We start from the raw sequence: 42,172 nt of genomic DNA, 5'->3' as shown, positions 1-42,172 counted from the left end.
AAGAGATAGGGGCTCCTCGTCTTACCGGTCGAATAGCTCAACAAGGACCCTTTCGCCAGGGCGGCGCGCGCCTTGTCCGAGAGGAGCGATTGATCGATCAGGATCTGAGGCTCCTCCCGCGGCATTGCGGAGGGCAACGGCGCCGCCTCCTTCGTCTTGGTGACGGCAATAGGCACGCGTTCCTGGGAAGAGGGCGCATGGGATGTATTGTCCTCGACAATGGGCGCTGCGGTCTCGGGCTCCACGCCAGTCGTGTCGACCTGGTTCTGACCGGGACAGGCCATCTGTGGTTCGGCCGGCGTGGTGGCCGCCGGCATGGTTGACACCGGCACGGAAATCGCGATTGGCGCGGCTGCGGGCGGGATGGCCGGGACCGGAGCTGGTGGTTGCGAGGCAAGTCGGGACATGGTGACCGTCGCGGAGGCCGACCGGCTTGCCGTGACGGACCGGAAGATCGGGGTCGCTTCCTCGTAGGTGCCGAGCTCGCGCCGTTCCCGTTCGCGCGACACGTCGAGCATGACACGCAGAGCCTCGAACGCCAGCGCGCGCCAGTCCGAGCTGGTCTCGTCGAGGGTCACGCCGAACTGCCTCGCCATCTCGCGCAAGGGGTCCGTGACCGGGGACCGATCACCGAGCGCCAGGGCCCGGCGCAGCATGTCCTGGGTTGCGCGCTCGGTCTGCGCCGCGAAATTCGCCGCCGCCTCGGAACGCGGTTCGGCCGACGCCCGCAGGGCTTCGTGGGCGGCGATCTGGCAGCGCGCCAATTCGGTCAGCAATGTCACGTGCTCGGGGCTCAGATGATCCACCGGTCTCTCCGTCGTCAGCGCGACGGCCAGGTCCGTGAGCGCCGTGAGGGCGCGGACGCGGCATGTCGCTTCGGAGAGGACGTCGGTCCGAAGGCTGAGACAGATGGCCGAACTTTGACCAGGGTTCGATATCTCCCGGAACGCGCGCGGAAGCCGGCGGCGGAAGAAGTAGCCCGAGGGGCGTCTTTCGAGATGGGGGGTGTGTGCGACTCCGGCCATGCGGGCAGCCTCCGAAACGGGTTCCAGGGCATCCGGGAGTCGCGGTGTGCACCGGTTCGGGCACGGATTTGTGCACCAATTTGTGCACGTGCACAGGTGGCTCCGACTCTGGTCGGAGGTCACCTCATGGGAAACCCAATGAAATAAGGCGTTTTGCCTATATCTGAGGGATTTTGGCTCCGGCGGTAGGGATCGAACCTACGACCAATTGATTAACAGTCAACTGCTCTACCGCTGAGCTACGCCGGACCAGTTCGGGCTTGCGCCCTGGATCCTCGCGGAGCATCTCCGCGGACCCGTTTCGGTGCTTTCGCACCCAGCATCCAAACCGAAGGTCGATTTGGCTCCGGCGGTAGGGATCGAACCTACGACCAATTGATTAACAGTCAACTGCTCTACCGCTGAGCTACGCCGGAACGCTGTGGAGCGGTGTCTACCCAAGCCCCCCGGGGGGCGCAAGGGGCGTTTTGCGGGCGGATCCGCTTTTTTCGGGCTGACGCAGCGAGAAGCGGGCCGTCGCGGAAAGCGCAGGTTCCGCAAGGACCAGCTCGCGCCGGACAAGCTCCACCAGATGCGCCAGAAGATTGCGCGCGGCGGCGGGCCAGAGTGCGGGCGGTGTCCCCTCGTAGACCCGCGCGGTCAGCCCGGACAGGTCGGCCGGCGCCCGGGCCAGCGCGTCGAGGATCTGCGCCTCGCGCGCATGGCGATGGGCAAGCAGCGTGTCGATGCGCGCCGCCGGGTCGGGTATCGCCGGGCCATGGCCGGGATGCAGGACGGTTTCGGGCCGCGCGCGCAGCCTCGCGCAGGAGCGCAGGAAATCGGCCAGGTCCCCGTCGGGCGGCGAAACCAGCGAGGAGGCCCAGCCCATCACCAGGTCGCCGGTGAAGATCGCGTCCCTCCAGGCGAAGGCCAGGTGGTTGCCCATGTGGCCGGGCGTATGCAGTGCCTCGATCCGGCCGTCGCCGAAAGGCAGGATCTCGCCATCCGCCAGGCAGCGATCGGGCGTGAATCCCGCATCGATCCCCTCGCCGCCGCCGATCGGCGCCGCCGCCGCCAGCCGGGTCATCACGGCGCTCCGCCCGGCCGTGGCGTTGCCGAAGGCGAGGACCGGGGCGCCGGTCGCGCGCGCAAGGGCAGGGGCAAGGGCGGAGTGATCGCGATGGGCATGGGTGACGAGGATCATGGTCAGCCCCTCTCTCTGCAGCGCGCCCAGCAGCGCCGCGAGATGGGCCGGATCGTCCGGGCCGGGATCGATCACCGCCCGGTCCGCGCCGCAGCTCAGCAGATAGCTGTTGGTGCCGCGGAAGGTCATGGGCGAGGGGTTGGGCGCCAGGATCCGGGCCAGCCCGGGGGCCAGGCGCTCGGGCTGGCCCGCTGCGGGACGTGTTTCTGCGGGGTCGGTCATCGGCGGCGCTCCGGCGTTTTGCCGCTTTGCGCGGCGGCTGGGTCTGCTAGAGCTAGGCCATGGCCGTGCCGAGTCTCAAACCCTATCTGCCCCAGAGCCTGACCGGGCGGGCGACGCTGATCCTGCTGCTGCCGGTCGTGATCCTCCAGCTGGTCGTGTCGGTGGTCTTCATCCAGCGCCATATCGACGATGTCACGGCGCAGATGTCCGAGGGCGTGCTGCTGGAACTGCATTACCTCCTGGACGAAATCGGCGATGCGCCGACCCTGGGCGAGGCGCGGCTGGTGGCGCGCGACCTGGGACCGAAACTGCAGATCCGGGTGACCATCCCCGCCCAGGACGAACTGAGCGACGGGTATCGCTGGTACGACCTCTCGGGCTGGCGGGTGATCTCGGCCCTGCGCGAGGGGCTGCCGGAGGCGGAGGTGATCGACCTGAAACGGTCGAAAAGCAGCGTCCACATGCGCGTGCCCACCCGCTATGGCAGCGTCGATCTGCGCTTTCCGCGGCAGAGGATCTCGGCCGCCAATCCGCATCAGCTGCTGGTGCTGATGATCACGACCGGGCTGCTGATGTCGGCCATCGCCTATCTTTTCCTGCGCAACCAGCTGCGGCCGATCACCCGGCTTGCGGCCGCTGCGCAGGCCTTCGGCAAGGGGCGGCACACCGCCTACAAGCCCTCGGGCGCGCGCGAGGTGCGCGCGGCGGGCCTGGCCTTCCTCGACATGCGCGACCGGATCGAGCGGCAGATCGAGAGCCGCACGCTGATGCTGTCGGGGATCAGCCACGACCTGCGCACGCCGCTGACCCGGATGCGGCTGGAACTGGGACTGATGGAGGAAAGCGAGGAGGTGGAGGCACTGACCCGCGACGTGGCGGACATGGAACGGCTGGTCAACGAGTTCCTCGCCTTCGCCCGCGGCGATGCCCTGGAGGCGCCCGAGCCGGTGGACGCGGCGGCGATGCTGCAGGATTTCGTCGGCCGCGCCTCCCGCGGCGGACAGCCGGTCAGCCTGGGGCGCTGCGACGAGACCGGCATCGTGCAGCTGCGCCCGATGGCGGTGGCGCGGGCGCTGGACAATCTGGTGGGCAATGCCGTGCGCTATGGCAGCCACGCCTGGGTCAGTCTCGAGGCCGGGCGGCAGGCGCTGATCCTGCGGGTGGAGGATGACGGGCCGGGCATTCCCGAGGCCGAGCGCGACCAGGCGGTCAAGGCCTTCGCCCGGCTGGACCCGGCACGCAACCAGAACCTGCCCGGGGTGGGGCTGGGCCTGTCCATCGCCGCCGATATCGCCCGCAGCCATGGCGGCCAATTGCGGCTGGGCAGCAGCGCATCCCATGGCGGGCTTCGCGCGGATCTGGTGCTGGCGCGCTAGCGGTCCCGCGCCTCACCGCGGGCGGGGGCCCGGGGCCGGGGCGGCACTGGCCAGATCGGCACGGAGCTGATCGCGCAGCGCCTCCGCCGCGGCGGATTGCAGCCGGCGGTGGCGCGCCGCGCGGCGCCGCAATTCGGGACTGCCGCCCAGCTCGGCCCCGGCCTGCCACAGGCCCAGTGCGCTGAGCTGGCGCAGGGAGAAAAGCGCGATCTTGAGGTAAATCATCGGTGTCTCCGTCAGAACCATGATCCCCCCGCCGTCCCATCTGATGCGATGCCGCGCCGACGCAAGAAACGGCGTGGTGAACACCCTTCCTTCCAGCAGATCGCCATCCGTCATGCCTGCGAAACAGGCGGCATTGCGCCGGGATGCCTTCAAGGCGGGCAGCCGCCGGTTGCGGTGGCTCGGGCCGGGGAGGCGCGCTATGCTGCGACCGTCCGCCATCCGAGGAGAGGCCCCATGCCCGCCGATGCCGCGCAGCATCCCCTGCAAAGCGACCAGATCGACCGCCTTGTCGCGGTCTTCTATGCCAGGCTGCGGCAGGATCCCCAGCTGGGCCCGGTTTTTGCCGCGGCGATCGGACCCGACGCGGCCTGCTGGCGGCGCCACGAGGCCTGGATCGCGGGGTTCTGGCGCAAGGCGACGGGGCTGGACCGCTCCGCGTATGAGGGCAATCCGCAGCAGGTCCATAGTGCCAATCCCGATATCGCCCCCGGGCATTTCGACATCTGGCTGTCCCATTTCCGGGCCGCGGCCGAAGAGGTGCTGGCGCCGGAGCAGGCGGCGGCAATCCATGCCATGGCGACGCGGATCGGCCGAGGGATGCGCATCGGCGTTCAGGCCGCCCGCCAGCCCCAGGGGGCGCCGCCGGTCCTGTCCTGAGCGCGGGGCCCGCGGTCGGCTCAGAACAGGCTGAGCTGGTCGCCGGGACGGGGAGGGACGCGGAACTGCGCCAGGTCCAGCGGGGGCAGCGGCCCGTCCAGCCCCAGCCTGCGGGCCGCCAGCTCGAAGCGGCGCGCCACGAGGTTGGCATGGACCCCCTCGCCGCGCATCCGCCGTCCCCAGTCGGGACGATAGTCGCGCCCGCCCTGGGTTTCGCGCAGGCGCGCCATCACCCGGGCGGCCCGGTCGGGATAGTGTTCCTGCAGCCAGTCGCGGAACAGGTCTGCCACCTCCAGCGGCAGGCGCAGCATGATCCAGCTGGCCCCGCGTGCCCCCGCGGCCTTGCCCGCCTCCAGCACGCGCTCGATCTCGTGATCCGTGAGGGCGGGGATGACCGGCGACATCATGATCCGCACGGGCACCCCCGCCCGCGACAGCCGCGCGATCGTGCCCAGGCGCCGCGCGGGGACGGGGACGCGCGGCTCCATCTTCCGCGACAGTGCCGGGTCCAGCGTGGTGACGGAGATGCCGACCTGCACCAGGCCGCGTTCGGCCAGGCGCGACACCAGGTCCAGATCGCGCTCGATCAGCGTCCCCTTGGTGGTGATCGTCACGGGATGGCGGAAATCCAGAAGCACCTCCAGGATGCGCCGCATCACCTCGTGCTGCTTTTCGATCGGCTGGTAGGCATCGGTATTGGTGCCGATGGCAATGGGCTGCGGGCTGTAGCCCGGCGCGGAGAGCTCGCGCGCCAGAAGATCGGGCGCATTCGGCTTGACCGTCAGCCTGGTTTCGAAATCCAGCCCCGGGGACAGGCCCAGATAGGCGTGGCTGGGACGGGCATAGCAGTAGATGCAGCCGTGTTCGCAACCGCGATAGGGATTGATCGACCGGTCGAAGCCGATATCGGGAGAGGTGTTGCGCGTCAGGATCCGCCGGGCCTGTTCATGCGCGACATGGGTGCGCAGGAAGGGCAGGTCTTCGGCGATGTCCCATCCGTCATTGAAGGGCACATGGGCAAGAGCGTCGAAGCGCGGCGTGTCATTGCTGGCCGCGCCGCGGGCACGGCGTCTTTCGGGGGCGATGGGGTGTCTGCGCATGTCGGGCTCCATGCCGGAACCATGGAACAGACACGGAACATTTGCAAGCCGCCATGCGCATGGCTGGACCTGGGCACGGCGCATCCCCATCTGCGGTGAAAGGAGGGCCCGATGCCGTTACGTCTTTTCCTGTTCCTCGCCGGAGGCGCGGCCCTGGCGGCGGCGCTGACCATCGCGCTGGGATGGGGCCTGTCCGGGGAACTGCCCGGACCGGTCCTTGCCGTGGCGGTTCCGCTGGCAGTGGCGCTGGCGCTGGCGGTGCCGCGGCGCTGAGCCTCAGCCCGCGGCCTCGGCGGCCTGTTCGCGGATGCGCTGCACCATCGCGCGCACCCCGTTCGACCGCTGCGCCGACAGGTGTTCGTCCAGGCCCAGCCGCGCCAGTTCGGCATGGGCATCGACCTTCAGCACCTCGGCGACGCTCAGTCCCGAATAGAGTGCATGCAGCACCGCGATCAGGCCGCGCACGATCATGGCATCGCTTTCGCCGCGGAAATCATATTGCGCCGCGGGCCCGGTTCCCTCGATTCGCGGATGCAGCCAGACCTGGCTGGCGCAGCCATCGACCTTGGTGGCGGGAACCTGCAGCGCGGGGTCGAGCCCCTCCATCGCGCGGCCCAATTCGATCACGTGACGGTAGCGGTCTTCCCAGTCGTCCAGGAATTCGAACGTGTCGGCTATCTCTTCAAAGGCGGCACTGGCCATCGCGGTCTCCTTCGCAATGGTCCGAGGGGTAAGGGTTTTCCGGGCAGGGGTCCAGCCCGTGCGGCAAAGGGAGCGGCTTCCCCCGGCGCCGGTTTTGGGCTATCGCACGGGCCATGACACGCATCCTGACGACCCGCCGCACCGTCCTTCTGTCGCTTTCCGCTCTGGGGCTGACCGGAGCTTGCGGGCGCGATTCGCCGAACAGCCTCGAACCGAAGGGCGGCTATCCGAACCCGACGGCCGACGGACGCGAGCTGATCCCGGTTGTCGAGGAGATGAGCATCGAGCCCACGCCCGGCGGGGTGATCGTCACGGCGACGGGCCGGACGCTGCCGGGATACTGGGATGTCGCATTGGTGGCCCCGGCGGGGCCGCGAGCCGTCGAGACCGAGATCCGCCTGGAATTCCGCGTCCGCCCGCCGGTCAATCCGGTTCCCGCAGGCGCGCAGCCCGTGCACAGGGTCAGTGTCGGGCGGTTCATCTCGAATGCCGAGCTTGCCGGCGTGAGCAGCATCGCCGTTTCCGGCGCCACCAACAGCCGCAGCAGCCGCCGCTGAGACAGGCGGGGCCGGGGGCGGCAGGCGGCCGCCCCCGGCCCCGGGATCACAGCTCGACGATGGCGATTTCACCGCCGCGGGCCGAAAGCGCGATGCGTCCCTCGCACAGGCGCAGCGCATCCTCGCCGAAGACCGACCGCCGCCATCCCTTCAGCGCCGGCAGATCGCGTTCCCCGGCGGCAATGGCATCCAGTTCCGAGGTCGTGGCAACGAGTTTCTGTGCCACCCCGGCCGATTCCGCCTTGGCCTTCAGCAGCACCCGCAGCAGTTCCGAAAGGGCCTGGCTGGCCGGCGAGCGGTCGGGTTCGGGCTTGCGCGGAATGGCGTCGGCCGGGGCATTCATCCCGGCTTCGACCGCCGCCAGGATCCCGTCGGCAATCTCGCCCTTGCGCGCCTCGCGCAGCAGCAGCCGCGAGCGGGACAGGTCGGCCGGGCTGCGCGGCTTGGTGGAGGCCAGTTCGACCAGGGCGTCATCCTTGAACACCCGGCTGCGCGGGATGTTGCGCTCCTGCGCGAAACGTTCGCGGAATTCGGCCAGCGCCGCGACCACGCCCAGGAACTTGCCGCTATTGGTGCGGGTCTTGACGCGCTTCCACGCCTCCTCGGGGCGGGAGATGTAGGTCTCGGGATCGGTGAGGACCTGGATCTCCTCCTCCACCCAGCCCTTGCGCCCGGCCTTCTCCAGCTCGGCCGAGAGATATTCGTAGATCACCCGCAGATGCGTGACATCGGCCAGCGCATAGGCTTTCTGGGCATCGGTCAGCGGGCGGCGGCTCCAGTCGGTGAAGCGCGATGACTTGTCGAGGCTGGCGCGTGCGATGCGCTTCACCAGCGTCTCGTAGCCCACCTGTTCGCCGAAGCCGCAGACCATCGCCGCCACCTGCGTGTCGAAAAGCGGCTCGGGGATGACCCCGCCGTCATGATAGAAGATCTCGACATCCTGGCGCGCGGCATGGAAGACCTTGACCACATCGGTATTGCGGCACAGGTCGTAGACCGGGGAAAGGTCGATCCCCTCCGCCAGCGGATCGATCAGGACCGCGCTGTCCTCCTCCTCGCCGGGATAGGCGATCTGCAGCAGGCACAGCTTGGAATAATAGGTCCGTTCGCGCAGGAATTCGGTATCCACCGTCACATAGGGATGGCGGGCAGCCCGGTCGCAGAAATCGCGCAGCTCTTCCGTCGTGGTCAGGGTCTTCATCGGTTTCTTCTTTGCGTTCCGTGGGCTAGGCCGGGTGGCCAAGGATGCGGCGGCGGCTCGCGGGATGTCAAGCCAGCGTGAAGCGGCGGCGGTCGCCCCCGGCGAAGCGGCGCAGCGCCTCCGGGTACAGCCGGTGTTCCAGCGGCAGGACCCGCGCGGCAAGGCTCTCGGGGGTATCCTCGGCGAGGATCGGCAGGCTGGCCTGGCCGAGGATCGGACCGCCATCCAGTTCCGGCGTGACCTCGTGGACGGTGCAGCCATGTTCGGCATCGCCCGCCTCGATCGCCCGCGCATGGGTGTGCAGGCCGCGATATTTCGGCAGAAGCGAGGGGTGGATGTTCAGCATCCGCCCCTGCCAGCGGGTCACGAAGCCTTCGGTCAGCACGCGCATGAACCCGGCCAGGCACAGGATGTCGGGCCGGGCCTCTTCCAGGACGCGGGTCAGTTCCGCCTCGAAGGCGGGGCGGTCCTTGCCGAAGGGCCGGTGATCCACCACGGCGGTGGGGATGCCGCGTTCCGCCGCCCGGGCCAGCCCGCCCGCCCCGGCGGTATTCGCCAGAACCAGGCAGGGCCGGGCGGGATGGTCGCCGGTCATGGAGTCGGCAAGGGCGACCATGTTGGAGCCCCCGCCGGAAATCAGGATGGCGACGCGCTTGGTCACGCCAGCGTCCCCGCATAGGTCACGCCCGCGCCCGCGGTCACATGGCCCAGGCGAATGACGGACTCGCCCTCGGCGGCCAGCAGCGCCTCGATCTGCGCGGCGCGCTCCGCCGCCACGACCGCGACCATGCCGATGCCGCTGTTGAAGGTCTTCAGCATCTCGGCCTGCGACAGGCCGCCCGCCTCGGCCAGCCAGGCAAAGACCGGCGGCAGCGTCCAGGAGGACAGGTCGATCGTCACGCCCAGCCCCTCGGGCAGCACGCGCGGCACGTTTTCGGTCAGCCCGCCGCCGGTGATATGGGCCAGGGCATGGACCCCGCCCGCGTCGATCGCCGCCTTCAGCGGCTTGACATAGAGCCGGGTGGGGGTCAGCAGGGCGGCGCCCAGCGGGCCGTCGGCGAAGGGGGCGGGATCGTCCCAACCCAGCCCGGCCGCATCGACGATCCGGCGCACCAGCGAATAGCCGTTGGAATGCACCCCGTCCGAGGTCAGCCCCAGAAGGACGTCGCCGGCGGCGACCTCCGCGGGCAGATGCGCGCCGCGCTCCATCGCGCCGACGGCAAAACCCGCCAGGTCGAAGTCACCGGCGGGATACATGCCCGGCATTTCCGCCGTCTCGCCGCCGATCAGCGCGCAGCCCGACAGCTCGCAGCCCTTGGCGATGCCTTCGATCACCTGCGTCGCGGCCTCCAGCTCCAGCTTGCCGGTGGCGAAATAGTCGAGGAAGAACAGCGGCTCCGCGCCCTGGCAGATCAGGTCGTTGACGCACATGGCGACAAGGTCGATGCCGACGGTGGAGACATGGCCCGTGTCGATGGCCAGTCGCAGCTTGGTGCCGACCCCGTCGGTCGCGGCGACGAGGATCGGATCGTCATAGCCCGCCCCCTTGAGGTCGAACAGCGCGCCGAAGCCGCCCAGTCCCGACATGACGCCCGGGCGCGCGGTCGCCTTGGCCGCGGGCTTGATCCGCTCCACCAGCGCATTGCCTGCCGCGATATCCACCCCTGCCTCGGCATAGGTCAGGCCGTTCTTCTGCTCGCTCATCGTCGTGATCCCTCGCTGCGCGGGCTCCGCCTATAGCAGTCCCGGCAACAGTGCAATCGTCTCCGAGCCTGCGGCCCCTTGACGCCGTCCCCCCGTCTGGTAGCCCTTTTCGCGGCGGGCCTGTAGCTCAATGGTCAGAGCAGAGTGCTCATAACACTTTGGTTGGGGGTTCGAGTCCCTCCGGGCCTACCACGCCTTTCCGGAAAGCGACCCTGTCATGTGCCCGCGCGGCGCGAGGCGTGGACAAGCCTGCATGTGCAGGCCGACGGGCGGTCCTGCGGGGCGGTTTGCGGAAATGCAGGCATGGGGGAGTGGCAGTCCGTAGGGGAATCGAACCCCTCTTTCCAGGTTGAAAACCTGGCGTCCTAACCGATAGACGAACGGACCGCAGCCGGTGGCAGCGCCCGCAAGTGGCAGTCCGTAGGGGAATCGAACCCCTCTTTCCAGGTTGAAAACCTGGCGTCCTAACCGATAGACGAACGGACCGCGGCGTGGCGGCTGTGCCCGGATGGCAGTCCGTAGGGGAATCGAACCCCTCTTTCCAGGTTGAAAACCTGGCGTCCTAACCGATAGACGAACGGACCGCGCTTGCGTGAGGGGCTATTTAGAAAAACCGCCCCGGTATGGCAACAGGAAACCTGTGGATATCCGGCGATTTTTCAGCCTTCCGCAGCGTCCTCCAGGCGCAGCTGCACGGTGGTGCGGCCGTTCCAACTGTTGAGGTCGAGCCGGCCGGCCAGATGCGCGGTCATCCCCTGCCTTTCGCAGACGAAACGCCCCAGCTCGGTGTCGAAGGCGCCGAAGGCGATGGCCTCGATCCGGGTCTGCCCGTCGCTGGCCGTGACCCGCAGATGGCCCTCGCCGACCTGTCGGGCCGACTGGATGCGCAGCGAGGGGAAGGCGAAGCGCGGGGCAGGGGCGCCCGCGCCGAAAGGGCCGGCCGCCTCGATCGCGCCGACCAGGTCGACCGTGGCGCCTGCGGGCATCAGCACGCCGTCCAGCGCCAGGTCCTGGGGTCCCAGATCGGCCGCGCCCTGCCGCGCCAGCACCTCGGAGATCGCGGCCATCGCCTCTTCCAGGCGGTCCTGCGCGACGGTCAGGCCGGCCGCCATCTTGTGGCCGCCGCCCTTGAGCAGCAACCCCTCCATCGCCGCGCGCTGCACCGCCGAGCCCAGGTCGATCCCGGAGACCGAGCGGCCCGAGCCCTTGCCGATGCCGTTCTCCAGCCCGATCACGATGGAGGGCCGGTCGGTCGCCTCCTTCATGCGGCTGGCGACGATGCCGACCACGCCGGGATGCCAGCCTTCGCCCGCCGCCCAGACCAGCGGCGCATCGGTGCCGCGCGCCTCGGCCTGGGCCATGGCCTGGGCGCGGACCTTTGCCTCGATCTCGCGGCGCTCGCGGTTCAGATCCTCCAGCCGCGCGGCCAGGCCGGCCGCCTCCTCGGGATCGTCCGTGGCCAGGAGCCGCGCGCCCAGATCGGCGCGCCCGACCCGGCCCCCGGCATTGACCCGCGGCCCCAGCACGAAGCCCAGGTGATGGGCGGAGGGCGCGCCGTCGAGCCGCGCGCTGTCGGCCAGCGCGACGATCCCCGGTGTCTGGCGGCGCGCCATCACCGTCAGCCCCTGCATCACGAAGGCGCGGTTCACCCCGACCAGCGGCGCGACATCCGCCACCGTGCCGAGCGCCACCAGATCCAGCAGGCCGATCAGGTCCGGCCCGGCCTCGCCTGCCTCGCGCAGCTGCCGGTTGGCTTCGACCAGCGTCAGGAACACCACGCCGGCCGCGCAGAGATGGGCCAGGTCGCCGGTCTCGTCCTGGCGGTTGGGGTTCACCACGGCAAGCGCGCGGGGCAGGGTCTCGCCGCCCAGGTGGTGGTCCAGCACGACGACATCGACCGTCGCCGCCTCCAGCGCCTCGTGGGAAAGCGTGCCGCAATCGACGCAGAAGATCACGTCATGGCCCGCCGACAGCTCGGTCATGGCCGGGGCGTTGGGGCCGTAGCCCTCGTCGATCCGGTCCGGCACGTAAAGCGTGGCATCGACCCCGAAATGACGCAGCCAGCGGATCATCAGGGCCGCAGACGTGCCGCCATCGACATCGTAATCGGCAAAGACCGCGACGCGCTGGCGCGCCCGCGCGGCGGCGACCAGCCGCGCGGCGGCGGGCTGCATGTCCTTCAGGACGCGTGGGTCCGGCATCAGGTCGCGCAGCCGCGGGGCCAGGAAACTCTCGACCTCGGGGGCGGCGACGCCGCGCCGGGCGAGGATCTGGCACACGGCCTCCGGCCGGCCGGTCATCTGCGCCAGCGCCTCGGCGGCGCGCATCCGCTCCGCATCCGGCCCGGTCCAGCGCCGTCCCGTGGCGGAGGCCGTGACCCCCAGAAATGCCGTACCCGTCATGTCATCCGTCCTTCGCTGCGAAGGGCAGGGATACAGGCGGCGGCCGCCAAGGAAAAGCCCCGGTCGCCAGGGGCGCCGGGGCTCGGATCAGCGGTCTGCTCGGGTCAGGAGAACTGGACCGGGTTGCGGTAGAACATCCGCCGCACCGATCCGGTCTTGGAGCGCATGAGGATCGTCTCGGTGGTGAAGAAACCGGGCTCGCGCTTGATGCCCGAGACCAGCGAGCCGTCGGTGACGCCGGTCGCGGCGAAGATCACGTCCTCGGTCACCAGTTCGTCGCGATCGTAGATCTTGTCGAAATCGGTGACGCCCGCCTTGGTCGCGCGGCCGCGCTCGTCATCGTTGCGGAACAAGAGCTTGCCCCAGAACTGGCCGCCCATGCATTTCAGCGCGGAGGCCGCCAGAACGCCTTCCGGGGCGCCGCCCGATCCCATGTAGATGTCGATGCCGGTCTTGTAGGTCTCGGCGCAATGGATCACGCCCGCGACATCGCCATCGGTGATCAGCCGGATCGAGGCGCCGGTGGAGCGCAGCTGGTCGATCAGGTCGTCATGGCGCGGCCGTTCCAGCACGCAGCAGGCGATCTCGGGCGTGTCGACGCCCTTGGCCTTGGCCAGCGCCTGGATGCGCTCGACCGGGGTCATGTCGAGGCTGACGACATCCTTGTCATAGCCCGGCCCGATCGCCAGCTTCTCCATGTAGACATCCGGCGCATGCAGCATCGAGCCGCGCGGGCCCATGGCGATCACGGTCAGCGCGTTCGGCATGTCCTTGGCGGTCAGCGTGGTGCCTTCCAACGGGTCCAGCGCGATGTCGACGGCCGGGCCGTTGCCGGTGCCGACCTCTTCGCCGATATACAGCATCGGCGCCTCGTCGCGCTCGCCCTCGCCGATCACGACGACGCCGTTGATGTCCAGCATGTTCAGCTGGGTGCGCATGGCGTTCACCGCCATCTGGTCGGCGGCCTTCTCGTCGCCGCGTCCGATCAGCTTGGCCGAGGCCAGGGCCGCGGCTTCGGAAACACGCGCCAGGCCGAGCGACAGCATGCGGTCATTGAAATCAACTGGGGTGGCCATCAACGCACTCCTTAACTTTTCTGTCTTGCCGACAGGCCGGGGGGCCTGCCGCTTAGAGGCGCTCGATGCGGATCGCCACCGGCTCGCCCGCCAGAACGCCGGTTGCGGGCATCTGCGACAGGGCCGCGTCGAGATCCGCGCGAGTCGTCCTGTGCGTGACAATAAGGACAGGCGCGCTGGCTTCCGCGTGGCCATACTGACGCATCCGGTCGATCGAGATGCCGTTATTGCCCAGGATGGTCGCCACCTTGGCCAGGGCGCCCGGCTTGTCGTCGAGGATGAAGCGCAGATAATAGGGCGCTGGCGTCGCCGACATGGCCGCGGGACGTTCCACCAGCGTCGCGGCGGGCTGCCCGAAGGTGGGCAGCCGCAGCCCGCGGGCGATGTCCATGATGTCCGACAGCACCGCCGAGGCGGTGGGGCCTTCACCGGCCCCCGCGCCCTGCAGCACGATGCGGCCCGATTCGTCGCCTTCGACGACCACCATGTTGGTGGCGTTCTCCAGCTGGCCCAGCGGCGAATTGGCCGGCACCAGGCAGGGCGTCATGCGCTGTTCCAGCCCGCGCCCCGTCATCTGCGCCACGCCCAGCAGCTTCACCCGGTATCCCATGTCGGCGGCGCGGCTGATGTCCTCGATGGTGATGCGCTCGATCCCCTCCAGGTGGACGCCGTCGAAATTCACCTTGGTGCCGAAAGCGATGGCAGCCAGGATCGCTAGCTTGTGCCCGGCATCGATGCCGCCCACATCCAGCGTCGGATCGGCCTCCAGATAGCCCAGCTTGGCGGCCTCGGCGAAGACCTCGTCATAGCTCAGCCCGGCGGATTGCATCCGCGTGAGGATGTAGTTGCAGGTGCCGTTCATCACGCCCAGCACGCGCTCCACGCCGTTCCCGGCCAGTGCCTCGGTCAGCACCTTGACCGCCGGGATCGCCCCGGCCACCCCGGCCTCGTAGCGCAGGCAGCGCCCGGTTGCGTCGGCCAGCTCGGCCAGCTCCTGGCCATGGATCGCCATCATCGCCTTGTTGGCCGTCACCACGTCCTTCCCGGCGTCCAGCGCGGCGCGCGTCGCCTCCAGCGCCGGGCCGTCGGCGCCGCCCATCAGCTCGACGAACACATCCACATCCGCCCTGCGCGCCAGCGCCACCGGATCGGTTTCCCAGGCATAGGCGGACAGGTCGATGCCGCGGTCGCGGGCCGGATCGCGCGCGCAGACGGCGCTGATCTCCACCTCCCGCCCGGCGCGGGCGGACAGGAGCCCGGCCTTCTCCTGGACGATGCGGACCACGCCGCGACCGACCGTCCCAAGTCCGGCAATTCCTAGGCGCAGCGTGTCGGACATGGGGGATCTCCTGTTCTCGTCTCGGCCGGCGCTCCCTTAGCGGCTAAGGCGGGCCGGCGCAACGGCCCCGGGCGAAGCGCCTCGGCAACCGGGCCGGAACCGGTGCCGGAATCGGGCCCGCCCCTTGCCGCGCGGACGGGCCTGTCCCTCGCCGGGCCGGGTCCGGACCCGGGGGATTGCCGGCCTGCGCCGCCTTTCCCTGCGCCGGGGAAGGCCCGGCGGGGGACGGTTTCCGGCGACGGAGGGGCCGGAATGGCGATCGGTTCCCCGGATGGCGCCCCGTTCTCCCGGGGCGGCGCATCTCTTTCCGGGCGGCGCATGGTGGAACGTCCCATGGCAGGCCGGGCCTCTGGCCGGGACCGCCCGTGATCCCGGTCTTGCAGGCGCGGCGGCGCCCGGTCTGCGCATCGGAACGCGATGCATCGCGGCGGAGAGCAGAGGGCCGGGGGCGCAGGAGGCATGACGGGGCAGGCGGCATTTACCCCCATCGGCGTCTTGGAGTCCTCCGCCGGGGCGGGTTCGGCGGCCGGGGCCAGGATCCTCCGCCGCCGGGCGCAGGACGGCCCGGCCACGGCTATTGGCGGTCGCGCAGGGCGGCGGCGCGGTCTTCCAGCCGGTCGGCGCGGGCCGCCAATGCGGCATTCCCCGCCGCCGCGCTGGCGCCGAGCTGGTCGCGCCGCGCGGTCAGGGCGGCATTGCGCGCATCGAGCTCGGCAGCCGCCGTTGACGCTTCGGTCGCTTCGGCAAGGGCCTGTCCGCGCAGCGGTACGAATTCCGGGGGAGGGCCCGCCAGGGTGCTGCGATCCTCGGAGGCGCGGTATTCCGCGGGGACACAGCCGGCCAGGGCCGGAAGCAGGCAGAGAAACAGCAGCGGACTGGCATGGCGGGGCAAGGGCGGGTCTCCGGTCGGTCAGGCCCCTGATTATCCCATGGCGCGCGCCGGAGAAAGCGGCGTGCGCGTGAAAGGCGCGCCGGAATGGCGCGCCTGCGGGGAAAGCGGCGCTCAGCGGAACAGGGACAGGACGTTCTGCGGTGCCTGGTTGGCGATGGAAAGCGCCTGGATGCCCAGCTGCTGCTGGACCTGCAGGGCCTGCAGCCGGGCGGAGGCCTCCTCCATGTCGGCATCGACCAGCGATCCGATGCCTGCCCGCATCGAATCCGTCAGCTTCGAGACGAAAGCGGCCTGGGTGTCGATCTGGTTGCCGACGGAGCCGAAGGCCGCGGCGGCGTCGATGGCGGTGGAGATCAGCGTTTCCATGGTGATCAGCTGGGCCGCCAGCGTCCCGGCATTGGTCGCATCGATGGTCGAAAGCTGGGACAGGCCGCCCGCGCCCTCGTCGCCGAACTGCCCCGTGACGGTCAGGTCGAGCGTGCCGGAATTGGTGAAGGTCAGCTGTCCGGGCACCGCGCTGTCATATGCGACGACCAGCCCCGAGATGTTGAAGGATTCGATCTGCGCCTTGAGATTTGTCGCGACGATGTCCTCGGGCGTGTTGCCCGCGGCGATGTCGTTGGCGCTCACCGTGTAGCTGGCACGGTAGCCCGCGATGTTGATGTTGATGCTTTCGCCGACATCGTAGGTGGGATTGCCGATGACCACGGCATCCGTCCCCCCGGCATTGTCGAGCGACATCACGAATGTATCCCCGGCCAGCGAGACCACCGTCGCCGTGCCGCCGGAGAAGACGGTCTTGGCCGTGTAGCCGCCCGAGCCGAGATTCTGCGCCAGGACGCTGATGTAATTGGCGGTTACCGTGCCGGTGGAATCGCGGTCGATGGAGGAAAGGACATTGGTCGTGGCCGTGCTGCCGTCGACGAGGTTCAGGCCGTTGAACTGGGCGGCGCTGACCACCGAGGAAATCTGGTTCTTCAGCGCGTCGACATCGTTGTTGAGCTTGGTGCGGTCGACATTGTCGCCCTGCGCGGCGACGATCTTGGTCTTGATCTCGTTGAGCAGGTCCTGGATCGTCTCCGCCGCCGTCTGGGCCACGGCCACCGTGGATTCGCCCAGAGACAGGCTGTCGGAAATCGCACGGAAGCCGTTCACATCGGATTCCATGACCTTGGAGATCGCCCAGATCGCGGAATTGTCTTTCGCATTGGCGATCGTCTTGCCGGTGGAAATCTCGCTCTGGACCTTTTCGAGGCCCGTATTGATGGATTTCAGCGTTTGCAGCGCGACCATCGCGCTGGTATTCGTCAAAATACTGGACATCTGCCCACGGTTCCCTTCTTTGGCGCAGTTCGGCGCCGAGATACATTCGAGGTCCGATTGAACCCTGTGCGCAGCCATTCTGATCTTACGATCCGCCTTCCGCGGCCGTGCCGTCCCTTCGGAACGCCGTGGCAGCTAAGGACAGAATGGCTAATGAACGGATAATGGTTGCCGGGCTCTGCGCGCAGGGGACCGGGGCCGTCGGCGGGACGGGCCTTTGCGCCGCGCCGGAATCGAGAGGCTCGAAAGATGAATGACGCCGGAAATCCAGAGGGTTGGCAGGCAGACACGCAGGATGCTGCCGGACAGGCGCCGCTGGCGGTCCTGTTTCCTTCGAGAATGCGCGTAATTTTAGCCGTCATTCTTCTTGCCGGGCTCGGCGTGCTGCTGACGACCCTTTCGGTCAGCGAGGAACTCGACGGCGCCATGGTCCGCATCTGCGTGCTGGCCGTCGCGGCCGGGGCGCTCGGTGCCGCCTGGAAGGTTTGGCGCAGCGCCGGGCAGGGGCTTGTGCTGCGGCCCGACCGGGTCGTCGCCAGCGACGGGCGGACCGTCTTCCTGCTATCGGATGTGCGGCGGCTGGAACGCGGCGTCTTCGCGGTCAAGCCCGCCAATGGCGTGGTCGTGACCCTGTCGGCCCGCGACGGGGCGCGCTGGGTGCCGGGCCTGTGGTGGCGCACCGGACGCAGGGTGGGGATCGGCGGCATGACGCCCAAGGCCCAGACCCGCGCCTTTGCCGACCGGCTGGAGCAGCGCCTCGCCGAGGTGCCGCGCCAAGCTTAGCAGAAGATTCACCAGTGCCGGAGAAGTCTCATCCATGATGGCGGGGCGCCCGAGTCGTCCCTGCCCGCGACCGGAAGGAAGAGCCATGACCACATCGCCCAGCCCGCAGGTGCCGGAGCCCGGTTTCCGTCAATCCGTCGACATGATGTTCAACCATGCCGTCGCGCTGATGGACCTGCCCTCGGGGCTGAAGGAGAAGATCCGCGTCTGCAACGCCACCTATACCGTGCGCTTCGGCGTCCGGCTGCGCGGCCAGATCCAGACCTTCACCGGCTACCGCGCCATCCATTCGGAACATACCGAACCGGTCAAGGGCGGCATCCGCTACGCGATGGGGGTCCACCAGGACGAGGTGGAGGCGCTGGCGGCGCTGATGACCTACAAATGCGCATTGGTGGAGGCGCCCTTCGGCGGCTCCAAGGGCGGGTTGCGCATCGATCCGCGCCAGTACGAGGAGCACGAGCTGGAGGCCATCACCCGGCGCTTCGCCTATGAACTGATCAAGCGCGACCTGATCCATCCCAGCCAGAACGTGCCCGCGCCCGACATGGGGACGGGCGAACGGGAAATGGCCTGGATCGCCGACCAGTATGCCCGCATCCAGACCACCGACATCAATGCCCGCGCCTGCGTCACCGGCAAGCCGCTCAATGCGGGGGGCATCCAGGGCCGGGTCGAGGCGACCGGCCGCGGGGTGCAATACGCATTGCGCGAATTTTTCCGCCATCCCGACGACATGGCCGAAGCGGGGCTGACCGGCACGCTCGACGGCAAGCGCATCATCGTGCAGGGGCTGGGCAATGTCGGCTATCACGCGGCGAAATTCCTGTCGGAGGAGGACGGGGCGCGCATCGTCGCCGTGATCGAACATGATGGCGGGGTGATCGATCCTTCCGGCATCGACATCGAGTCGCTGCGCCTCTGGATCGCGGAGCATGGAGGGGTGCGCGACTATCCCCATGCCCAGGTGGTGCCGGACGGGGCGGTCCTTCTGGAGGAGCCCTGCGACATCCTGGTGCCCGCCGCGCTGGAAGGCGTCATCAACCTCGAGAATGCGGAACGCATCCGCGCGAAACTGGTGATCGAGGCGGCCAACGGACCGGTGACGGCCGGGGCCGACGAGGTGCTGCGCCGCCGCGGCATCCTGGTCATTCCCGATCTCTATGCGAATGCCGGGGGGGTGACGGTCAGCTATTTCGAATGGGTGAAGAACCTGGGCCATATCCGGTTCGGCCGGATGCAGCGGCGCCAGGAAGAGGCGCGCCACCAGCTCGTGGTCGACGAACTGGAACGCATCGTTTCCTCGATGGGCAACGGCATGACCCTGTCGGAAGGATTCAAGACCCAGTACCTGCGCGGCGCGGGCGAACTGGAACTGGTGCGCTCGGGGCTGGATGACACGATGCGCACCGCCTACCAGTCGATGAGCGCGCTGTGGCGGCGCAGGGCGGATGTTCCGGACCTGCGCACCGCCGCCTACATCGTCGCCATCGGCCGGGTGGCGGAAAGCTATCGCGCGAAGGGGCTTTAGCCGCGTCGGGTCCTCTGGCATCCGCCGCGGGCTTGGGTCATATTGGCGGTCATGAGTCTCCCTCCCGGTTTCCTCGATGAATTGCGCAGCCGTGTCAGCCTGGCCCAGGTGGTCGGCCGCAAGGTCATGTGGGACAGCCGCAAGTCCAAACAGGGCAAGGGCGACATGTGGGCGCCCTGTCCGTTCCACCAGGAAAAATCCGCCTCTTTCCACGTGGATGACCGCAAGGGATTCTATTACTGCTTCGGCTGCCACGCCAAGGGCGACGCCATCGGCTTCGTCAAGGATACCGAGAATGTGGGCTTCATGGAGGCGGTGGAGATCCTCGCGCGCGAGGCGGGGATGCCCATGCCCCAGCGCGATCCGCAGGCCCAGAAACGCGCCGACCGCCGCAGCCAGCTGGCCGAGGTCATGGAACAGGCGGTGCGATATTACCGGATGCAGCTGGGCAGCGGCGCCGCCGAGGAGGCGCGCGCCTATCTGCAGCGCCGCGGCCTGTCGCAGGAGGGGCAGGACCGCTTCGGCATCGGTTTCGCCCCTAACCAGCGCCGGGGCCTGTTCGAGGCGCTGCGCGCCCGCGGCATCGAGGAGGCGCTGATCGTCGATGCCGGACTGGCGGCGCGTCCCGACGATGGCGGCCCGCCCTATGACCGGTTCCGCGGGCGCATCATGTTTCCGATCCGCGATGCCCGGGGGCGCTGCATCGCCTTCGGAGGCCGGTCAATGGACCCCAATGCCCGGGCCAAGTACCTGAATTCCCCCGAGACGGAGCTGTTCGACAAGGGGCGCAGCCTGTACAATCACGGCCCCGCGCGGGAAGCGGCGGGCAAGGGCCAGCCGCTGATCGTGGCCGAAGGCTACATGGATGTGATCGCCCTCGTCGAGGCCGGGTTCGGCGGCGCGGTTGCGCCGCTGGGCACGGCGGTGACGGAGAACCAGCTTCAGCTGATGTGGCGGATCGCGCCCGAACCGGTGATCGCGCTGGATGGCGACAAGGCGGGGCTGCGCGCGGCGATGCGCGTGATCGACCTGGCGCTGCCGCTGCTGGGGGCGGGACGATCGCTGCGCTTCGCCCTGATGCCGCCGGGCAAGGATCCCGATGACCTGATCAAGGCCGAAGGCCCCGGCGCGATGCAGGCGATCCTCGACAAGGCGAGGCCTCTTGTCGACCTGCTGTGGCAGCGCGAGACCGAGGGACAGAGTTTCGACAGCCCGGAACGCAAGGCGGCGCTGGACCAGCGGCTGCGCGAGCTGATCGGACGGATCGCAGATCCGGGGCTGCGCCAGCATTACGGCCAGGCGATCCGCGATCTGCGCTGGGGACTCTTCCGTCCCGGCCGCAAGGAGCAGCGGCCCGGCGGGGGCGCGGGTGCCCGCGGCGGGTTCACGCCCGGCGGCGGTACCGCCCGCCGCCTTCTGCCGGTGCAGCCGCGCCCCGAGACCTGTGCGACACCGCTGGCGCGGGACCCCGACAACCGTGCGGGCGAACGCATCCGCGAAATGTCGATCCTGGCCGCCTGCCTGCTGGAGCCGCGCGTCGTCGCGACCTTCGAGGCCGATCTGGACCGGCTGCAGATGCTCGAAACCGAGCACGGGGCGCTGCTGCGGGCGATCCTCACCCAGGCGCCCGAAGCGCCGTCTTCCGGATATCTGGACGCGATCCGCGACGCGGCCGGGCCGGGCACCGTTGACAGCGTGCTGATCAGCCCCCATGTGCGCGTGACCCCGGTCTTCAAGCATCGCGGCAATCTCGAGGTCGCGGTCTCGACACTGGCTGAATCGCTAGCCAAGCTGCAATCCGAGCGCGGGTTGCGCCTGGAGATCGAGGAGGCGGCCGAGGAGATCGGGCAGGGGCGCGCCGAATACGTGACCTACCGGCTGGCCCAGGCCGCCGAGGCCCGCAACCGCGCGGAACGCGCGCATATGGAAAAGGACAGCGCCTTCGACGTTGCGGAGAACGGCGCGCGGCTCGATCGGGACGAGCGGGACGCATTCAGACGGCTGCTGGACCAGCTGCCGCTCGGAGAATCAGGCAAGGACCGGTGATTCGATTCGTAATCGGGGAAGAATCACTCATAATTGCCTGCTAGACAGTGACAGAATCAGCGACGGACACTAGGTGAGTCGCCCGGGACCCGTGAAGGAGCTGCAAATGGCCGCCAAGGACACCGACGATCACAAGCAGAACGATACTGACAACGAGCCGATGCTCGACATGAGCCAGGCCGCCGTCAAGAAGATGATCGCCGATGCCCGGGAGCGGGGCTTCATCACCTATGACCAGCTCAACCAGGTGCTTCCGCCCGACCAGGTCTCCTCGGAGCAGATCGAGGACGTGATGTCGCTGCTCTCCGAGATGGGGATCAACATCATCGAGGAGGAAGAGGCCGAGGACGGCGACGGCAGCCCGGCCGCCTCCACCGCCGTGGTGACCAAGAACGAGTCCCGCGATGTCGCGATGGCGTCCAGCGAGACCGAGAAGCTGGACCGCACCGATGACCCGGTGCGGATGTATCTGCGCGAGATGGGCTCCGTCGAACTGCTGAGCCGCGAGGGCGAGATCGCCATCGCCAAGCGGATCGAGGCAGGGCGCAACACGATGATCGCCGGCCTGTGCGAAAGCCCGCTGACCTTCCAGGCCATCACGATCTGGCGCGACGAACTTCTTTCCGAGGACATCCTGCTGCGCGACGTGATCGACCTGGAGGCGACCTTCGGGCGTGCGGTCGGCGAGGAGGGCGAGGAAGGCGGCACCCCGGTCGTGGAGGGTCTGAGCGTCGTCGCCTCCAACGAACCCGCCAAGGAGGAGCGCGCCGAGTCCACGCCGGAATACGATGCCGACGGCAATCCGATCTCCCGCGAGGAGGAGGATGACGATGACGACCAGGCGAACATGTCGCTGGCCGCCATGGAAGCCGCGCTGAAGCCGCGCGTGCTGGAAACGCTGGACCGGATCGCGCGCGACTACGCGACCCTGTCGGACATGCAGGACCTGCGGATCTCGGCCACGCTGAACGAGGACGAGAGCTTCTCTTCCGAGGATGAGGCGGAATACCAGCTGCTGCGCAGCGAGATCGTGCTTCTGGTCAACGAATTGCATCTCCATTCCGGCCGGATCGAGGCGCTGATCGACCAGCTCTACGGCATCAACCGCCGCGTCATGTCGATCGACAGCGCGATGGTGAAACTGGCCGACCAGGCGCGGATCAACCGGCGCGACTTCATCGAGGCCTATCGCGGCTACGAGCTGGACCCCTCCTGGATCGACCGGATGAGCGCCAATGCCGGGCGCGGCTGGCAGGCGCTGTTCGAACGGTCTCTGGACAAGGTCGAGGAGCTGCGCGGCGACATGGCCCAGGTCGGCCAGTATGTCGGCCTGGACATCAGCGAGTTCCGCCGCATCGTCCAGCAGGTGCAGAAGGGCGAGAAGGAGGCCCGCCAGGCCAAGAAGGAGATGGTCGAGGCCAACCTGCGCCTGGTGATCTCCATTGCCAAGAAATACACCAATCGCGGGCTGCAATTCCTCGACCTGATCCAAGAAGGCAATATCGGCCTGATGAAGGCGGTCGACAAGTTCGAGTATCGCCGCGGCTACAAGTTCTCCACCTATGCGACCTGGTGGATCCGCCAGGCGATCACCCGCTCGATCGCCGACCAGGCGCGCACCATCCGCATCCCGGTCCACATGATCGAGACCATCAACAAGCTGGTGCGCACCGGCCGCCAGATGCTGCACGAGATCGGCCGCGAACCGACGCCGGAGGAACTGGCCGAAAAGCTGCAGATGCCGCTGGAGAAGGTCCGCAAGGTGATGAAAATCGCCAAGGAGCCGATCAGCCTCGAGACCCCGATCGGGGACGAGGAGGACAGCCAGCTGGGCGATTTCATCGAGGACAAGAATGCCGTTCTGCCGCTGGACAGCGCCATCCAGGAAAACCTGAAGGAGACGACGACGCGGGTGCTGGCCTCGCTGACCCCGCGCGAGGAGCGGGTGCTGCGGATGCGCTTCGGCATCGGCATGAACACCGATCACACGCTGGAAGAGGTCGGGCAGCAGTTCAGCGTCACGCGCGAACGGATCCGCCAGATCGAGGCGAAGGCGCTGCGCAAGCTGAAACATCCCAGCCGCTCGCGCCGGTTGCGCAGCTTCCTCGATCAGTAACGCGCCGGCCCACGCCGAGCTGCGGAGCGAACGGACGCGCGGCCCTTCGGGGACCGCGCGTCTTTCTTTCTTCGGGGCAGGGCCGTCGTTGCAAAGCGCGGATCAGGCGACCTTTGCCGCCTTTTCCGCCTCGAGCTTGAGATGAACTAGCGTCTGGTTCAGCAGGATATAGGCGATTTCCCCGAACGTGGCCGGACCGGTGAAATTGCCCGTGCGCTTGCCTTCCAGCTCGCCGTAAAGATAGTTGAGGATGCAGTTGCAGGAGAGCTGTTCGCCGCCCGCGCTGCCGATCTGCGCGCCCAGCACGCTGGCATAGTCGCCGATGGATTTCGCGACGCGGTATTCCACGCCGGCGATGACCGGTGCGTAGAATTGCACCAGCCCGCGCTCCGGCGATATCCCGCGCAGCGAGACATTTATCATCGCCCCGGCATAATCCGCGACCAGCGGCAATTTCAGGTCATGGCCGATCCCGGAGAGATACTCGGCGAAATCGACCGCCTCGCCGTTGACATGCGCGGTGGCCGCGGAAAAGCCGGTCTCCTCGAAGACGATGCGGTCGGCGGACAGGTCGGGTTCGAACAGGTTGATGATGTCCAGTTCCGCCCGGCGCCCCAGGGGCAGCGCCACATGCAGCAGCATCGCGCCCTCGTCATGGACGGCCCCCGAACGCCCGTCGACGATCTTGGGCGTGGTGCGCCCGATCTCGTCCAGATGTGTGCCGGTGATCCAGCCCATCAGGGGCTGGGAAAAAAGACCCGGATAGCCCGCCCCCTCGATCGCGAAAGCCTCGTGAGCGCGGGAAAAGGCCGGGATGAGGATGGTGGAGACCCCGTGCTCGAACCGCTCCTCGCACAGCGATGCCAGCCTGTCCGGATCGTAATGCCGGATGCGGAAATCCCGCGCCGCGGCGAATTCCGTCACGAAGACGTTTTCCTCGTCGCAGCGCCCGCCCTGGGCCGTCAGGAAATAGACCGAGGTCCCGCCGATCCAGCTGCCCGGCGGAAGGTGGCGCAGCGCCGATTCTGATCCCGCAAGCAGCAGAACCTTGCCCGCCTCGATCTCGGCCGCAGCTTCTGCGATGGTCATCATCGTGTTCTTCATCAACGCGTTCCTTTCTCAGAGTGCCGCGAGATCCTTCGACGCGAACTGGTGCTTGGCGAAATAGGCGGACAGGCTGCTGACCGCCTGGTCAAGCAGCGCGGGCTGGCCGGATACCTCCCGGCGCAGATTGGCGACCAGGATTTTGGTGGCCAGCGATGCCTCTCCCAGATCCTTGCTGCTTGTCAGTGTCTCGCGGAAAACGGCGTCATTCATTGGTGTCCTCTGAAAAACGGAACCCGGCGCCCCGGCGATGCCGGGCAGGTCCTCCCGGCCGGAACGGATGGGTGCGGCTGATGCGCATTGCCCGCCTCCCGGCGGAGGTGGGCGCAAGCGTTGTGGCAAGACGCGCGCGCGATATCAAACCATAAGTGCCTAGTATTTTAGCGAAATATGAAGTTTCGGGCGGCGGCAGCGGGGCGCAGGCCGGACGGGGCGGCGGAGATCGGATTTCGACTGTTCACCTGATGTTCACAAATTCCCATTGGAGACTCGCGCCGTTGCACCTATCTTAGCCGGGTTGAAGCCGGAGGGTGTCGCATGGCCGAGTTGAAGAAGATCGAAGTCCGGGGAGCGCGGGAGCACAACCTCAAGGGCATCGACGTGGACATCCCCCGTGACGAGCTGGTCGTGATCACCGGCCTTTCCGGCTCGGGCAAGTCCAGTCTCGCCTTCGACACGATCTATGCCGAAGGGCAGCGGCGCTATGTCGAAAGCCTCTCGGCCTATGCGCGGCAGTTCCTCGACATGATGGAAAAGCCCGATGTCGACCATATCTCGGGGCTCAGCCCGGCGATCTCCATCGAGCAGAAGACGACCTCGAAGAACCCGCGTTCCACCGTCGGCACGGTCACGGAGATCTACGACTATCTCCGGCTGCTTTTCGCCCGCGCGGGCACGCCCTATTCGCCCGCCACCGGCCTGCCGATCGAGGCGCAGCAGGTGCAGGACATGGTCGACCGGATCATGGAGATGGAGGAGGGCACCCGCGGCTATCTGCTGGCCCCCATCGTGCGCGACCGCAAGGGCGAGTACCGCAAGGAGATGCTGGAACTGCGCAAGCAGGGCTTCCAGCGGGTCAAGGTCGACGGCACGTTCCACGAACTCGATGAGCCGCCGAAGCTGGACAAGAAATTCCGCCACGACATCGACGTGGTCGTCGACCGCATCGTCGTGCGCGAGGGGATGGAGACGCGGCTGGCCGACAGCCTGCGCACCGCGCTGGACCTGGCGCAGGGCATCGCCATCCTGGAAACCGCGCCGCGCGAGGCCGAGGACGGCACCGCGCCCGAGCCGGAGCGGATCACGTTTTCCGAGAATTTCGCCTGTCCCGTCTCGGGCTTCACCATCCCGGAAATCGAGCCGCGGCTGTTTTCCTTCAACGCGCCCTTCGGCGCCTGCCCGGAATGCGACGGCCTGGGGGTGGAGCTGTTCTTCGACGAACGGCTCGTCGTGCCGGACCAGACGCTGACGCTGGTCAACGGCGCGCTGGCGCCGTGGCGGAAGGGCAAGTCGCCCTATTTCACCCAGACCATCGACTCGCTCGCCAAGCATTACGAATTCGACCAGAAACTGCCCTGGAAGAAGCTGCCGAAGCATGTCCAGCAGATCTTCCTCTTCGGTTCGGGCAAGGAGGAGATCCCCTTCCGCTATGACGAGGCCGGGCGGGTCTATCAGGTGGAGCGCGTCTTCGAGGGCGTGATCCCCAACATGGAACGCCGCTACCGCGAGACCGACAGCAACTGGGTCCGCGAGGAATTCGAGCGTTACCAGAACAACCGCCCCTGCGGCACCTGCGGCGGCTATCGCCTGCGCGAGGAGGCGCTGGCGGTGAAGATCGGCGGGCTGCATATCGGCCAGGTGGTCGAGATGTCGATCAAGGAGGCGCATGACTGGATCGGCACCGTTCCCGACGCGCTGTCCAGGCAGAAGAACGAGATCGCCCGCGCCATCCTGAAGGAGATCCGCGAAAGGCTGGGCTTCCTCAACAATGTGGGGCTCGAATACCTGACGATGAGCCGCAATGCCGGCACGCTTAGCGGCGGGGAAAGCCAGCGGATCCGCCTGGCCTCGCAGATCGGTTCGGGCCTGACCGGCGTGCTCTACGTTCTGGACGAGCCATCGATCGGCCTGCACCAGCGCGACAATGACCGGCTGCTGACGACGCTGAAGAACCTGCGCGACCAGGGCAACACGGTGATCGTGGTCGAACATGACGAGGATGCGATCCGCCATGCCGATTACGTGCTGGATATCGGCCCCGGCGCGGGCGTGCATGGGGGCCAGGTGATTGCCGCCGGGACCCCGGCCGAGATCATGGCGACGCCTGCCTCTGTGACCGGCGATTACCTTGCGGGGCGGCGCGAGATCGCCGTTCCGGCCGAGCGGCGCAAGGGCAACGGCAAGAGCCTGACCGTCGTCAAGGCCAGCGGCAACAACCTGAAGGACGTGACCGCCGAATTCCCGCTGGGCAAGTTCGTCTGCGTCACCGGCGTCTCGGGCGGCGGCAAGTCCACCCTGACCATCGAGACGCTCTACAAGAATGCCGCGATGAAGCTCAACGGCGCCCGCGAGACGCCGAGCCCCTGCGAGACCATCAGGGGGTTCGAGCATCTCGACAAGGTCATCGACATCGACCAGCGCCCGATCGGGCGGACGCCGCGGTCGAACCCCGCGACCTATACCGGCGCCTTCACCCCGATCCGCGACTGGTTCGCCGGGCTGCCGGAATCCAAGGCGCGCGGCTACAAGCCCGGCCGGTTCAGCTTCAACGTCAAGGGCGGGCGCTGCGAGGCCTGCCAGGGCGACGGCGTCATCAAGATCGAGATGCATTTCCTGCCGGATGTCTACGTCACCTGCGAGACCTGCCAGGGCAAGCGCTACAATCGCGAGACGCTGGAGGTGCAGTTCAAGGGCAAATCCATCGCCGATGTCCTGGACATGACGGTCGAGGATGCGCAGGACTTCTTCAGGGCCGTGCCCTCGATCCGCGAGAAGATGGACGCGCTGGTGCAGGTGGGGCTGGGCTATATCAAGGTCGGCCAGCAGGCGACGACCCTTTCGGGCGGCGAGGCGCAGCGGGTCAAGCTGTCCAAGGAGCTGTCGAAACGCTCCACCGGGCGGACGCTTTACATCCTCGACGAGCCGACGACGGGGCTGCATTTCGAGGATGTCCGCAAGCTTCTGGAAGTGCTGCACGAATTGGTGGAGCAGGGCAATACCGTGGTGGTGATCGAGCATAACCTGGACGTCATCAAGACCGCCGACTGGATCATCGATATCGGCCCCGAGGGCGGCGATGGCGGCGGCAGGATCGTCGCGGCCGGGACGCCCGAGGAAGTGGCCGCGGCGCAGGACAGCCATACCGGGCGCTATCTGCGCGACATGCTGAAGCCGCGGCAGGTCGCGGCCGAATGACCGCCGCCTGCAGGGCGGGGGTGGCCTGCAGTGGCTGAGCGGCGCGCCCTCGGGCTGGCGCTGGGAATGGGGGGCGCACGGGGCTTCTGCCATATCGGCGTGCTGCGCGCGCTGGATGAGCTGGGCGTGCGCGTGGACCGGGTGGCGGGCTGTTCCATGGGGGCGCTGGTGGGCGTCGCCTGGGCGGCCGGGCGGCTGGACGCGTTCGAGGACTGGGCGCGCAGCCTGACCCGGACGAAATTCCTGGGGTATATCGACCTGCGCATCTCGGGCGGGGGGCTGGTGGCGGGCGCCGAGATTCCGCGCCTGCTGGACCGGCTGGGCATCCCGGCGGAGATCGAGGCGCTGGAGCGGCCCTTCGGCGCCGTGGCGACGGATCTGCAGACCGGGCGCGAGGTCTGGTTCGGCCGCGGGCCGCTGCGCCCGGCGATCCGTGCCTCCGTCTCCATACCCGGCGTGCTGACGCCGGTGCACCATGACGGGCGCTGGCTGGTGGACGGGGCCCTGTCCGACCCGGTGCCGGTGATGGGCTGCCGCGCGCTGGGGCCGGGGCCGGTCCTGGCGATCGACCCCAACGGCTTCGGTCCCGAAGGCTTCTGGACCCCGCCCGGCCCCTCGGGGACGGTCACCGGCACGCTGATGGATCATCTGCGCGCCGGAGGCCTGGCGATGGGGCTGGGCGGCTGGATGGGGCCCGCCGAACCCGCGCCGCCCGCGGCCGTGCCGCCCAACTACATGGACGTCATCTGGGCCTCGGTCGACATCGTGTCCTCGGGGGTGATGCGGATGCGGCTGGCGGCGGCGCCGCCGGACCTGCTGCTGGAGGTGCCGCTGCGCGACCTGAGCATCCTGGAATTCGAGAAGGCCGCGGCCGCCATCGATGCCGGCCACGCGGCGGTGATGGCCCGCGCGGAGGAGATCCGCGCCATGGCCGGGGCCTGAGACCGGGGGCGGCATGCGCCCCCGGCCATGGGGTCAGGCGCGCCGTTCCGAGGCAAGCCCCTTCCAGATCGCCAGGCACATCAGCAGCAGGACGATGGTGAAGGGCAGGCCGGTGGAGATCACCATCGATTGCAGCGAGCCCAGACCGCCCGCCGACAGCAGCAGCACGATCGCCACGGCGCCCTCGAAGATCGCCCAGAAGACACGCTGCGGCACCGGCGCGTCGACCTTGCCCCCGGCCGTGATCGTGTCGATCACCAGCGAGCCGGAATCCGAGGAGGTGACGAAGAACACGATCACCAGCACGATCCCCACCAGCGAGGTGATGCCGGACAGGGGCAGCTGGTCGAGCATCTTGAACAGCTGCAGCGGCAGGTCGGCATCCTGCGCGGCGGTATAGCCGTCCTGCACCACCTGCTGGATCGCGACGCCGCCGAAGACCGACATCCACAGCACGCAGACCAGCGACGGGATCAGCAGCACGCAGATCATGAATTCGCGCACCGTGCGCCCGCGGCTGACCCGCGCGATGAACATGCCGACGAAGGGCGACCAGGAGATCCACCAGGCCCAGTAGAACGAGGTCCAGCCCTGCATGAAGTTGACGTCCTCGCGGCCGACCGGATTGGCCAGGGCGGGCAGGTACTGGAAATAGGCCAGGAGGTAGTCGAAGAAGCCCGTCAGCACCGCGATGGTAGAACCCGTCAGCAGCACGAACAGCAGCAGCACGACGGCGATGCCCATGTTGATCTCGGACAGGACCTTCACCCCGCCATCGAGCCCGCGCAGCACCGAGACCAGCGCGATCGCGGTGATGCCGGTGATCAGCAGGACCTCGGTCGTGTCGCCGATCGGCACGCCGAACAGCTCGTTCAGCCCGGCATTGGCCTGGGTCGCGCCGAAACCCAGCGAGGTCGCCAGCCCGAAGAGCGTGGCAAAGACCGCCAGCGTGTCGATCACATGGCCCGGCCAGCCCCAGACGCGCTCGCCCAGGATCGGGTAGAAGGCCGAGCGGATCGTCAGCGGAAGGCCCTTGTTGTAGGAAAACAGCGCCAGCGCCAGGGCGACGACCGCATAGATCGCCCAGGGGTGCAGCCCCCAGTGGAAGATCGTCGCGGCCATGCCCAGCCGCAGCGCGGCCTCGGTATCGCCCTCGGCCGCGCCGAGCGGCGCCCAGTCGGTGCGCACGCCGTCCTCGCCCACGGCAATGCCGCCCAGGGAGGAGGAGAAATGGCTCATCGGTTCGGAAACGCCGTAGAACAGCAGGCCGATGCCCATGCCCGCGGCGAAGAGCATCGCGAACCAGCCCAGATAGGTATAGTCCGGCGTCGCCTCGGTCCCGCCCAGCCGGACGCTGCCCAGCGGCGTGACGATCAGCACCAGGCAGAACAGCACGAAGATGTTCGCCGCGCCCAGGAAAAACCAGTCGAAACTCTTGGTGACCACGTCGAACATGGCCGAGAACAGCCCGCCGGCCTGCTCGGGCAGGGCAAGCGTGTAGAAGACGAAGGCGACGATCGCCAGGCCGGAAACGGCGAAGACCGGGTTGTGGATATCGAAACCCACGGGGCCCAGCCGGCCCTCGAAATTGTCCTGGCCGATCTCGTATTCCGTCTCGATCACGTCGCTGACGCCTTCGGGTTCCGGCAGGCCGGTATCGGATGTGTCGCTCACGCTGCGATCCTTTCGCCTGGGGGGGAACCTGCCCGGAACCGACCGGGCGCCGTTGCGGGACGCGTGACCGGGGCCACGTCGGAGATGGCCGCCACGCTTGGCGGTGTTGGTGGTGAAAGCATCTTTCTTCCTGTCGTTGCGCCGGGCGTGACGCCCGGCAGGGGAGAACGCGGATCCCTGCTGCGGGGTTCCTTCAATTTTTACCTATCGGCGGAAAGCGGCGGATGGCAAACCGGAAGCCCGGACCCTGTCGCTTTCTGCCCGGGCGGGCCGATTTTCCTCTTGACCCTTCCGGCCGGGCACCATATTTCGCGGCCACTCTCTGGCGGAGTAGCTCAGTTGGTTAGAGCAGCGGAATCATAATCCGCGTGTCGGGGGTTCAAGTCCCTCCTCCGCTACCATCACACCCCTTCGTGCCAGGCGTAAACTCCCGAAATCGCGGAGGATGGCGCCGGTGCCGCCCGATGGCGCATTATCGGGCGCCGCTGCGGCATTCGCGGTCGCACCCGGCGCGGCAACGCGGCCGGCAGACGCGGTCCGGCCCGGCAGGTAGCAGAAGGGCGCGGAGCGGTCCGGCTCCGCCGATCGCTGGAGCCTGCCGATGAAACTTGTCGTCCTGTCCGATCTGCACATGACCCGCCCCGGCGAGGTCCTGGCCGGGATCGATCCGGCCGCCCGGCTGGAGGCGGCAATCGCGCGCATCAACGCGGCCCATGGCGATGCCGATCTGGTGGCGCTGGCCGGGGATCTGACCGACCGGTCCCGGTCGCAGGCCTATGAGGATCTGCGCGCCGCGCTGGAGCAGCTCTCGGTTCCCTGGGCGGCGACCCTGGGCAATCACGACAACCGCGATGTGTTCGCCCGGATCTTCGGGCCGGGGGCGCTGAATGATGACGGGTTCGCGCAATCGGCGCATCATCTGCGGGGCGAGGTCGTGATCCTGCTGGACAGTCTGGAGAAAGGGCCGGGCGCGGGCGGCTGGGGGCAGGGGCGCGGCCATCTCTGCGCCCGGCGCCTGGACTGGCTGGCGCGCGAACTCGACCGGGCCGGGGGACGGCCCGTGCATGTGGTGCTGCATCATCCGCTGCTGCAGGTGGCCCCGGTGCCCGATCCCTGGCTGCTGGAGGATCCCGGCCCGCTTCTGGCGATGCTGGACGCCTATCCCGACATCCGCGGCGTGACCGCGGGGCATATCCACATGGCGACGACCACCCTGCGCCGCGGCATCCCCTATCACACCATCGCCGGCGGGCACGCGACCAGCCGCGAGAGGTTCGGCGAGGGGGCGGGGCGCCGCCGCTTTGCCGGGCCGGGGCAGATGGCGGTGATCCTCAGCGGGGCCGAGCGCACGGTCCTGCATTTCGACGATTACGTCGATGCCAATCCGGAGCTGGAGGCGTGAGACGGGCTCAGCCGGTGGCGCGCTGGTCGGACGCCACCGGATCGGAGCTGAGATCGAGCGTCGCGAGGTATTGCATCAGCGCCAGCCGCACGCTCTGATCGCCTGCCGCGCGGGCCTCCTCGACGACGCGGCGCACCTCGCGCAGGTCCGAGCGGCGCAACAGGTGCTTGACCGGCCCGACCGAGGCCGGGCGCATCGACAGGGCGCGCAGCCCCATCGCGGCAAAGCACAGCGCCTCCACCGGCCGCCCGGCATCCTCGCCGCAGAAACTGACCGGCGTGCCGGTCTCGTCGCAGCGCCGCACGATCTGCTCGATGAAGCTGAGGAAGCTGACATTGAGCGTGTCGTAGCGGCGGCGCACCCTTTCGTTCTCGCGGTCGGCGGCGAAGAAGAACTGTTTCAGGTCATTTCCGCCGATCGAGATGAAATCCGCCATCTCGAAGAACTGCCGCGGCGCATAGGCCAGGGACGGGGTTTCCAGCATGGCGCCGATCTCCACCCGCTCCGGGGTGAGGTGGCCCATGCGCTTCTCGCGCTCCAGCTCCTCCAGCATGACCGCGCGGGCATCGCGGAATTCGGCGAATTGCGCGATGAAGGGGAACATGATCGTCAGCGGACGGCCATTGGCGGCACGGATCAGCGCCTGAAGCTGCATGCGCATGATGCCGGGCTTGTCCAGCCCGACGCGGATCGCCCGCCATCCCAGCGCGGGGTTGGGCTCCTCCGTGCGTTTCATGTAGGGCAGGACCTTGTCCGATCCGATATCCAGCGTGCGGAAGACCACGCGCTTGCCGTCCGCGGCATCCATGACCCGCCCGTAGATCCGCGCCAGCTCGCCGCGGCGGGGCATCTTGTTGCGGATCAGGAACTGAAGCTCGGTGCGGAACAGCCCCACGCCCTCGGCGCCGCAGCTGGCCAGCGAGGGCAGGTCGACCAGGAGCCCGGCATTCATCGCCAGCCCCACGGTCTGCCCGCACAGCGTCGTGGCGGGCTCCCGGCGGATGGAGGCATAGCGTTCCTGCGCCTTTGCCTGCATCGCCAGCTTGTCGCGGAAGGCGTTGGCGATCGTCTCGTCGGGCCGCAGATGGACATTGCCGTTGTCGCCATCCACCAGGATCGGATCGCCGGTCAGCGCCTCGGTGGTGATGCCCGGGGCGTTGATGACCAGCGGGATCGCCCAGGCCCGGGCGATGATCGCCGCATGGCTGCCGACCGAGCCTTCCTCCAGCACGATGCCCTTCAGCTCGCGACCGTAATCCAGAAGTTCCCCGGGGCCGATATTGCGCGCGACCAGCACCGGGTTCTCGGGACGCTCCGCCCCGGTATCGCTGCCCTGGCCGGTCAATTCGCGCAGCAGCCGGTTGGACAGGTCGTCCAGGTCGGTGCCGCGGGCGCGCAGATAGGGATCGCTGGCCCGGGCCAGGCGGGCGCGGGCGGCGGACTGCTCCTTCTCCACCGCGGCCTCGGCCGAGAGGCCGCGGGCGATATCCTCCTCCATGCGCCGCATCCAGCTTTTGGAATTGGCGAACATGCGGAAGGTCTCGATCACCTGCATCGCCTCGGCATCGCCCGAGGATCCGGCATCGAGCACCCGGTCGAGCGACACCCTGAGCCGCGCCACCGCGGCGCGCAGGCGTTCCAGCTCGGTCTCGGGGTCGTCGCCGATCGGGTTGGTGACGACGACGCGCGGATCATGAAGCAGAACCCGCCCCTCGGCGGCACCTTCCTGGCCGGTCGTGCCGCGGAACAGCACCGGGCGCTGGTGCAGCGCCGCGAGGGCCGCCCCCTCGTCGAGGAAGGCGCCCAGCTCGGTCATCTCGGCCAGCACCATGGCCACGACCTCGACGCCGTAGAGCTCGTCCTCGGAATACTGCCGCTTTTCCTTGGACTGCACCACCAGCACGCCCAGCACCTGGCCCAGGCGCTGGATGGGAACGCCGAGCAGGGAGGCGAAGATCTCCTCCCCGGTTTCCGGCATGTAGCGGAATCCCGGCTCGGCGGGGGCATCGGCCGAGTTCAGCGGGCGGCGGGTGCGGGCGACCTTGCCCACAAGCCCCTCGCCCAGGCGCATGCGCGTCTTGTGCACCGCCTCGGCCTTCAGCCCGTAGGTCGCGCAGAGCTCCAGGGTCTCGGCATCGCGGAACAGGTAGATCGAACAGACATGGACGCCCATCGATTCCGCGATGATCGTGGTGATGCGGTCAAGCCGCTCCTGCCCCGCGCCGCTGCCGGCGAGGGCCTCGCGCAAGCGTCCAAGCAGCTTGCGGCTCTCAGTTTCCTGGGTCTGGCCCATGGGCCTCCGGTTCAGGCTGCTTTGTCCAGTCCGAAGGCATCATGCAGGGCCTGAACGGCAAGTTCCATATATTTCCGGTCGATGAGGACGGAAATCTTGATCTCCGAGGTGGAGATGACCTTGATGTTGATGTTTTCCGCCTTCAGCGCCTCGAACATCTTCGCCGCGACCCCCGCATGGGACCGCATGCCGATGCCCACGACCGACACCTTGCAGACCTCGGTATCCTGGGCGAGCTCGTCGAAATTGATCTCGCCGCGGGCGCGGGCCTCGTTCATCGCCTTCTCCGCGCGCAGCACCTGGTCCACCGGGCAGGAGAAGGTCATGTCGGTGCGCCCGTCGGCCGAGACGTTCTGCACGATCATGTCCACGTTGATCCCGGCCTGGGACAGCGGCGTGAAGATGGCGGCGGCGATGCCGGGGCGGTCCGCCACCGACAGCAGCGTCAGCTTGGCCTCGTCGCGGGAATAGGCGACGCCGGAGACGACTTTGCTTTCCATGATTTCCTCCTCGTCGCAGACCAGCGTCCCGCTGGCCTCGTCGGTTTCCTCGAAAGATGACAGGACGCGCAGGCGCACCTTGTAGCGCATCGCCAGTTCGACCGACCGGGTCTGCAGGACCTTGGCGCCCAGCGAGGCCAGTTCCAGCATTTCCTCGAAGGCGATCTTCTCCAGCTTGCGCGCCTTCTTGGTGATGCGCGGGTCGGTGGTGTAGATGCCGTCCACATCGGTGTAGATGTCGCAGCGCTCCGCGGCGAAGGCGGCGGCGAAGGCGACGGCGGTCGTGTCCGAGCCGCCCCGGCCCAGCGTCGTGATGCGGCCTTCCTCGCTGATGCCCTGGAAGCCGGCCACGACCGCGACCTTCATCCCCTCGGCGAATTTCTGGTCGATATTGGCGCGCGGGATGTCCAGGATCCGCGCCGCGGAATGCGCGGAACTGGTCTTCAGCGGCACCTGCCAGCCCTGCCAGCTGCGCGCGGGGATGTCCATTTCCTGAAGCGTCAGCGCCATCAGCCCGGCGGTCACGTTCTCGCCCGAGGAGACGACCGCATCGTATTCGCGCGCATCGAAGAGCGGCGAGGTCTGGTTGACCCAGCCCACCAGCTCGTTCGTCTTGCCCGACATGGCCGACACGATGACGATGACATCATAGCCGCGATCGACTTCGCGGCGCACCTTCTGCGCGGCGTTGCGGATGCGGTCGAGGTCGGCAACCGAAGTGCCGCCGAATTTCATCACGAGGATGGGCATGACGTTTCCTTCCCGGCGGCCCGGCCGGGACCGGACGGCGTAACACGGCGGCGGTCTTACGGCGGCGCAGGGGGTTCTGCAAGAGTGCAGTATCGCCGCGGCGCGGCACGCGGGGCCACGGGCAGCCGCCTGTCCCTTTGCGGCGCCCCGGACGGGCCGGGGCGCGCCGGGTCAGTTCTGTCCGCGGCGGTCGCGGAAGGGCAGGGGAAGCACCGGGATGCCGTCGCTGAGAAGCGCGCGCGCCTCCTCGGCATTGGCCTCGCCATGGATCGCGCGGCGCGGACTGTCGCCTTCGTGGATCGCGCGGGCCTCGCTGGCGAAGCTGCGCCCGACATAGTCGGAATTGGCCTCCACCTCGGCGCGCAGCTTCTCGATCGCGCGGCGCATCTTCGCAGGCATTTCCGCGGCGCTGGCCATCGGGGCGGGGCCATCGGCGGCCGGCGCGGCACCCGCAGCGGCGGGGGGCGGCGCGGCCTTCCGGTCCGATGCGGCGACGCGCGGTGCCATCAGCGCCTTGGTCACGTCGCGCGCCCCGCAGGCGGGGCATTCCACCAGCCCGGACGCGACGAGCCCGTCGAATTCCTCGGCAGAGCGGAACCAGCTTTCGAAAGCGTGGTCCCGGGAGCATCTGAGGGCGTAGCGGATCATGGTGTCGCGATCTCCGGAGGCGCAGGTGCAGCAGATAGCGCCGAAACGTCAATTTTCAATGCTAGGCAAGCCGGATCCGGTCGGCCGGGGGCAGAAGCTCGGGGCTGAAGCGTTCGAGGATGCGGCCCAGTTCGCGGCTGTCGACCATCGCGGCGGCCTGCTTGGGCGTGACCCAGCGGCGCTTGCGCTGGCCGGCCTCGGGAAAGCGGCGCTTCATCTCGGTGACTTCAAGCGCGTAAAGCGCCACGACGCAGGGCAGGTCGCCCTTCTTGTAGCCGTAGATGCCCAGGCAGAGCGGATGCGCCCGGCCCTGGACCCCGGCCTCCTCATAGGCCTCGATCGCCGCCGCGCGGGCGGGGGTCGACCCGGCGATGGGCCAGCCCTTGGGCAGGATCCAGCGGCCCTTGCCGCGCGAGGTGATCAGCAGGATCTCCACCCGGCCCTTGTTGCGCCGGTAGCAGATCGCCCCGAATTGCGACCTCGGCTGATGTTTCTTCGTCGTGCCCAGCGATAGGGGCACCTGCCTGATGGGGTGGAGCGACATGAATTCTGCCCGACAGCTGATTGAGTCGTTGTTGTTTTCTGTCCCGAGTATGGGATGTTTCGGTCGCGTGTCCACATCCGATGCCCTCGCACGGGGCCTTGATTGCGCGAAGGCGGGGGCTAGCTTCCCGGGCGGGCAGAAAGAGGCAGAGATGATCCGTATCCTGGGCGCAGTCGCACTCATCCTGGCGGGGGCCGTGCAGGCCGCGGCCTTCACCTTCGCGAGCATCGATGGCGGCACGCTGGAGACCGAGGCCTGGGCGGGGCGTCCCGTGCTGGTGGTCAACACCGCCTCGCGCTGCGGGTACACGCCGCAATACGAGGGATTGCAGGCGCTTCACGAACGCTACGGCCCCCGGGGGCTGGTCGTCCTGGCCGTGCCCTCGGATGATTTCCGCCAGGAACTCGACAGCGCGGCCGAGGTGAAGGAATATTGCGCGGTGGTGTTCGGCCTGACCCTGCCCATGACCGACATCACGGCGGTTCGCGGCGCGGCGGCCCACCCGTTCTACCGCTGGGTGCGCGAGGAGGCCGGGTTCGAACCGGACTGGAATTTCAACAAGGTCCTGATCGGGCGCGATGGCCGGATCGCCGCGACCTGGCGGTCGCGTTCGGAGCCGCTCTCGCCCGAGATCACCGGCCCGATCGAAGCGGAGCTGGCCGGGGGCGGATGAGCGCCGCGTGAGCACCGGGCCTGTCTTCATCGGGGCGGAGATCTATCGCGCCTCCTCCTTCGGGGCGCATCATCCCCTTGCCGTGCCGCGGGTCTCCACCGTGATGGATTTGGCGAGGGCGCTCGGCTGGCTCGCGCCCGGCCAGTACCGAACCAGCCCGCGTGCCCGGCCCGAGGGGCTGGGCATCTGGCATGATCCGGATTACGTCGCCGCGCTGATGCGTGCCGAGCAGGCGCAGGCGGTCGAAGTGTGGACGCGGGAGCGCTATCGCATCGGAACCTCGGACAATCCGATCTTTCCCGAGATGTTCCGGCGGCCCGCGACGGGCTGCGGCGCCGCGATGCTGGCGGCGGGGCTGCTGCGCCGGGGCGGCGTGGTGCATGCGCCGGGCTGCGGCACGCATCACGGGCTGCCGGACCGGGCCAACGGCTTCTGCTTCCTCAACGACCTGGCCATCGCCATCCTGTCCCTGCGCGCCCTGGGGATCCGGCGCATCGCCTATCTGGACATAGATGCCCATCATCCCGACGGGGTGGAGCACGGGTTCGGCCGCGATCCCGAGATCCTGATGGTCTCGGTCCACCAGGCCGGACGCTGGCCGCGCACCGGGCTGGCCGGGGATCGCGGGGCGGGCAATGTCTACAACCTGCCGGTGCCCGCCGGGCTGAATGACAGCGAATTCGCCCATATCCGCGACGCGCTTGTGCGGCCGCTCGTGGCGGCGTTCCGGCCCGAGGCGGTGATCCTGCAATGCGGGGCGGATGCCCTGGCCGAGGACCCGATGTCGCGGCTGATGCTGTCCAACAACGCGCATGCGGATTTCCTGCACGCGGTGCGCCCGCTGGCGCCGCGCCTGCTGCTGACCGGGGGCGGGGGCTACAACCCCTGGTCGGTGGCGCGGCTCTGGACGCGGCTCTGGGGCGAACTCAACGGTCTCCCGATGCCGACGCGCCTGCCGCCCGCGGCGCGGCAGGTTCTGCGCGACCTGAGCTGGACCCGCGCCGGACGCGCGCGGCCGCCTGCTCCGGGATGGACGGACACCCTGGCGGATCCGCCGCGCCCGGGGCCGCTGCGTCGCGAGATCCGCGAACTGGTGGCGATGCACAGGGCGCGGCTGCCCCAGGCTTCGCCCGGGCCGAACGTCGCGGGAAAGGCCCCGGGGCCGGGTTGAGCAGCCGGCGGGGCGGGCGCGGCTGTCGGCAAATCGCGGCCGGCGGGGGGGCGCCTTCGCGGCGCCGCGAAGGCCCGGGCAATCTTCCCGTCCCCGGGAAACCCGCCGGGCGGGGCCGGGTCAGGCGGAGGGCGGCGCGTCCGGGGGCGTGCCCATGCGCGCATCGTGGCACAGCGCGTCCAGATAGCCCCGCAGCGCCTCGAGTCCCTCCGGGCGGAGCCGGTAGATGCGCCGCGCCCCGCAGGCTGACACATCCAGCAGCCCGGCGCAGACCAGGACCCGCAGGTGCTGCGACACCGCCGGGCGGCTGACCCGGAACCCCTGTGCCAGCCTGCCTGCCGAGGCCGGGCCCAGCCGCAGCCGGTCCAGCAGGGCGCGCCGGGTGGGATCGGCGAGGGCTTGAAGCGCAGGGATGTAAGTCATAGCTTACGGTAAGTCCGTGCTTACAAATCTGTCAAGCATGTGCGGAAGCGCCCTGCAGACTGCCCTTGCAGCCCCCGCGGGACACCCCTAAGACTCACTGGACCGGCGCTCGTGCCACCAAGAGAAGCAGGCGATTGAGATGAAAGACCCTATCGACGTTTACATGAACACCCTCGTTCCCATGGTGGTGGAGCAGACCTCGCGCGGGGAACGGGCCTATGACATTTTCTCGCGCCTGCTGAAGGAGCGGATCATCTTCCTTTCGGGGCCGGTGCATGACGGGATGAGCTCGCTCATCGTCGCGCAGCTGCTGCATCTGGAGGCGGAGAACCCCAACAAGGAAATCTCGATGTACATCAACAGCCCCGGCGGCGTTGTGACATCGGGCCTGTCGATCTACGACACGATGCAGTACATCAAGCCGAAAGTGTCCACGCTGGTCGTGGGCCAGGCAGCCTCGATGGGGTCGCTGCTTCTGACCGCGGGCGAGGCGGGCATGCGCTTCTCGCTGCCCAATTCGCGCATCATGGTGCACCAGCCTTCCGGCGGCTTCCAGGGCCAGGCGACGGATATCTCGATCCACGCCAAGGAGATCCTGGAACTGAAGGAGCGCCTGAACAACATCTACGTCAAGCACACGGGCCAGGATTACGCCACCGTCGAGGCGGCGCTGGAACGCGACAATTTCATGACCGCCGAGGCGGCGAAGGCCTGGGGCCTGGTCGACGAGATCGTCACCAGCCGCGGCACGCCGGATGCCGGCAAGGCGTAAACCATCAATTTGCGGGAATACCCGGCACGGCGATTTATGCGTTGTGCAGGTATTCCTGCTGTCCTAAGCTGACCGGAGGCCGGCCGGGTCTCCATTCTTCAGGGTTCCGGCCCGCCCGACAGGAGGTGACGACATGGCGAACAACTCAGGCGGTGACAGCAAGAACACGCTGTACTGCAGCTTCTGCGGCAAGAGCCAGCACGAGGTTCGCAAGCTGATCGCCGGCCCGACGGTGTTCATCTGCGACGAATGCGTCGAACTCTGCATGGACATCATCCGCGAGGAAACCAAGTCCGCCGGGCTGAAATCCTCCGACGGGGTGCCGACCCCGCGCGAGATCTGCGATGTCCTCGACGATTACGTGATCGGCCAGTTCCACGCCAAGCGCGTGCTTTCGGTGGCCGTGCACAACCACTACAAGCGGCTGAACCACGCGGCGAAATCCTCCGATATCGAACTGGCGAAATCGAACATCCTGCTGATCGGCCCGACGGGCTGCGGCAAGACGCTGCTGGCGCAGACGCTGGCGCGGATCCTGGATGTGCCCTTCACCATGGCGGATGCGACGACGCTGACCGAGGCCGGCTATGTCGGCGAGGATGTGGAGAACATCATCCTCAAGCTGCTTCAGGCGTCGGAATACAATGTCGAGCGCGCGCAGCGCGGGATCGTCTATATCGACGAGGTCGACAAGATCACCCGCAAGTCCGACAACCCCTCGATCACCCGCGACGTGTCGGGCGAGGGCGTGCAGCAGGCTCTGCTGAAGATCATGGAAGGCACTGTCGCCTCCGTGCCGCCGCAGGGCGGGCGCAAGCATCCCCAGCAGGAATTCCTGCAGGTGGACACGACCAACATCCTGTTCATCTGCGGCGGCGCCTTCGCGGGGCTGGACAAGATCATCGCGCAGCGCGGCAAGGGCTCGGCGATCGGCTTCGGTGCGGATGTGAAATCCGACGAGAACCGCGGCGTCGGCGAGACCTTCAAGGAACTGGAACCCGAGGACCTGCTGAAATTCGGCCTGATCCCGGAATTCGTCGGCCGCCTTCCGGTGATCGCGACGCTGACGGACCTGGACGAGGACGCGCTGGTCACGATCCTGACCGAGCCGAAGAACGCCCTGGTCAAGCAGTACCAGCGCCTGTTCGAACTCGAAGACACCCAGCTGACCTTCACCGAGGATGCGCTGCGGGCGGTTGCGCGCCGCGCGATCGAGCGCAAGACCGGTGCCCGGGGCCTGCGCTCGATCATGGAGGACATCCTGCTGAACACCATGTTCGATCTGCCCGGCATGAACGATGTCGAGGAAGTGGTGGTCAACGAGGAATCCGTCGGGGCCGAGGCCGCGCCGCTGCTGATCTATGCCGAGCGCAAGGACGAGCCCGCCTCGGCCGGCTGACCCGCGCCCGGCGCGACATCTTGGAATGCGGCGCCTCCGGGCGCCGTTTTTCGTTTGCGGGCGCGGGGCGGATCGGCTTTTTCACGGGTCTGCGGGCATGGATGCGGCAGGGCGCCGCGTGCACGCCGCCAAGGAGACCAGGACATGAAACGCATCTTCTCCGGCTCGCCCTTCGAGCCCAAAATCGCCTATTGCCGTGCCGTCGTCGCGGGGGGGTTCGCCTTTGTCAGCGGCACGACCGGGATCGATCCCGAAGGCCCCGCAGAGCAGTCGGCCGCAGATCAGTGCCGACTGACCCTGACGCGGATCGCCGCCGCCCTGGCCGAGGCCGGCAGCGGGCTCGACCGGGCCGTGCGCGTGACCTATTACATGCAGGACATCGCCGAATTCGAAAGCTGCTGGCCGGTGCTGCAGGAGCATTTCGGGGCCAACCCGCCCGCCGCCTCGGTGATCGAGGCCAGGCTGATTGATCCGGCCATGAAGATCGAGATCGAGGTGACCGCCCTGGCCTGATCCGATGCTGCGGCGGCGGATCACGGTTAACAATGCCTCTACCATTTCCGGGCAAGGTCAAGGCGACCCTGTCCGGAAATGGAGGCCGCCATGCCTGCGATCCCGCTTTTTCCCGTAGCCTTCGTGCTTCTGCTTCTGTTCGCCCCGCCCGCCGGGGCACAGAGCCCGGCGGAGCATCTGCCGCCATCCTTCCGCGATCCCGGCGCCGTCTATTTCCCGGTGGCGGAGATCGCGCCGGGGCTTGAACGTGCCTGTCTCGCCGTCGCACGGGAGCAGGGGCATGATGTCGGCGGTTTCGACGCGCCCGGCTTCATCCAGCATGACCTGGGCGGCCGCCTGTTCCGGCCGATCTGGATGCGGCAGGGGGGGACGCTGTGGTGCCATGCCGATCTGGGCGTCGGCCGGGTCGAGGTCACCGGCGACATGGCAGCCCCCGCCGGAACCGCGGAGCGGCCGCGCCTGCCGCAATTCGACGGGCGCAAGCTGATCG

The 42,172-nt window shown here is 68.2% G+C and carries 38 protein-coding genes and 7 tRNA genes (1 of these 45 cut by a window edge); 19 read left to right on the top strand and 26 right to left on the bottom strand.

All coding sequences use genetic code 11. From position 1 onward, the window contains the following. The 4 genes from ICN82_RS06460 to ICN82_RS06445 form a co-directional block, all read right to left on the bottom strand. Window positions 1-806: hypothetical protein (locus tag ICN82_RS06460; protein ID WP_226898316.1), on the bottom strand; the 806-nt coding region annotated here is incomplete at its 3' end. 393 nt (window positions 807-1,199) lie between these two features. After that, window positions 1,200-1,274: transfer RNA gene (locus tag ICN82_RS06455), tRNA-Asn, on the bottom strand. 92 nt (window positions 1,275-1,366) lie between these two features. Next, window positions 1,367-1,441, bottom strand: a tRNA-Asn gene (locus ICN82_RS06450). Between the two features lie 17 nt (window positions 1,442-1,458). Continuing rightward, window positions 1,459-2,430: an MBL fold metallo-hydrolase gene (locus ICN82_RS06445; RefSeq protein ID WP_193180892.1), complete on the bottom strand. Its 972-nt coding sequence runs from the start codon at window positions 2,428-2,430 to the stop codon at window positions 1,459-1,461. Window positions 2,431-2,489: 59 nt separating this feature from the next. Here ICN82_RS06445 and ICN82_RS06440 point away from each other — a divergent pair, with 59 nt between their 5' ends. Next, the gene (locus tag ICN82_RS06440; protein ID WP_193180890.1) at window positions 2,490-3,806 is read left to right on the top strand and encodes an ATP-binding protein; all 1,317 of its coding nucleotides are present in this window, start codon (window positions 2,490-2,492) and stop codon (window positions 3,804-3,806) included. Window positions 3,807-3,818: 12 nt separating this feature from the next. On the opposite strand, the gene ICN82_RS06435 is transcribed toward ICN82_RS06440, so the two are convergent. After that, window positions 3,819-4,031: a hypothetical protein gene (locus ICN82_RS06435; protein ID WP_193180888.1), complete on the bottom strand. Its 213-nt coding sequence runs from the start codon at window positions 4,029-4,031 to the stop codon at window positions 3,819-3,821. Window positions 4,032-4,265: 234 nt separating this feature from the next. Between ICN82_RS06435 and ICN82_RS06430 the strand changes: the two genes are divergently transcribed. Then, window positions 4,266-4,688 carry a group III truncated hemoglobin gene (locus ICN82_RS06430; RefSeq protein WP_193180886.1) on the top strand — a complete coding sequence of 141 codons (423 nt, stop codon included), beginning with the start codon at window positions 4,266-4,268 and terminating at the stop codon, window positions 4,686-4,688. Between the two features lie 20 nt (window positions 4,689-4,708). Here the strand turns inward: ICN82_RS06430 and ICN82_RS06425 are convergent, their stop codons facing one another. Beyond that, on the bottom strand, window positions 4,709-5,788 hold the full coding sequence (locus ICN82_RS06425; protein ID WP_193180884.1) for a PA0069 family radical SAM protein: 1,080 nt from the start codon (window positions 5,786-5,788) through the stop codon (window positions 4,709-4,711). A 111-nt stretch (window positions 5,789-5,899) separates the two neighbouring features. On the opposite strand from ICN82_RS06425, the gene ICN82_RS06420 reads away from it, so the two are divergent. Continuing rightward, the gene (locus tag ICN82_RS06420; protein ID WP_193180882.1) at window positions 5,900-6,061 is read left to right on the top strand and encodes a hypothetical protein; all 162 of its coding nucleotides are present in this window, start codon (window positions 5,900-5,902) and stop codon (window positions 6,059-6,061) included. A 3-nt stretch (window positions 6,062-6,064) separates the two neighbouring features. Here the strand turns inward: ICN82_RS06420 and ICN82_RS06415 are convergent, their stop codons facing one another. Then, window positions 6,065-6,490, bottom strand: a complete 426-nt coding sequence (locus ICN82_RS06415; protein ID WP_193180880.1) for a SufE family protein — start codon at window positions 6,488-6,490, stop codon at window positions 6,065-6,067. Between the two features lie 113 nt (window positions 6,491-6,603). On the opposite strand from ICN82_RS06415, the gene ICN82_RS06410 reads away from it, so the two are divergent. Continuing rightward, window positions 6,604-7,047, top strand: a complete 444-nt coding sequence (locus ICN82_RS06410; protein ID WP_193180878.1) for a hypothetical protein — start codon at window positions 6,604-6,606, stop codon at window positions 7,045-7,047. Window positions 7,048-7,093: 46 nt separating this feature from the next. Here ICN82_RS06410 and rnd read toward each other — a convergent pair whose 3' ends face one another. The 3 genes from rnd to purM form a co-directional block, all read right to left on the bottom strand. After that, window positions 7,094-8,248, bottom strand: coding sequence for a ribonuclease D (gene rnd / locus ICN82_RS06405; protein ID WP_193180876.1), 1,155 nt, complete (start codon window positions 8,246-8,248; stop codon window positions 7,094-7,096). Window positions 8,249-8,315: 67 nt separating this feature from the next. After that, window positions 8,316-8,909, bottom strand: coding sequence for a phosphoribosylglycinamide formyltransferase (gene purN / locus ICN82_RS06400; protein ID WP_193180874.1), 594 nt, complete (start codon window positions 8,907-8,909; stop codon window positions 8,316-8,318). After that, window positions 8,906-9,952: a phosphoribosylformylglycinamidine cyclo-ligase gene (purM, locus tag ICN82_RS06395; protein ID WP_193180872.1), complete on the bottom strand. Its 1,047-nt coding sequence runs from the start codon at window positions 9,950-9,952 to the stop codon at window positions 8,906-8,908. Before purM ends, purN begins: the two co-directional genes overlap by 4 nt. 116 nt (window positions 9,953-10,068) lie before the next feature. Between purM and ICN82_RS06390 the strand changes: the two genes are divergently transcribed. Beyond that, window positions 10,069-10,144, top strand: a tRNA-Ile gene (locus ICN82_RS06390). Window positions 10,145-10,264: 120 nt separating this feature from the next. Here ICN82_RS06390 and ICN82_RS06385 read toward each other — a convergent pair. From ICN82_RS06385 to ICN82_RS06350, 8 genes are all read right to left on the bottom strand, one after another. Then, a tRNA-Glu gene (locus ICN82_RS06385) sits at window positions 10,265-10,339 on the bottom strand. A 24-nt stretch (window positions 10,340-10,363) separates the two neighbouring features. Next, a tRNA-Glu gene (locus ICN82_RS06380) sits at window positions 10,364-10,438 on the bottom strand. 23 nt (window positions 10,439-10,461) lie between these two features. Next, window positions 10,462-10,536: transfer RNA gene (locus ICN82_RS06375), tRNA-Glu, on the bottom strand. 75 nt (window positions 10,537-10,611) lie between these two features. Beyond that, entirely contained in the window at window positions 10,612-12,354 is a 1,743-nt protein-coding gene (gene recJ / locus ICN82_RS06370; RefSeq protein ID WP_193180869.1) for a single-stranded-DNA-specific exonuclease RecJ, read from the bottom strand. A gap of 104 nt (window positions 12,355-12,458) precedes the next feature. Continuing rightward, window positions 12,459-13,430, bottom strand: coding sequence for a class II fructose-bisphosphatase (gene glpX, locus ICN82_RS06365; RefSeq protein WP_193180867.1), 972 nt, complete (start codon window positions 13,428-13,430; stop codon window positions 12,459-12,461). A gap of 52 nt (window positions 13,431-13,482) precedes the next feature. Continuing rightward, window positions 13,483-14,769, bottom strand: coding sequence for a homoserine dehydrogenase (locus ICN82_RS06360; RefSeq protein ID WP_193180865.1), 1,287 nt, complete (start codon window positions 14,767-14,769; stop codon window positions 13,483-13,485). A gap of 574 nt (window positions 14,770-15,343) precedes the next feature. Beyond that, entirely contained in the window at window positions 15,344-15,661 is a 318-nt protein-coding gene (locus tag ICN82_RS06355; RefSeq protein WP_193180863.1) for a hypothetical protein, read from the bottom strand. A gap of 111 nt (window positions 15,662-15,772) precedes the next feature. Then, a complete protein-coding gene (locus ICN82_RS06350) occupies window positions 15,773-16,984 on the bottom strand; it encodes a flagellin (RefSeq protein WP_193180861.1) in 1,212 nt (403 codons plus the stop codon). A 339-nt stretch (window positions 16,985-17,323) separates the two neighbouring features. Here ICN82_RS06350 and ICN82_RS06345 point away from each other — a divergent pair, with 339 nt between their 5' ends. The 4 genes from ICN82_RS06345 (at window position 17,324) to rpoD (ending at window position 23,460) form a co-directional block, all read left to right on the top strand. Next, window positions 17,324-17,767, top strand: coding sequence for a hypothetical protein (locus ICN82_RS06345; RefSeq protein ID WP_193180859.1), 444 nt, complete (start codon window positions 17,324-17,326; stop codon window positions 17,765-17,767). Between the two features lie 85 nt (window positions 17,768-17,852). Continuing rightward, on the top strand, window positions 17,853-19,298 hold the full coding sequence (locus ICN82_RS06340) for a Glu/Leu/Phe/Val family dehydrogenase (protein ID WP_193180857.1): 1,446 nt from the start codon (window positions 17,853-17,855) through the stop codon (window positions 19,296-19,298). Window positions 19,299-19,349: 51 nt separating this feature from the next. After that, window positions 19,350-21,344, top strand: coding sequence for a DNA primase (gene dnaG / locus ICN82_RS06335; protein ID WP_193180854.1), 1,995 nt, complete (start codon window positions 19,350-19,352; stop codon window positions 21,342-21,344). Between the two features lie 106 nt (window positions 21,345-21,450). Next, window positions 21,451-23,460 carry an RNA polymerase sigma factor RpoD gene (gene rpoD / locus ICN82_RS06330; RefSeq protein WP_193180852.1) on the top strand — a complete coding sequence of 670 codons (2,010 nt, stop codon included), beginning with the start codon at window positions 21,451-21,453 and terminating at the stop codon, window positions 23,458-23,460. Window positions 23,461-23,562: 102 nt separating this feature from the next. Here the strand turns inward: rpoD and ICN82_RS06325 are convergent, their stop codons facing one another. Both ICN82_RS06325 and ICN82_RS06320 read right to left on the bottom strand, forming a co-directional pair. Then, window positions 23,563-24,564 carry a DUF6976 family protein gene (locus ICN82_RS06325; protein WP_193180850.1) on the bottom strand — a complete coding sequence of 334 codons (1,002 nt, stop codon included), beginning with the start codon at window positions 24,562-24,564 and terminating at the stop codon, window positions 23,563-23,565. Between the two features lie 15 nt (window positions 24,565-24,579). Beyond that, window positions 24,580-24,777, bottom strand: a complete 198-nt coding sequence (locus tag ICN82_RS06320; protein ID WP_193180848.1) for a hypothetical protein — start codon at window positions 24,775-24,777, stop codon at window positions 24,580-24,582. A 324-nt stretch (window positions 24,778-25,101) separates the two neighbouring features. Here ICN82_RS06320 and uvrA point away from each other — a divergent pair, with 324 nt between their 5' ends. Then, window positions 25,102-27,978, top strand: coding sequence for an excinuclease ABC subunit UvrA (gene uvrA, locus ICN82_RS06315; RefSeq protein ID WP_193180846.1), 2,877 nt, complete (start codon window positions 25,102-25,104; stop codon window positions 27,976-27,978). Window positions 27,979-28,008: 30 nt separating this feature from the next. Beyond that, window positions 28,009-28,920: a patatin-like phospholipase family protein gene (locus ICN82_RS06310; RefSeq protein ID WP_193180844.1), complete on the top strand. Its 912-nt coding sequence runs from the start codon at window positions 28,009-28,011 to the stop codon at window positions 28,918-28,920. Between the two features lie 33 nt (window positions 28,921-28,953). On the opposite strand, the gene ICN82_RS06305 is transcribed toward ICN82_RS06310, so the two are convergent. Next, window positions 28,954-30,594: a BCCT family transporter gene (locus ICN82_RS06305; RefSeq protein ID WP_193180842.1), complete on the bottom strand. Its 1,641-nt coding sequence runs from the start codon at window positions 30,592-30,594 to the stop codon at window positions 28,954-28,956. Between the two features lie 324 nt (window positions 30,595-30,918). Here ICN82_RS06305 and ICN82_RS06300 point away from each other — a divergent pair. After that, window positions 30,919-30,995, top strand: a tRNA-Met gene (locus ICN82_RS06300). A 200-nt stretch (window positions 30,996-31,195) separates the two neighbouring features. Then, on the top strand, window positions 31,196-31,996 hold the full coding sequence (locus ICN82_RS06295) for a metallophosphoesterase (protein ID WP_193180840.1): 801 nt from the start codon (window positions 31,196-31,198) through the stop codon (window positions 31,994-31,996). A gap of 7 nt (window positions 31,997-32,003) precedes the next feature. Here the strand turns inward: ICN82_RS06295 and ptsP are convergent, their stop codons facing one another. From ptsP to ICN82_RS06275, 4 genes are all read right to left on the bottom strand, one after another. After that, window positions 32,004-34,289, bottom strand: a complete 2,286-nt coding sequence (gene ptsP / locus ICN82_RS06290) for a phosphoenolpyruvate--protein phosphotransferase (RefSeq protein WP_193180838.1) — start codon at window positions 34,287-34,289, stop codon at window positions 32,004-32,006. 11 nt (window positions 34,290-34,300) lie between these two features. Next, complete coding sequence (locus tag ICN82_RS06285; RefSeq protein WP_193180836.1) at window positions 34,301-35,539, bottom strand: aspartate kinase; 1,239 nt, start codon at window positions 35,537-35,539, stop codon at window positions 34,301-34,303. A 171-nt stretch (window positions 35,540-35,710) separates the two neighbouring features. Then, on the bottom strand, window positions 35,711-36,187 hold the full coding sequence (locus ICN82_RS06280; protein WP_193180835.1) for a DUF1178 family protein: 477 nt from the start codon (window positions 36,185-36,187) through the stop codon (window positions 35,711-35,713). A 61-nt stretch (window positions 36,188-36,248) separates the two neighbouring features. Next, window positions 36,249-36,731, bottom strand: a complete 483-nt coding sequence (locus ICN82_RS06275) for an NUDIX hydrolase (protein WP_193180832.1) — start codon at window positions 36,729-36,731, stop codon at window positions 36,249-36,251. Window positions 36,732-36,882: 151 nt separating this feature from the next. On the opposite strand from ICN82_RS06275, the gene ICN82_RS06270 reads away from it, so the two are divergent. Continuing rightward, window positions 36,883-37,404 carry a glutathione peroxidase gene (locus ICN82_RS06270; protein ID WP_193180830.1) on the top strand — a complete coding sequence of 174 codons (522 nt, stop codon included), beginning with the start codon at window positions 36,883-36,885 and terminating at the stop codon, window positions 37,402-37,404. Between the two features lie 7 nt (window positions 37,405-37,411). Beyond that, entirely contained in the window at window positions 37,412-38,575 is a 1,164-nt protein-coding gene (locus tag ICN82_RS06265) for an acetoin utilization protein AcuC (RefSeq protein WP_330998970.1), read from the top strand. 120 nt (window positions 38,576-38,695) lie between these two features. Here the strand turns inward: ICN82_RS06265 and ICN82_RS06260 are convergent, their stop codons facing one another. Next, a complete protein-coding gene (locus tag ICN82_RS06260) occupies window positions 38,696-38,998 on the bottom strand; it encodes an ArsR/SmtB family transcription factor (protein WP_193180826.1) in 303 nt (100 codons plus the stop codon). Between the two features lie 139 nt (window positions 38,999-39,137). Between ICN82_RS06260 and ICN82_RS06255 the strand changes: the two genes are divergently transcribed. The 4 genes from ICN82_RS06255 to ICN82_RS06240 form a co-directional block, all read left to right on the top strand. Beyond that, on the top strand, window positions 39,138-39,770 hold the full coding sequence (locus ICN82_RS06255; protein ID WP_193180824.1) for an ATP-dependent Clp protease proteolytic subunit: 633 nt from the start codon (window positions 39,138-39,140) through the stop codon (window positions 39,768-39,770). 133 nt (window positions 39,771-39,903) lie between these two features. Beyond that, window positions 39,904-41,169: an ATP-dependent Clp protease ATP-binding subunit ClpX gene (gene clpX, locus ICN82_RS06250; RefSeq protein ID WP_193180822.1), complete on the top strand. Its 1,266-nt coding sequence runs from the start codon at window positions 39,904-39,906 to the stop codon at window positions 41,167-41,169. Window positions 41,170-41,313: 144 nt separating this feature from the next. After that, window positions 41,314-41,682 carry a RidA family protein gene (locus tag ICN82_RS06245; RefSeq protein ID WP_193180820.1) on the top strand — a complete coding sequence of 123 codons (369 nt, stop codon included), beginning with the start codon at window positions 41,314-41,316 and terminating at the stop codon, window positions 41,680-41,682. A gap of 90 nt (window positions 41,683-41,772) precedes the next feature. Then, window positions 41,773-42,172 carry the 5' portion of a hypothetical protein gene (locus ICN82_RS06240; RefSeq protein WP_193180818.1) on the top strand. 374 nt of this gene lie beyond the right edge of the window, so only the first 400 of its 774 coding nucleotides appear in the window; it begins with the start codon at window positions 41,773-41,775; its stop codon lies off the right edge, out of view.

Source organism: Mangrovicoccus algicola (assembly GCF_014903745.1).
Taxonomy (GTDB): Bacteria; Pseudomonadota; Alphaproteobacteria; order Rhodobacterales; family Rhodobacteraceae; genus Mangrovicoccus; species Mangrovicoccus algicola.
Note: the sequence above shows the minus strand (reverse complement) of the source record. Positions and strands in the feature narration are given on the sequence as shown.

Bases quoted from the DNA above. Each gene is read 5' to 3' on its own strand.
- ICN82_RS06445 (WP_193180892.1), bottom strand. From the start codon at position 2,430: ATGACCGACCCCGCAGAAACACGTCCCGCAGCGGGCCAGCCCGAGCGC.
- ICN82_RS06440 (WP_193180890.1), top strand. From the start codon at position 2,490: ATGGCCGTGCCGAGTCTCAAACCCTATCTGCCCCAGAGCCTGACCGGG.
- ICN82_RS06435 (WP_193180888.1), bottom strand. From the start codon at position 4,031: ATGATTTACCTCAAGATCGCGCTTTTCTCCCTGCGCCAGCTCAGCGCA.
- ICN82_RS06430 (WP_193180886.1), top strand. From the start codon at position 4,266: ATGCCCGCCGATGCCGCGCAGCATCCCCTGCAAAGCGACCAGATCGAC.
- ICN82_RS06425 (WP_193180884.1), bottom strand. From the start codon at position 5,788: ATGCGCAGACACCCCATCGCCCCCGAAAGACGCCGTGCCCGCGGCGCG.
- ICN82_RS06420 (WP_193180882.1), top strand. From the start codon at position 5,900: ATGCCGTTACGTCTTTTCCTGTTCCTCGCCGGAGGCGCGGCCCTGGCG.
- ICN82_RS06415 (WP_193180880.1), bottom strand. From the start codon at position 6,490: ATGGCCAGTGCCGCCTTTGAAGAGATAGCCGACACGTTCGAATTCCTG.
- ICN82_RS06410 (WP_193180878.1), top strand. From the start codon at position 6,604: ATGACACGCATCCTGACGACCCGCCGCACCGTCCTTCTGTCGCTTTCC.
- rnd (WP_193180876.1), bottom strand. From the start codon at position 8,248: ATGAAGACCCTGACCACGACGGAAGAGCTGCGCGATTTCTGCGACCGG.
- purM (WP_193180872.1), bottom strand. From the start codon at position 9,952: ATGAGCGAGCAGAAGAACGGCCTGACCTATGCCGAGGCAGGGGTGGAT.
- recJ (WP_193180869.1), bottom strand. From the start codon at position 12,354: ATGACGGGTACGGCATTTCTGGGGGTCACGGCCTCCGCCACGGGACGG.
- glpX (WP_193180867.1), bottom strand. From the start codon at position 13,430: ATGGCCACCCCAGTTGATTTCAATGACCGCATGCTGTCGCTCGGCCTG.
- ICN82_RS06360 (WP_193180865.1), bottom strand. From the start codon at position 14,769: ATGTCCGACACGCTGCGCCTAGGAATTGCCGGACTTGGGACGGTCGGT.
- ICN82_RS06350 (WP_193180861.1), bottom strand. From the start codon at position 16,984: ATGTCCAGTATTTTGACGAATACCAGCGCGATGGTCGCGCTGCAAACG.
- ICN82_RS06345 (WP_193180859.1), top strand. From the start codon at position 17,324: ATGCGCGTAATTTTAGCCGTCATTCTTCTTGCCGGGCTCGGCGTGCTG.
- ICN82_RS06340 (WP_193180857.1), top strand. From the start codon at position 17,853: ATGACCACATCGCCCAGCCCGCAGGTGCCGGAGCCCGGTTTCCGTCAA.
- dnaG (WP_193180854.1), top strand. From the start codon at position 19,350: ATGAGTCTCCCTCCCGGTTTCCTCGATGAATTGCGCAGCCGTGTCAGC.
- rpoD (WP_193180852.1), top strand. From the start codon at position 21,451: ATGGCCGCCAAGGACACCGACGATCACAAGCAGAACGATACTGACAAC.
- ICN82_RS06325 (WP_193180850.1), bottom strand. From the start codon at position 24,564: ATGAAGAACACGATGATGACCATCGCAGAAGCTGCGGCCGAGATCGAG.
- ICN82_RS06320 (WP_193180848.1), bottom strand. From the start codon at position 24,777: ATGAATGACGCCGTTTTCCGCGAGACACTGACAAGCAGCAAGGATCTG.
- uvrA (WP_193180846.1), top strand. From the start codon at position 25,102: ATGGCCGAGTTGAAGAAGATCGAAGTCCGGGGAGCGCGGGAGCACAAC.
- ICN82_RS06295 (WP_193180840.1), top strand. From the start codon at position 31,196: ATGAAACTTGTCGTCCTGTCCGATCTGCACATGACCCGCCCCGGCGAG.
- ptsP (WP_193180838.1), bottom strand. From the start codon at position 34,289: ATGGGCCAGACCCAGGAAACTGAGAGCCGCAAGCTGCTTGGACGCTTG.
- ICN82_RS06285 (WP_193180836.1), bottom strand. From the start codon at position 35,539: ATGCCCATCCTCGTGATGAAATTCGGCGGCACTTCGGTTGCCGACCTC.
- ICN82_RS06280 (WP_193180835.1), bottom strand. From the start codon at position 36,187: ATGATCCGCTACGCCCTCAGATGCTCCCGGGACCACGCTTTCGAAAGC.
- ICN82_RS06275 (WP_193180832.1), bottom strand. From the start codon at position 36,731: ATGTCGCTCCACCCCATCAGGCAGGTGCCCCTATCGCTGGGCACGACG.
- ICN82_RS06270 (WP_193180830.1), top strand. From the start codon at position 36,883: ATGATCCGTATCCTGGGCGCAGTCGCACTCATCCTGGCGGGGGCCGTG.
- ICN82_RS06260 (WP_193180826.1), bottom strand. From the start codon at position 38,998: ATGACTTACATCCCTGCGCTTCAAGCCCTCGCCGATCCCACCCGGCGC.
- ICN82_RS06255 (WP_193180824.1), top strand. From the start codon at position 39,138: ATGAAAGACCCTATCGACGTTTACATGAACACCCTCGTTCCCATGGTG.
- clpX (WP_193180822.1), top strand. From the start codon at position 39,904: ATGGCGAACAACTCAGGCGGTGACAGCAAGAACACGCTGTACTGCAGC.
- ICN82_RS06245 (WP_193180820.1), top strand. From the start codon at position 41,314: ATGAAACGCATCTTCTCCGGCTCGCCCTTCGAGCCCAAAATCGCCTAT.